The sequence below is a fragment of the Asticcacaulis sp. MM231 genome, from assembly GCF_964186625.1.
Lineage (GTDB): Bacteria > Pseudomonadota > Alphaproteobacteria > Caulobacterales > Caulobacteraceae > Asticcacaulis.
The window spans coordinates 1,365,506-1,423,176 of the sequence record NZ_OZ075108.1 but is presented as its reverse complement, the minus strand read 5'-3'; the positions used below and the strand labels follow the sequence as shown (position 1 = coordinate 1,423,176).

Genomic DNA, 57,671 nt, shown 5'->3' with positions numbered 1-57,671 from the left:
TTTCTGGCCGCCATCGAAGCTCCTGAGAACTTCAGGTATTCGAGGTCTGTTGGGGGGTGGTTGGGACTGACGACACGGCGGTATCAGTCAGGTGAGGTAGATTACGACGGTCATATCTCCCGAAGGGGTGACAATCGTCTGCGCGGATTTTTTACGAAGCTGCGGTCGAACTTAACGCGCACACATTCCGAAAACGGCCTTAAGGCCTGGGGTAATAACCCCAGGGAGAAGACCGGCTTCAAGCGTGCCGTCGTTGCCATGGCAAGGAAGATGGCTGTCATCATGCATGCCATGTTGAAAACAGGCGAGCTCTTCGATCCTAAGCATGGGGACTGCCAAAGAAAACAACGGCTATGACTCCAGCTGCAGCCACAGCCTGACTACCAAACAGTTTAGCCATTAGCGTCGAAATATAGACGCATCAAGACGACTCAGCCGGGACGTGGCCAAGGTGATTCCGCTTGCACGGTTGCAACCATATTGAGCATGGATTGCGTTCAGAACATAGGAGCACCAGTCCCGCGGAGCCCCATCATGCGGCGGCCGAGAGTGCCGACCGCGCAGACAACCCTGCATCCGGCAAACGTCAAGAATGATCGTCAAGAGTTTGGCCTAACCGAACAGAATATCTTATGCGACAGGTCCCCCAGCCAGACACCAAGGGCATGGGTATACAAGTTATTGTAAAAAAGGCTTGAAAGATGCTCTGCGATTAGACAACTGTGCATGGAATGCGCGCGAAATAGAAAAACCCGGAAGATGGCTCTTCCGGGGTTTCCAGTTTCTATACTCGACCGAACGTTAGGACGAATAGTATTCGATGACCAGGTTCGGTTCCATCTTGACGGGGTACGGCACTTCGGCCGATTCCGGCAGACGAACCAGACGGGCGCGCATGGCCTTGGCGTCGAGTTCGATATAGTCCGGCACGTCGCGCTCAGGCGATTGCAGGGCTTCGAGAACCAGAGCCATGTTGCGCGAACGCTCGCGCACTTCAACCACATCGTCCGGCTTCACGCGGTAGGACGCGATGTTGACGCGCTTGCCGTTGACCAGAACGTGACCGTGGTTGACGAACTGACGGGCGGCCCAGACGGTCGGCACGAACTTCGTGCGGTACACGAAGGCGTCCAGACGGGTTTCCAGCAGAGCGATCAGGTTTTCCGAGGTGTTACCCTTGCGGCGATCGGCTTCTTCGTAGGTGCGCAGGAATTGCTTCTCGGTGATGTTACCGTAGTAACCCTTCAGCTTCTGCTTGGCGCGCAGTTGCGTACCGAAGTCAGAGATCTTGTTCTTGCGGCGCTGACCGTGCTGGCCGGGGCCATACGAGCGCTTGTTGACGGGGGACTTCGGACGGCCCCACAGGTTTTCACCCATGACGCGGTCGAGTTTGTACTTGGCGCTGTGGCGCTTCGACATAGTAGACCTATAATCTAACCCTGACCGGCCTCCCCGCGAGAGTGCGGAGGGCGATTGCAACGGCGGCTCAGGATCAACCCGTGTATCCGTACAAGACAAAGTCCGGCACGTGAAGTCGCGGCTTATGTCGGAAAGGGACGCACGAGTTAAGCGCAGCAAGGCATTTTTGCGCAAATCAACGCATTCGCCTTGATAGATTGCCGACTTAACTGAGTTGGCATATTCGCAGAAACCGGCGCTTTCATTGCGCTCGATATTCGCTATGTACGCCATGCACGCGTTGAAATCGTCAATCAATCAACGCCCAAGGCTTCATATTTCCCTTCCGGCCAGAGCTTTACCCACACCTATGGGGAAAATATTAACGGCCATCTGTTACCTTTGATGATAAGTTCCGCGTATTCCGGTGTAGCGTCTTGACCATTAAAGCTAAAATTCTCTCCCTCGTGGCCGCCTTCGCCTTGCTTGCGGCAGCCATTACAGGTCTAGGCCTCACGACGATGGCCGACTATGATCACATTATCGCCGATTATAACCACGCCTCTGAGAATGCCTTTCGTGGCGAACGCCTGAACCGACTGGTAACGGCTCTGGCCCTCGAATTTCGCGGCGTCTACATGTCGAAGAACGAAGCCGAGGCAAAAGCCGCCGCAGATCGCCTGGACAAGAAGGCGGATCAATTATCCGCTTTCCTTAACGGATGGCGCGCGCAACTCAAGCCTGGTGAATTGCCAGAGTTCGCCAATGTCGACTCTAAAATAGAGCGCCTGATCCGGGGCGGGCATAAGGTGGCCGCGATTACGCGAACGGAGTCACTGAAGGCCGCCGATACATTCGGCAACCGCCCCAAATACGTCGTGTTTCGTGAGGACATGCAAACCTCGCTCAACGCCATGGTCGAGCGTATCGGCGCCGAGCAGGCCCGCTCTCTTGTCGCTTTGGAACAGTTCAAGCGTGACCGCCAAAGCCAGTTCCTGATCGTGGCCATTCTCGGCATATTGACTGTTCTGGCCGGTTCGGTATGGATCATCGTCAGTTCGATCGCGGCCCCTTTGAGCCGCGTACGTCAGTCGATCATCAATATCTCGGAAGGTGCCTACGATACGCCGATCCCGACCGGCGAGCAGACCAAGGCCATGGGCAAGGAAATCGGTGACCTATGGCATGCACTCGGCGTCCTGAAAGCCCATGCCGTCGAAGTCGACCACCTGTCCCGGGAAAAACTGAAGAAAGAACAAAGTTTGCGCGAACTGGTTCTTGATTAGAGCCCGACTTTACGCCCGGCTATCGAAGAAAGACCGTATTAGCTTCAATACTGATCATGGCGTCGACCTGCCGGCTTTCTAGTTCCTTGCTGATGTGTTCGACATCAATGAGCTTGAAGGGTTTGGCGAGAATGTAGTCGACATGTGACCTGCGCGCGCGGTTGATCGCCTCAGCGACACTGTCACTTTCCGTAAAATCACCTGCGGTCATCACAGCGATCGCCAGACCCGGCTGGAGCGCTTTATATTCGTGAAGATGGTCCAGAGAATTATCCTCTGCCAGAAAAACGTCCAGCAAAAGCAGGTCGAAAGAATCCCCCCTCAACTTTTCCAGCGCCTCCGCATGAGACGCCACGCTGTCTGTACGAAAGCCGAGTTGCTGAAACATAGCCCCGATCGCCTGGGCTTGTACGCGGCTGTCTTCTACGATTAAAACTGTCTTCGTCATAGGGTTACTCACTACAAAGAGTGGCGGCACACGGGTTGGGTCAGCAGGCAAAAAGTGTCAAACACGACACAATCGCACAATAAGGCTGTTATCAAAACCCCTAATGGATAGTTAAAAACAACGGTGACATGAAGCAAATTGCGTCATAACGCATAAAATGTGTTCAAGTTTCGACATCTTCCGACAGACCTCCGTGGAACATCAAAAAGGAATTCGAACAGGGCTCATCACGCCGCCCCGATGGCACCGTCCAACAGGATCTGACACGCCTGCGGAGACGGCTTGCCAAACAGGTAACCCTGTCCGGTTTCGCAGCCCATCTGCGTCAGTCGCAGAGCTTGCGCATGGGTTTCGATGCCTTCCGCCGTTGTTTTCAGGCCAAGGCTATGGCTCATGGCGATGATGGCCTTGACCAGCTTCCGGCTTTCCGCGCTCTCGCTCATACTCGTGACGAACGACTGGTCGATCTTGAGCTTGTCGAAAGGCAGGGACCGAAGGTGTTGCAGGCTGGAATAGCCCGTGCCGAAATCGTCGAGGGCCAGCGTCATCCCTCTGGCTTTCAGCGAGATGAGGGTTCGGCGCGCCACGTCGACATCATGCACCAGCGCATTTTCGGTGATTTCGATTTCCAGGCAGGCGGCGGAAAACCCCGTCCTGTCCAGGATATCGCAAATTTTTGTGCTGAGTTGACAATCCCGAAACTGGACCGGAGAAATATTAAGCGAGAGATAGGTCCCCTTTGGCCAGCTACGCGCCTGCTCGCACGCCTGCTTCAGGAGCGACAGCGAAATATCGCCAATCAGCCCCGCCTCCTCGGCTACGGTGATAAAGCGATCCGGTGTGACAAGCCCGAAGGAAGGATGATCCCAGCGCGCCAGGATTTCATAGCCTTCAATCCGGCCATCACGCAGGCATATCAGGGGCTGAAAATAGGGCCGGATTTCGCCCTTTTCGACCGCACTGCGCAGTTCCAGTTCAATAAGGGTGCGCTCATGCGCCTTGGCGTCCATGGCGTCCTGGTAAAAGCGGAACGTGCCGCGGCCTTCCGTCTTGGCGCGATAAAGCGCCAGGTCTGCCCTTTGCAACAGAGCGTCAGGTGTCTGCGAAGCACAGCCCTGAGCAAAGGCGATTCCCATGCTCGCCCCGATATGGCAAACAAGCTGGTCGATATGGAAGGGCTCAGACAGGCTTGTGATAAGCCGTTCGGCCAGTCCGGATATATCCTCGTCGACATCTCGGGTATTGACGATCAGGGCGAATTCGTCACCGCCCAGGCGGGCCAACATGTCGCCCGAGCGAAGTTGCCCCTGAGCACGCTGCGCGATCTGCTGCAAGAGCTGGTCGCCGACAAGATGGCCGTGAACGTCATTGATGGGCTTGAAGCGGTCGAGATCAAAGATACACACGGCAAAAGGCGAAGCCTCGGCTGAGTTTTCTTCCAGTCGGCTTTTAAGGACGCTGTACAGATGTCGACGATTGGCCAGACCGGTCAGGGCGTCGGTCAGGGCAAGCGTTTCCATTCGCCCTTCTACTTTCAGGCGCAGCTCATATTCCCGGCGCATATCCAAGGAACGCCGGATGGAAAAGTAGGTGGCGCCCACCGCAATGAACAGGACGATGACCAGCATGTCATCGAAGCTTTGGGCCTCATACCTACGGCTGAACTCGTATAGAGCTTCAAACCAGTCGAAGTGATGCAGAACGAAGGTGCCCGTCAGAGTTACAGCCATGACGGCCCAAAGGTCGGTCTGAACCGTGTGACCTACTCTACGCGGCGGTCTGCCGAAACGCTTTAACACATGCATGCTGGCTCAATAGTCAAAAACAACGGGAGCCAAGATAGCAAAATTAAATAACGGCGATATTAATGGGCGTGGTTAACAGAGGTGCCAAACGCCCCCCCCATACGATAAGATCGGCGGGCCAGATTGACTGGCCCGCCGCTTCATTAAGCCGCTCTTACCGTAGCGAGGAACGAATCCATCTCATAGCGCAGCTTTTCGGACTGTTGGGCAAGCTCGTTCGACGAGCTTAGAACCTGAGACGCCGCCCCCCTGTACCCTTTCTCAGCGGTTTGGATTATTCTAGCCGTCACGGGTCGGCTGGTCGAGAGTAGCCTTTTGCCCCCTGCGTCCTTGAACGCCTGGGGGGGACATGCACCTCGATCGGTTGACTGCGGAGCACGCCCAGTGGGGAGTTGCGCCAAGGCTATATAGCCTGGAGCGCCAGTACAGGGAACGGCGAAGCGACGCAGCGACTCGACATGACAGGAGGCGCAAATGTTAGACGAGCCGACTTTATTTGTCGGTGTAGATTGGGCAAGCACAGAACATCAAGTTTGTATTTTGGGACCTTCAGGTCCGATACAAAAATCCTTCGCTCATGACGGATTGGGTCTTGGGGCTATGGTTGACTGGTTGCTTGAGCATGCCCCAAACCCAACCGATATTGCGGTAGCCATAGAGATGCCGCATGGCCCAGTGGTGGAAGCCCTAATGGACCGTGGGATACTCGCTTTTTCGGTCAATCCAAAGCAGCTCGACCGTTTTAGGGATCGCTTTTCTCCGGCTGGTGCTAAGGATGATCGAAGAGACGCCCTGGTTCTGGCATCATCTTTAAAGACCGATCGCCATTGCTTTCGTCATCTGGAGAGCATGGACCCAACCATCGTTGAGCTTCGTGAATGGTCCCGGATAAATGATGAGTTGAAGGAAGAACGCGTCAAACTTACGAACCGTATCCGTCAACAGCTCTGGCGTTATTACCCTCAAGCACTTGATCTGACTGAAGATGTAGGGATGGAATGGTTCCTGGATCTGTTTCTTCTGGCGCCAACGCCGATACATGCGCAAGCCCTTAAACAGAAGAAGATTGCCAGGATCTTGAGCGCACATCGCATTCGAAGGATCTCCGCGTTCGAGGTTCTGGAAATCCTAAAACGGCCAGCCTTGACTGTCGCACCGGGTACGACAGAAGCAGCCAGCGCTCACATCACCGCGATCTCTGAGCGCGTTAAGCTGGTCAATCATCAGCTCAAGGAAGCCACCCGTCGGCTAGATATCCTGGTCGCAAAGCTCGCCGAACAGGAAGCCGAGCCGGGGCAGCTAAACGAGCAGCCTGACGCGGCGATCCTACGCTCTTTGCCGGGAGTGGGAAGGATCGTCGTCGCCACGCTGCTCGCGGAGGCCCACTACGCCATCCGAGCGAGAGATTATCACGCTTTGCGTACCTTAACCGGCATAGCCCCGGTTACCAAGAGGAGCGGAAAATCCTGTCGTGTAGAAATGCGGAAAGCTTGCTCCCGCCGATTGAGAACCGCGATCTATCACTGGGCGAGAGTGGCAACACAACATGACCTGCCAAGCAGAGCAAAATATAGCGCCTTGCGAAGTCGCGGCCACAGTCACGGAAGGGCGTTAAGAGGTGTCGCCGACCGACTACTGGCGGTCGCTTGCGCAATGCTGGAGACAAAAACTACCTACGATCCAGCTAAGCGAAATTCTATCGGAAGCCCTCAACTTGCAGCTTGCTAAATGGTGGGGAGTCCCCCCCCGTCTGTTCGGCAGCCTGGGCGACGCCTGTAATGTTCGCGGTGACTTCGCTCGTGCCCGCAGAAGCCTGATTCACGGCCTGCACGATTTCCTGCGTCGTCGAATTTTGTTGTTCCACGGCCGAGGCGATCGCGGTCGATGTGCTGTTAATCTCCTGAATCGTATTGGTAATCCCCTGAATAACACCAACAGCCCGCACGGTCGCTTTCTGGATCTGCTCAATCTTGGCCGAAATCTCCGTCATCGCCTTGGCCGTCTGTCCGGCCAGAGCCTTCACTTCAGACGCCACAACCGCAAACCCCTTGCCCGCCTCTGCGGCGCGTGCCGCTTCAATCGTGGCGTTCAGGGCCATAAGATTGGTCTGGCTGGCCAGTCCCGAAATCATGTCGACAACGCCGATGATGCTTCAGGCGACGTGCTTGGCAAGCTCTCAAGCTGCAATATCCGCCAGCATGAACACAATGCCTCCGGACTTCGGCACCTTCACGGCCGCCAGCGCTTTGCCCTAACCGCCTTTAGCTGGGTCAAGTTACGCCCTGCCGCATTGGCGTAAAGCCGCATAATGTCCAACTTTTAGATGCCGCTCATTTGAGCACAGCTATGGCATCGACCAAATTCACGTCATGCATCTGATTGAGATAGGCTTCATAATAGCCTTTGTGCGATGCCCCCACGATCGCCAGCAGGCGGGTGCCCGGATATTGACCAAGCACATCTCGGATGTTGGACACCATGCGCAGGTTCCGCGTCTCCCAATATCCCAGATACTTGCGCCCGAACCCCTGTGGCGACGGCTCCATAAACGCCGCGCCAAAGTCGGATTGATAGATCTGCATCGCCGCCTCCGGCGCGTTAAAAGACCTGTACATATCAAGGACACCGTCCGACTTCGCCAGGCCTTCCTGCAAGCGGCCATTATCGGCCTGTCGCGCTTGCGTGGCCGCATTGCTCCACGCCTGCGTAATTGCATCGTTAAAAGCTTTCGCCTCTAAGGGATCGGCAGGGTCCGGCGTGTCGGCCGAATGGTCGTCCACACTCCAAAGACGCTCCAACCCCAGTCGCGCGGCAAGCGCGGCGGAGATCAGACTGGTCTCATTACGACGATCCTTCAGCTTATCCAATGCGGTGACAAGGTCCTCATTCAGGCCATCGCCGGGGTGACGCTCCGCAGCCTCCAGCCGTAGCCATTGTACCAAGGCGGAGCCACGCTCACCCGCAGCCAGAAAAACCGCCGCCAGATGCCGTCGCTGCATCGATGTTGGCGCCTTCGGCCAACTGGCCAGCAAACGCTCAGCCTCGGCATTGGCGGCCGGAACGTCAAGCCCCGTGGCGTTTCCGGCAAGCGTAGGGTCGGGACAATAGGTCTTGACGGTATCGGCATAGCGCGCGGGATAGCGGCGCAGACTGTCACACTGAAGGCCAGACAGGTCTTCAGTAGCGATGGCGGTCGGATGCCATGCCGCCAGGCGATCCAGAAGCGGCGACAGCGTCTCAGGATCAAAGGTTTTGGGCATATTGGAGAGATGCGTCGTGCCGAGGACCAGCACTTCGTTGCGGGCTCCGACGGGCGGGCCTTTCAAGGCCTCCGGGTGAAATGACGGTTGGTACGTCTGCGCCTGAGAGGACGTCGCGACAAGCAACAGACTTATCGCTATGGCAAGACAGGATTGCGTGGAACCGGTGAACTTACGGATCATGAGGAAAACCTTGAAGCGATAAAATGACAAGTCAGCATCGCTACATTTTGCGGCTGATGCAACGGGGGGCAGCATTAAGGTTCCGTCATGTTTCCATGACAATCATGGCTGAACCCGGCCTCTTTGAACCGCCTGGCCCGATCAGGCGAAGATGATCCCAGCCCGGCGCTTGGTCAATGGCGTGGGACGCCCATCGTTGAGCCACCGGCGATGACGAATTCCGCGCCCGTAGAATAGCTGGCCTCGTCGCTCGCCAAAAAGAGCATCATTTTGGCAACCTCGTCTGGCTTTGCACTGCGCCCCATCGGAATTTGCAGCATTTCAGGCTGGACGTTCCTGGTCATATTGGTGTCGATCAAGCCCCGGTGAATTGAATTCACGCGAATACCGATATGCGCGACTTCGAGAGCAACGGATTGCCATGTCGACATCCTCCTTTTCAGAACCGTTCGCATCAGATCAAAAGTGAACTTGCGGTCAATCAAAAAAGTCTCAATTCTTTACCCATAATGGATACCGAACAACTACGAACTGTTATGAAGCGGGGGGGACTCCCCACTCCGGGGTTCTGGCCATAAAAGACGACATTGTTTCTCATGTTTTTCTTCATTTCGAGCAGGATATCGATCGCGCGTTGTGACAATGGAACCATGTGATTGCGTTCGAGCTTCATCCGCTCTTTTGGGATCGTCCAGACGCGTTCATCAAAGTTCACATCAGTCATCAGCATCTGTTCGACCATGCCGGGTCGGGACGCGCATAGAATATGGAACTCCAGCGCTCTGGCGACTTTGGCTGTCCGTGTTCTCAGGTCCCTGATGAAGTCCGGCAATTCCTCATATGGCATCGACGCGAAATGCCCCCGCGTGAGCTTCTTCCGCTTACCCAACAGATGCTCCAGATGACCTTCCCAGCGTGCGGGGTTTTCCCCTTTGCGATAACCCTTAACCCGGGCGGCATCCAGGATGGTCTCAATACGCCCCCTGATGCGGGCTGGCCGTTTCAGACTTGGTATTCCACAGATTGTCCCTGGTGAGGACGTGATGGATGTCATTGGTGTCTATGTCACATAGCAGTTTGTCATGAAGGGGGGCGGCATACACCTCAAGTGTCATTTTCCATTGTGCTCTGTGCTTCGCGTTTTTCCACTGGCTTTCAATTGACTTAACGTATGCCTCCGCAAAAACCCTGAAGGTCGGCGTATCCGCTACCGTGCGATTACCGAGTTTGCGCTCGATGATCGGGTTTTTCCCACTCCTGACCATTTTCCGCGCTATGTCGGCCAGTTCCCGGGCTTCGGCTAAGGTGACATCGGTGATCCCACCAAGGCCCATTTCTTTTCGCATCCCAGGCATCCTGAAAAGAAATATCCACGCCTTTCCGCCTGTTGGCGATATTTTCAGATAAAGCCCGTCGCCATCAGGGTGCCTGCCGGGCTTGGAAAGCGCCGCTACCCCCTTCGTCGTGAGCGTCTTTGCAGTACGATTTGCCATGAAAAAACCCGTTCCAAATCCCACCACCGATCCCACCAACGACGGCGGGTAGATGGGAACATTAAGGAAACCTACGATCAAGCCAAAACGCGCAAACCCTTATAAAATAAGGGTTATCGGTCAGTTATGAAAACTATGGAAAGGGGGGATGGCGGAGACGCAGGGATTCGAACCCTGGGTACCCTTTTAGGGGTACGCTCATTTAGCAAACGAGTGCCTTCAGCCTCTCGGCCACGTCTCCGTTACGGATCACTTAGCGCGTTCGTTTTAAAAAGGCAACGCCCTGCTTGTAAATGTTGCACAGGCTTTTTCTCAAGCCCTGCCCATGGCGGCGCAACGCGCGTTTTAACCTCCCCCCACCTGGCACGAAACCCGAAACCTCGATTATTTCGGGAAAAACGCCGCCTGTTAACCGGCTCCTAAGTCAAGTTGTGTAGGTTTACCGCATAAGAAAACTCGCCATATCAGCCAGGTCATGAACGCCGCCCTCCCCCTCACCACGCTCGATGATGCGACCGCGACAGACATCCTGCCGGGTGATCCGCGCAATCGCCGCGGCCCGTTCCGGCCGGAGAAGCTGGTCTCCGCCAGAGAACGGCGCAGCGGTGACATGTTTGTGCGCCTCTTCCGCACCATAGATTTCCTCGCCCTGGTTTTCCTGGCTGTCACCTGCGCCCGCGTCGTGGCGCCGCATGGCTTTTTCACCAGCCCGCTCGGCAATATCCTGCCCTTTATCGCCGCCACACTCGGCATCTACTGGGCCCTTTATGTCTGCGGACTTTACCGCTTTGGCCGCAATGCGCGCATATCGGTTCATCTGGTCAAGCTGACCCTGATCTTCGGCGCCGGCTATCTCCTGGCCGATGTCCTGGCTGATTTTTCCATCAATGACTACGCCGTCACCGCCGCCGTTCGCTTCTGGACGGGCATCAGCCTGATCTATTTCATGATCCAGCACCTGTTGTGGTGGCGTGTGGTCGAACGCTGGCGTCGCCAGGGCAAGCTCATCCCCAGCATCGTCATCGTTGGCGCCACCAAATATGCCGAAAAGCTGATCGAAGCCGCCCTCGCCGAGCGCCACGTCAACATTCTGGGCATCTTCGACGATCGTCTGGCGCGCAATCCGCACGCCCTTGTCGGCGTGCCTGTGCTGGGCGATGTCCAGTCGCTTCTGGGCCACAAGATCACCCCCTATGTCGATCAGATCGTGGTGGCCCTCGACACCTCCGCCAAGGCGCGGGTCAAGACCATCATCGAGAAGCTGCGCAGCCTGCCCAATGAGGTGTCGCTGTTCGTCGACATGGACAATGACAACGCCGCCAAGGCCGCCTGGGCGCGCGTCGCCGATATTCCGCTGGCCCGCGTCTCCGGCGTGTCGGAAGACGAGCGCAAGGCCATGCTGAAACGCGGCGAAGACCTGCTCATCGGCACCCTCGCCTTCCTCATCTTCGCGCCGCTCATGCTGGTCGTCGCCCTGTTGATCAAGCTTGACAGCCCCGGCCCCGTCTTCTTCCGCCAGCGCCGCCATGGCTTCAACAACGAAGTCATTCTGGTGTGGAAGTTCCGCTCGATGTACACCCACATGACCGACCACACCGCTCAGCAGCAGGTGACGAAGGGCGATCCACGCGTCACGCCGGTCGGCCGCTTTATCCGCAAGACCAGCATCGACGAACTACCGCAACTGTTCAACGTGCTGAAAGGCGAGATGTCGCTGGTGGGGCCGCGTCCGCACGCCATCGGTATGCGCACCGGCCCGGATGAGTCCGCGCGTCTGGTGGCCGAATATGCCTGGCGCCACCGCATGAAGCCGGGCGTCACCGGCTGGGCCGCCATCAAGGGGTCGCGCGGTCCGCTCGATAATGCCGATGATGTGCGCCGCCGCATCGGGCTTGATGTCGAATATATCGAGCGCCATTCGATCTGGTTTGATCTCTACATCATGGCCATGACCATTCCCTGCCTGCTCGGCGATGCGAAGACGGTCCGCTGATGTTCCTTAGAGGCCTCTGGGGCTACCTGCCCGCCAATATCCTGCAAGGCCTGATCGGGTTCGCCACCCTGATGGTGTTCACGCGCGTGCTTTCGCCTGAAGACTACGGCCGCTACGCCCTGGCCTTCGGCATATCCAGCCTGGCGCAAACCGTCTTCTTCACCTGGATCGAAGCCGCCATGGCGCGCTTCTATCCGTCGGAATCGCGCACCGACGCCACCGCCCCCGAACTTTACGGCACGGTCTACCGCCTGTTCGCCATGGTCGCGGTCGTCTTCACCCTCATCTGCGCGCTTGGCCTGTGGCTATGGCCGCTGCATGGCGCGCTGAAAATGGCCATGGGGCTTAGCCTCGGCTGCGTCATCTTCCGTTCGCTGATCAAGCTAGTGCAGGAACAGCGCCGTTCCGAAGGCCGCGTCGGCGCCGCCTCTATCCTCGACATGATCCAGACCGCCGGCGGCTTTGGCCTCGGCGCTATGTGCGCCACGCTTGGCCTTGGCGGCGCCTCCCCCATCGTCGGTGGCGGCCTGATCGCCCTGATTTGCCTGCCCTTCGTCGCCCGCGAAGACTGGGGCCGCGCCCTGAAAGGCCGCTTCAGCGCTGAAAAGGCCAAGACTTACGTCCATTACGGCTTCCCAGTCTCGGCCAGCCTGATCCTGACGCTGGCGCTCTATACGGTTGATCGCTTCCTCATCGCCTGGTTCCTCAATGACACCGAGGCCGGCGCCTACCATGCCGGCTTCTCGCTCGCCTCGCGCATCCTCGACGTCCTGTTCATCTGGTTCGGTGCCGCCGGCGGCCCGGCCATGGTCCACGCCCTCGAACACGACGATGTGGACGGTCTGAAACAGGTCGCGGCCCTGCAATTGCGCACCATGGCCTTCGTCCTGTTCCCCGCAGTGGGCGGGCTGATCATGGTGGCGCCTTCGCTCGGCACGCTTCTTATCGGCGAAGGCCTGCGCCAGCAGGCGCTTCTGGTCACCCCGCTGATCAGCCTCGGCGCGCTGTTTTCCGGCCTCAATACCTACTATTTCCTGCAGGCCTTCACGCTCGCCAAGCGCACCCTCCTGCTCATCGTCGCCATGGCCATTCCGGCCGTCAGCAATGTGGCGCTCAATGTCCTTTTAATCCCGGTCATGGGCCTGATGGGCGCGGCGCTCGCCTCCTGCATCAGCTTTGGGCTGGGCCTGATCGGCTCGTGGCTGCTCGGCCTGCGCGCTCTGGCCCTGCCGGTTCATGTGGCCGATCTGGCCCGCCCCCTGCTGGCCGTCGGCGTCATGATGGGCGCGGTCGCCCTGCTGCCGACCTTTGGTCTGCCGATCGTCGATCTGGTGATCAGGGGCACGACCGGCGTCCTTGTGTATGGCGCCCTGGCTATCGCCCTTAATCTCAACAATATCCGCGCGCCCGCGCAGAAGATCGTCAACCGCCTGCGTGACAAGGTGTTCGCATGATACAGCCCATTTTGCGCAACGCCGCCTTCACCACCGTCACGCCGCGCCTTTCGGTGCTGATCCCCTTCTACAAGGAGTCGCCGCTGCCCCTGCTGCGCGCCCTGACCACGCGCGATCCGCAGGCGCTGGAGATCATCCTGATCGACGACGGCTCCGGCATGGCCGACATCACCGCCGATGTCAGCGCCTTTATCAGCCAGAGCCCCCTGGCCTGCGAACTGATCACCCTGCCCGCCAACGAAGGCCGGGCGCGCGGCCGCAACCGCCTGACCTCGGCGGCGCGCGGCGCGTACTTCCTATTCCTCGACGCCGACATGCTGCCGGATGAACTCATGCTTCCTCGACCGCTGGCGCGATCAGGCCGATGGCCTGAACGCCGTCGTCTTTGGCGGCTTCTCGCTGTTGCAGGCCCCCGCCACGAAAGCCTTCGCCGTCCACCGCATGATGGCCGGCCAGAGCGACTGCCTGTCGGCCGAAACGCGCCGCCTGCATCCAGAAAAATACGTCTTCACGTCGAACCTGCTGGTGCGCCGCGATGTCTTCGAGGCCGAGGGCTTCGATGCCAGCTTCACCGGCTGGGGCTGGGAAGATACCGAATGGGGGATGCGCGTCGCCGCCCGTTACGGCGTCGGCCATATCGACAACACCGCCACCCATATGGGGCTCGACACGCCGGAAACTTTGGCGCGCAAATATGAGCAATCGGTCGGCAATTTCGCCCGCGTCATCGCCCGCCACGAAGCCGTAGTGTCGCAGTATCCGAGCTACAAGGCGGCCAAACTGCTGAAACGCGTGCCGCTGCTCGGTGTGGTCCGCCCTCTGATCAAGGGGGTGAGCCTGTCACCGCTGGCGCCGCTCAAACTGCGCGCCTTCGCCCTGCGCCTTTACCGCGCTGCCCTTTACGCACAGGTGGTCTGAGCATGGAAGATACGCCCTATAGCGCCGACCGTTCGCTTTACGGCAAGCTGCGCCGCCGCGTGGCGCGCATGGTCCACACCCGTCCGGCGCAGTTCGATCTGACGCGCCCCCTGCTCACCGTCTCGTTCGACGATGCCCCCACCTCGGCGGCCGGCACCGGCGCGGCGATCCTCGAAAAGCACGGCCTGCGCGGCACCTGGTTCATTTCCGCCGGACAGATGGGGCAGTCGAGCCATCTCGGCGCCTATGCGCAGGCCGACGAGATCCGGCGTTTGGCCGCCGCGGGGCACGAAATCGCCTGCCATACCCATGATCATATCGATTGCGGCCAATCGTCCGCCGCCCTCATCGCCGCCGATCTCGACCGTAATCGCGAAGCTTTCGTGGCCTCAGGTTTTCCGGCGGCCACCACCTTCGCCTATCCTTACGGCGATGTGTCACCGCACGCCAAATCTATCCTGAAAAGCCGCTTCACGGCCGCGCGGGCCCTGCACCACGGCCTGATCACCACCGGCACCGACCTCAATCAGGCGCCCGCCGTCGGCATCGAAGGCGCGGACGGCGAAGAGGTGGCCATGACCTGGCTGAAACGCGCCGCCGCGCAAAAGGCATGGCTCGTGCTCTATACCCACGATGTCCGTGAGCCGCCATCAGGCTGGGGCTGCACGCCAGACGTGCTCGACCGACTGGTGAGCAAGGCGCTGGAGATGGGCTTCGAGGGCGTCACCTTCACCGAGGGCGTAAACCGCGCCACAGAAAAAACGAGGGTCTACGCCCCTGAATAAAGAACCGGCTGCGCGTCCCGTCACAGGCAGGAAGCTTCGCTTATCTGTAGCCTCTCAGGGAAATCAGGATAGGACTGGAATACCAGTTGAGACGGCTTATCGGCCTTAACAGACACCACACTCTGATACCTTGACCCCATAGTCTTCCCGAATTTGTCCAAAAGTAACACGTTCACAGAGAGACCATAACAATCTTTTGGACTCACAAGGTTTAGAACCCAGCAGTCGCCATCCAGCGAGCAATCCGATGGGTTTCCTTTTACCCATCTGTATCCGTAAGCCGGACTTTTCTTATCCGCATAAGCAAGCTCATACCCTGCCGGTGGATGCCAATTCGCCGGAGCAGGCTTTTCCAGCCCCACGCCTTGCATAATAGTATTCAAAACGAGCAGCAAACAGGCGATCAAACCGAAGATTAAGACCGGAGAGCCTCACCTAAACAGTGGCGTTTTCAAAAAATCAGACACCGCTCTCCCAAAAAAAATGCTCCATTTTCTGCAATAATATCAAAAATATATGTCGACGCGCGGCCTCACCTGCCTGCGACGGACGCGGCGATTTCTGCTTGCGCGCTTTTACCTGACTCGATCGGACGTTATGATGATGCGGTGCAATATACAATGCCAGCACCCCTCTGTTTCATGACGATTTTTGTAGCCCGAACGCATCCTCGATCTGCCGCATGAAGGGCGTCCACCGCGCCACGGGTCAGCTTATCTGGATGGAAAAATCATCCGGACGTGCAACCGGATTGGCGCGCAGATGCTCCAGATAAGCTTCGGAATCGCTGGCCATCAACCAGCCCATGGCTTCGTGATAATCCGTGAACACGCATAGGGTATCCTTCGGAAACAAAGGCGAGATATTGGGCAAACGGACCTCGTTCCACGAGTTCGAGCCTGACCAGGGCCACACGGGTGAGATCGTCATGCCCCTGCGTGATCTCCGCCCATCTGGTCGCCATCTCATGAAGATGCTCATCCGCCAGCGTGGTTTCAAAACGCCGGAAATCGTTCAGACGGCTATAGGTCCAGGGCGCTGGAATGTTCGCGCAGGCCTTGAACACCTGATCGATAAATTCGGAAGCGGACAAAGGCCCTATGGGCCGGACTATGATGATCTTGCGAGAGTGATCGACAAACAGGTTCAGTCTGGATTTCGGACGCATGGCAAACTTCATAGTCGCACCTTGCGTCCGTTTTCTTTATAAATGCTTATCGACTATCCGAAAATCGTGCCCTCATCCGCATAATCTATCCACCCATCCTACTTCACCGATGCCGGCAGATAGACCAGTCCCGGCGCATCATGGATGAAGGTATCGAGCACGCCGTCGGCAATCTTGATCGGCCCCATGGGGCGGGTCGCGCCGGGTATGGTCTGGAATTTCGCCGCTTCATCCGCCAGACGCTTAGCCTCGGCGAACAGGCGCGACGCCGTCGCTGTGTCCTCCGTGCGCAGACCATCCACCGTCAAGCGCAGGGCACGCCCCCACAGCGCAGTCGCGTCCAGCCAGGGCTGCGCCTCGGTCACAAAACCGGGCACGACCACGCCGGCGCGGATGCGGTCGGGCGCGGCCGCCAGATCGTCCGCCGCCTGCCCCAGAGCCGCCAGCGCGGCGGCGCGTTCGGTTAAGTCGTCCGTGGCCAGGGCATCGCGTACGCGGTTGGTCAGGGCACGCAGACGCGGCGCCTGCGGCTGCCACGGCTGGTTGCCGAAGGTCGGGGCCAGATGCTGGGTATCGAAGAAGACCAGCAGCGCCTCGGTCGTTTGCGCATCCCCGCCCGCCAGATAGCGCGCGGAGGCACGCCAGGTGCGCTCGGCATCATAGCCGGTGTCGTTCCAGGCAAAGGCGATCACCCCCATCACTGCGGGGCGGCTCGCCACCTCCTGATTCATCGGGTTGGAGACGATGCCGGCCAGTTCGGTCGAAAGACCGGCTGCGCGCCGCGCATAGGGCGCCAGCAGCAGGCGTCCGGCCAATTCGTTGTAGTCGTTGACCGGATAATTGTCCCACAGCAGGGTCTTGCGCCCGAAGGCCTTGGTGGCGCTGCGCGCATCGGCGACCGAGATCGCCGCCGGCACGGTGTCGGTGCCGGTCCACTGGATCACCACGCGTGGGTCGAGTTCCTTGCCCAGGGTCGTCTTGTAGGGCGAAACACTGGCATTGTAATATTCGGTCGGCACCATGATCAGCGATCCGTGGCCGTCCTTCGCCAGATCAGCCTGCACGGCGTTCAGCACCTTCGCCTGCGCCCGCGCCGCCGCCGTTTCGTTCGACGGACCGAAGGCGGCCTCATCCCCGGCACAGTTCCATTTCGTATATTCGATATCATCAAGCGCGACATAGAAGCTGCGCACGCCGATAGTGCGCAGCGCAGCGAACTTGCTGCGGATCGCCTCCAGATCGGCCGGATCGCTGTAGCAGATCGAAGGCCCCGGCGAGATGGCGTAGACGAAATTGATGTGGTGGCGGTTCGCCGCCTCGACCAGTCCGCCCAGTTGTTTCAGCGTTTCCGCCGGATAGGCCTCGCGCCACTTGTCGCGCGCATAGACCTCGTCCTTCGGGCTGTAGATATAGGTATTGGCCTTCAGTTCGGCGAGAAATTCGATGTGTTCGGCACGCTCGGCCATCGACCACGGCTTGCCGTAAAAGCCCTCAATCGTGCCGCGCACCGGCATGGCGGGATGATCGGCAATGGTGACGGCGGGGATATGGCCACCGCTGGCGATCTGACGCAGGCTGTGGGCGGCGTGATAAAGCCCGTCCGCGTCCTTGCCCGCCAGCACGATCAGCGCGCTGCCGTCCGCGGCCTTGCTGGCCAGGCTATAGCCTTCGTTGTCGGTTGGGAGCGCCGCGCCTGCGCGCCCGGCGGCGGCCTTGATGACGTCCGCGTCAGCCGTGCCGATCACCACATAGCTGGCATCGAGCCGGGCGGGCAACTTGGTGGCGGTGCGGATCGTCTCGACACCGGCGGCGGTCAGCACGCGGCGAACCAGCGCCTCGGTTTCGGCATCGACCGCACCGGCGCACACCAGCACCACGGTCTTGCCAAGCCCGATTTCGCTGCCGGTCAGTGTGAGCGAAGCCGGCGCCGGGAAGATCGCCGGCGCTGAACTGAGGGGGACTGCCTGCGCTGCGCCGGACAAGGCCAGAGCCGCACCGACACACACAAGGGCGCTGGAGCGGAAAAGCGAAAGTGACATACGCATGCAGGAGCCCTCATCGTGATACAATCTGACTGATGTATCGCCTCCACATCGGGCTGTCGAGCCGAAATTTGTCATGACATTTACCCCCAGGACGCCCTAAGGCTTGCGGCGCTTTCGTGCAGCGCCTGATAAGCGTGCGCTCACAGCCTTGTGACGGAAAGGTCGCGCATCGCAAAGGTCATACCCTTCTTCACCGTGAGGCGCGCCGTCCCTCGGATATGACGTGCCCCATCTGTCCTTCAAGCCAGGCGTCGATACGGGCATAGATCTGCGCCACACCGGCATTGCCAGCCTTGCTATGGCTTTCAATCCGACGGCGTGCGCGTTCGCGCAACCGGGTCAGAAGGATGATCTTGCGGCATTGCTCAATCTGCATGAGGCGTCTCCATAGCCGGAAGCCTAGCGGATCAGGTTTAAGATTTACTGCATGGCGCGGATGCGATTAAGAGCACCGGTTCAGGTCACAAAAGAGCGCGGCTCTATGTCTTTTGTAACCTTACACACCAAGGCCCTTCAGGCGCTCGACCGCATTGGCGTTATCAGGCTTTAGCACCAGCGATTGGCGATAAGCGGCAATCGCCAGATCCTTGTCTCCGTGCTTACTGTAAGCCTCACCTAAAATGTCGAAGGCAAGCCACTTATCGGGATGCACTTCGGTATCCAGACGCAGCAACCCGATGGCCGCGACGAGATCACCCTTTTCCATCATTTGGTGTCCCCAATTGAGCAGTTCTTCGTCGGTGAACGTAAACGCCGGATCGCGGGTTTTGAAGCTTTTAAAGACGTCCGATGCCTTGTCGAAACCCTGGCGGTTAAGTTCGGCGGCAAAGGCGACGCGCGTGAGCGGCATGCCCTGGCTGTGGGTCACGCGGGTCGTCAGCATGTGAGCCGGCGCTCCGGTCTTCACCGCCGGCAGATCAAGGAAGGCCCGGCCTTCGGCGTCATCCTTAAGGTAAGCGTTCAGGAATCGCAGGACGTAGGTCTCCATCCAGGCCGTGGCGGTTGAGAGCTCGGTCTGGCTGTACTCGCCATAATCCTTTTCACCCAGCAGGCGCTGGCCGAACATCGTGTTGAAGTTCCAGTGATCCATCGGCGCCAGTTTTACAAAGTACACGTCCGCGTACTTCATATGATTGAGGGGGCTGGTTTCATAATTGGGAGCTATCGGCGGCAATTCCTCGAAATCGGCTGGCGGAGACGCGACAAAGAGTAGCGGAGCTGTGCTTCGCGTTTCGGTGACATAGGCCGCCTGCTTGAGGATATTGGGATAAGCGCGGGCCGAACCATCAAGGGAGACCAGGGCGTTTATGCGGCTGTCCTTGGCCGCAGCGAGCACATTGGCCAAACCACCCCAGCTATAACCCGCCACGGCCACATGGCTTGTATCCGCCTGCGGCAGAGTATGCGCGTAACCCATCAAAAACTCGATGTCCGCAGCCTGAGTTTCGGCGCCTTCCAGGTCTTCCGTCATGGCACGCGATGCCGGGCCGACGCTGGGGCTGGCGATGACAACATATCCGTGACTGGCCAGGTATTCGCACAGGTCGGCATTCTCGATCGCGCTGGCACTGAAGCTGGGCGCGTAAATGACCACAGGGAACTTGCCAGGCGCCGGCGTGGCGTCACGATGAGCCTGCATCATTGCCGCCAGCTCCGCCTTGGCACGCTCCGGTGACAGGTCGCTGGTGGCATCCGCCGCAGACTTGCTTTCCAGAGCCGCGCGCTCGGCTGCGGTGCGCTCGAAATCATCGTCGCTGGCGGAGATTTTGAGATAGTCGCCCACCGTCATAGCTTGCTTGATGGCCTTGCTGGCGGGATACCAGATCAAGGTCTGGATCGGACGCGCCTGCTCTCCGGTCAGAGGCTTGCCGGTAAGAGGATCATAGGTTCCGCGATAGCTGCGCGCATAGTCGTATTGCTCGACCACCTTCAACCCAACCGCGTGCGGGCCTGGCGTATTCAGCCGCGTAAAGTTCGATCCGGCGGCCGATACGGATGGAAAGCCGAGAAGCAGTACGAACAAAGCCCACACGCGCATGAATATCCCCTAAAGTCATGATCCGATCATCTTGCAGAGTATGTATGCACCAATATCGCCGCTAAACAATAGCGGTCTGTTCCAGCCACAAAAGCAACCCATGCGATACAGAATGTGGTGTCATAGAACCGAAACCAATGCGAGGCAGCGAGCCCTATATCGTCCGGTAGCCCGCCGTCCACGCCATCTTGTCGATGATGTACTTGTCGATGCTGAAACCGTCCGGTGCGTCCTTGAAGCCCGGCAGGTTCAGCGCCCGCGCCCTGGCCCGTTCGGCGTGCTCCGGCGTCGAGAATACGCCCAGAAGCTTGACGTCCTCATGGCCCTCTTCCAGGCTGTGGGTATGATGCAGCAGGTAAACCGGTTCCATGACGTCTCCTCTTATGGCCGCTATCTTAAGCGCAGTTTGCCGGCGAAATCACGACTGTCCTCGTCTGTCGGCAGGGACATCTTGACCAGCACCATGACGAACAGGCACCAGCGCAGGTCGTTCCAGCTCAGCGCCATGCTCTCGGTCAGGCTCGACAGGCCGTAGATCGCCAGCATCGGCAGGCCGAAATAGCCGCCATCGCCGCGCCAGGTGCGAAACAGCGCCTTAAAGCAGGTCTCGGCGAACACCAGCGCCCACACCACCAGCCCGACCATGCCGAGCCCAAGCCAGATTTCATACCAGCACGAATGGGCGTGATAGGCGCGAAAACCGGCAACGGCGGTGATCTTGGCCAGCGGCGCGTAATCGCCCTCGTCAGTCCACACCACGCCATAGCCATAACCGAGCATCGGCCGCGCCTCCATCACCCGCGCGATGCCATCCCAGATATAGATCCGGCCGGTCAGGGTCGGGTCCTTGCCGAGCAGCAGAAACAGGTGATCGGGCGCATAGATGATGAAGCCCGCCAGCGCCAGCAATCCGGTCAGGGCCAGCCAGGTGAGCAGGATGCCGAGCACCGGCCCGCGCCGCGCCAGATAGATAAAGACGATGCCGCTCAGGCCCACCAGCAGGCACAGAAGCGAGGTCTTGGATTGCGACAACAGGGTCAGGGCCGCCATCCCCGCCGCCATGCTCCACCAGAACAGGCGCCGTCGCGGATTGTGCAGCGCCGCCGCGGCCGCCGCCACAAAGCCGATCGACATGCACGAACCGAGATTGTTCTTTTCCAGCCACACCCCGCGCCACGCGCCGGGAAAAAGCTCCTGCATCCGCCCCAGATGCGGCAGGAAGATCGCCAGAAAGGCCGACATCAGCATCATGATCGTGAAGGCTAATGCCACCACCTCGGTCAGCTTTTGCCAGCTAAAGCGCGCCGCCAGCGCATAGCCCGCCACCATGGTCATGATCAGGGCGATCATACGCCGCAGCGTGCCGCTCGGGTCGATCGACCACAGGTAGGACAGGCCACAGAGGGCCAGCAGGGTGAGCATCAGCGGCGTGCGCCACAGGGCATTGAACATCTGCCGCCAGCAGATAGCAGCCAAAGCCGCGCCAGCCAGATAGAAGGGATAATAGAAGTTGCGGATCATCGCGCCGGAGGACGCCTGGTTGGTGCTGTAACCAAACAGAGGGGCCAGCCAGGCCTGCGAGAAGACGTAAAGCACCGCGACGCCACACAGCAGCGAGAACCAGCTATCGGCCCAGTCGTCCTTTACGCCCGGCCAGAAATCAGAGATTGCCTCGGAAACGCCGCGCCTCAAAGGGCCGCAAACCGCCCGAGCGGCCGCCTCGTCGCCCCGCCCATAATTCGGCTGGCGCGATTATAGACCATGCCCATCAGCCGGCCGCCAGCCTGTTCGAGATCGCTCTTGAGGTCGAGACGCGCCTGCACATCGCCCGCGTTTTCGCTGACCACCATGACGATGCCGTCAACGTGCGGCGCCAGTTGCAGCGCTGCCGAGGAACGGTCCGCCGCCGGCACATCGACCACGATGGTCTGGGTGTGCTGGCGCAGGGCCTTCCAATAGGTCGTCTGGTCAAACAGCTTGGCGCGCTGGCCGGGCGCCAGGTTCTTCTGACGAAAGCGCGTCACCCACAGGCGGCGGCCAAGAAAGGGCCGCGCCACCAGATAGTGCGAATCCTGCACGGCCGCGCCGCCGGCATCGCGCCCGGGCGGCGACAGGGTGAAGAAGACGGAGCCATCGGGCGAGGCCTGGCTGAGCGCACCGGCGGCGCCAAAGCGCTCCGGATCTTCGGTCAGGGCGTGCATCTGGGTCTGGTTGGCCAGGTCGGTGTCGATCAGCCAGATCGGCTTACGCGCAAAGGCGGCTTCGCAGCGGGCATATTCGCGCGCCACGGTCGAGACGCCCTCGCCGCCATAGGCCGAGACAAACATCAGCACGCGTCCCTGCGTCGATTGCGGGCGGCCGAGCGCCGACATCAGATCGGCCATTTCGCGTGTCAGATCAACCATTAATGCCACTGAAAGTTGCTTGTCCGGAATCACAGTTGCACCGAATCGCTGGCGGAATTGTCGCAAAGGCGCGTGCCGGGATCAAGGCGAAATGATTGAAATTCATTCTCCCCTGTAGCGTACGGGGAGGAAAAGGATACCTAAGCCGCCTTGGTCTTGGCCTGCGCCAGAACCGGCAGGTCCAGCGCCTTGGCGGCCATGTCCGCATTGGCGAACCCCTTGCGCGTATAGACGCGCAACAGACCGGCGCACAGGGCGGTGAAGCCGGCGAACAGGAACGACAGGATCAGCACAACGCGCTTCAGGCTCTTGGGCCGGTCCGGCATCGAGGCCTTTTCGACCACGCGCACCGTATCGTCCGAGCCCTTGGTCATTTCCTGCGCCGCCTGATTCTCCTGAATTCGCTGGGTCAGGGTCTTGAGGTTGTCCTGCAAGGTGTTGCGCTCGGTGGCCAGGCGGCTGTTCTCGGCCTCCAGACCGCTTAAGCCCTGCAGCTTTTCCAGCACCTGAATGGCCTGACGCTGCAACAAAACCATGCGGCCATTGACCGAGGCCATGTCGGCTTCGAGGTCCATCTTCTGCGTCACCAGCCCCTGATAGACCGTATTGACGCCCATCTTGTGCGTGGCCTCGCCGACGCCGCGCCCGCTGCTCATCATGGTTTGCAGCGAAGCGATCTGCGCGTCGATATCCTTCACCGGCTGGGCGCTCGGCAGGTAGCGCGACAGCAGGTCCTGACGCTGCTGCTGCAAGGCGAAGATCTTGTTGGGCACCGTGAGATCGAGGTCGCGCTCGATGCTCATTTCGGGGCTCATCGTGGCGAGATTAGAACGCACCTCGGCCAGCTTGGCCTGATCGGTGGCCAGTTGCGTCTGGGCGGCATAGAGGTCGGTCGTCACCTGATCATAGATCTTGGCGTAGGTCGCCTTGGCCGTATCGTAATCGCCGACGCCATTCTGCGCCAGAAAGGCGCGATAGGCGTTATCAGCCTCGGCAAGACGCTGATCAAAGGCCTCCTTCTGCCGCTGCAGCACCGGGCCGGTCGAGTCGGTATAGACCTCCTGACGATAGGACTGGTACTCGTCGATCAGGGTGTTGAGGATCAGCGACGCGGCCTGCGCATCCTCATGCTTGAAGGTCAGGCGCACGACATTGTTCTGCGGCGCGGTCGTGGCTTCAAATCCGCCCTGCATGACCTTGAGCGCCGCCGCTTCGGCCGCGGCCTTGTCGGCGTCATTGCGCGGGTTCCAGTAGCCGGGAGCGGACGGCAGGATGATCTTGAAGCCGAGCTTGTTGATCACCCGGCGCTTCAGTTCGGTCGAGTTGAGGATTTCGACTTCGGACTGCACCACCTGATCGATGGTGGCGGTGGCGCCGCGCGCCGCATCGCCGGCCACCGGCTCATAGACATAGTTCTTGCCGAGCTGCATCAAAAGACTGGCGCCGGCGGTATAGCTCGATGACATCGAAAAAGCGACGGCGACGCCGAGACCGAAGAGAACGCCGAACACAAGGGCCATCAGCCACAGTTCACGCAGCAACAGGGCAATGATATCGCCCAGCCCAAGCTGCATGATACGGTTTCCCCCTGATTTACCTGCCTCGGCGGCCATGGATGTCCTCTGTCGACGTAAAATTCCTGCGTGGCGCTGGCGCAAAGGTACAACCTTGCCGTCGTCATCGTCCCACACGTCTTCAGTGTGCATAGAATTCTCTTGTCCATTACCAGTGCTTTCGGGCGCCCCCACATCTCCCGTAACCTGACACGGGAAAGACGGCCGCCGGCAAATTAACGCCCCGCCCGTTAACGAATGTTTACCATATTTGCCCTTATCAAAAGGACGACAAATATCTTCACTCCACCGGACAAATTCGCCGCTTAAAGACATGCTCACACGCCGGAAAGACGGCCGCCGGCAAATTAACGCCCCGCCCGTTAACGAATGTTTACCATATTTGCCCTTATCAAAAGGACGACAAATATCTTCACTCCACCGGACAAATTCGCCGCTTAAAGACATGCTCACACGCCGCGCACTTCTCACCACGGGCATCGGTTTCGCGTTCGGCGGCAGCCTGATCGCTCAAGGCGTGCGCGCCAGCAGCCAGATGCCGGAAGCGTCGGATATCCGCTTCGCCACGTGGAGCGATGACGAGCCCCCTTACCTGCTCTTCCCCGGCGACAAGCTGGAAATCAGCGTGCCCGGCGCGCCGGAACTAAGCCGCCAGACCCAGGTCGGGCCCGATGGCCGCATCACGCTTGGCCTGATCGGTCAGGTGATGGCGGCGTTTCGCAGCGTGCCGCAGCTTCAGGACGACATCGAACGCGGCTATGCGCAGATCCTGCGCAATCCGCAGGTCATGGTCTATCCGGGCGAGACGGCGCCGATGCGCGTGCTCGTCGGTGGGGAGGTCAAGAATCCGGGCTGGGTCGATATGCAGGGCGATATGGACGCACTGCAGGCCATGCTGGCGGCGGGCGGTTTCACCCACGGCGCCAAGGGGCATCAGGTCTTGCTGATCCGGCGGGGCCGTGACGGCCAGGCCATGCGGCGCATCATCGATCTGCAAACGCCGCTCAAGGGGCGCGCCAGCCAGATGACGGCGCTGCGTCGTTTTGATATTATCTATGTCCCGCGCACCCATATCGCGGAAGCGGGTGTCTTCATGGAGCAGTGGGTCAACAATGTGATCCCCGGCGGCATCATGAACTATTTCACCTACAAGACGTTCGGCAGCAATTAAGCGCAAGCACCACGCACGTCGCCAACCTTCTCAAAAGCTCATATCTCCAAAATTCATGCTTTGAATTTTGGCAAGCGCCCGAGCCGTTGCGAGGCATCCGTTACGAAGAAAACTTAATCCTGATCGGAGTTAAGCTGCGTAACCAATGCGGCCGGCATCGATCCACTGGCGGGCGGCCTTTTGCGCTTCGGCGATATCTTCACGGTCCATTTCGCGCGACAGTTCGCGGCGATAGACCTGGGCTTCCAGCGAACCGCGCATCGAGGCCAGGTTGAACATCATGTGCGCCGAGATCAGATCGACGGGAGCGCCACCCTGGCCGGTCGAATACATCATGCCCAGCCTGAACAACTCGTCACCGCCCATGTCGGCGGTCGGGAGCGGGATGGCCTTGAACTCTACTTCAGTTTGGATCGTGTTGATCATTTTGATGCCGCGCGTTTTGCGCGTCTCCGTTGCAGTTGATGTAGTGAGTTCAACACCAGCGGATAAAATTAAAGTTAACAGCGATATTTAGGATGATTTTTTTATGTAAATTAAAACTTAATATTAACATTGACGTTAACATATTGACGCACAATCATTAAATTGTGATGAATATTTAAGTATAGATCGTAAATTGATTGTAAATTACTTATCTTTTACATTGAATCAACAGATATGCGCCGGTTAACGCCTGTAGTTTTGAATCGTCGAGATCTGCCGCAGGCAAGTTTACGGCGCGCCTCACCCGGCGTTACCTGCCCCGGAGTTTTTCCGGCAAACGCTGCAAACCTGATCAATTTTGTTCAGCTTCAGTTCACACAGTTTCTGTCATAAACCTATCAACGCGATAATTTTTATCGCCGCGCGTCTCAGATCCGCATATCCCCGATGAAAAGGGGATGATCTAAACAGACAGAGGACGAAAATGAACAGCAAGTTCGCAAAAATGGCCGCCTCCGGCCTGGCGCTTGGACTTATTTTGAGCCTTTCCGCGGCCCCGCAGATGGCAAATGCCGAACGCCCACGCGAAGACCGCCAGGAAAGCAACAGCGGCAGCAACCGCCAGCCGCGCGGCGAACGTCAGCAAGCCGCCCGTCCGGCGGAAAGCCGCCCGGCCCCTCAGCCGCGCGCAACGCCGCCGCAACGCGATACCAGCGCACCGCGCGGCGATCGCGGCAACACTGGCGGTGATCGCGTGGATCGTGGAGACAGAGGAGGCGACCGGGGTGATCGTGGCAATGGCGGAGGACGCAACAGCGAGGTCTGGCAGGGTGGCAACCGTCCCGGTCAGCAACAAGGCGGCAATCCCGGTGGCGACCGTGGTAACAACGGTGGCCAGCAAGGCGGCGGACGCGGCGATCATAATGGTAACGGTGGCCAACCCGGCGGCGATCGCGGCGATCGCGGCAACCACAATGGCGGCTGGGATCGCGACCGCGACCGGGGCCATAATGGCGGCTGGGATCGTGACCGTGATCGTGATCGCGACGGCGGCTGGAACCGCGGCGGCGGGCGTCATCATTTTGACTACCGCGGCGATCGTCGCTTCCGTGGCTACAGCGGCGTGCGCTTCGGCTTCTACTTCGCGCCGAACCACGGCTATTACCGCGTGCCGAACCAATGGTACGGTCACCGCTGGACGAGCGGAGAATATCTGCCGGACTACTTCTTCTCGTACCGCATCTACGACTACATGTCCTATGGCCTGCCGACACCGCCGTATGACTGCGCCTACTTCTTCGTCGGTCAGGATGTCGTTCTGGTCGATCTGTCGAGTGGCGAAATCATCGATGTGTTCTACGACGTTTATTAAGTGCTGATCCTGTCGAAACCGCTAAACTGGCCCCGGATGCTCTGCATCCGGGGCCTTTTCGTTGCCGCTGATGCCCCTGGACAGGGCTTACACAGGAAATCAGAACGCCGCCCTCCCACCGGGCAGTGCCGAGCACGATGCCCAGCCCAAGCTACAGACTGCCGCGCAGACTGATTATAAAGGCAAGGTTACCGATAAGCCTGAATTAAATAAAGAAACCATAAAGATAGCCTTTATTTCGCGCGCACACCACAAACAGACCCCATCAAAGACAAATTTGAGCCCCATTCTTACTAAATTTTAACACTCGCTGAGACGATGACTTACCAACCACTTTACGAACTCAGCGATACTTACTGAAATATACAAGTATATTCAGGATAACTGTTAGTCATTCCCCCCCCAACAGAGAAAGCAACGACACATGAAGTCTTCCATTCGCATCGCTTCCGCCGCCGCTGGTATCCTCGCCCTCGGCATCGTGCCTTTCATCTCGGTCGCACAGGAAGTGCCGGCCACAGATCCCGCCGCCGCGACGGCCACTACCAGCTCGGCCAGCGAAAGCACCTCCGTCGCCGCTGACGGCACCGTCACCGCCACCTCGGAAGCCGCCTCCACCTCCGTCGCCGCCGATGGCACCGTGACGACGACGGCGGAATCCAGCAGCACCGAAAGCAGCGCTTCGTCCGAACTCGGCCAGCTCGCAGTAAGCGGCTACGCGTTAAAAAGAACGACCCCCGATGCGATGCACCGGGGGTCTTTTTTTGTCCGGATGCTGACCTTATCCCTCCCCGACTTGTCAGGGAGGGGGACCGCACGACGCCGCGAAGCGGCTAGATGTGGTGGTGGGGTTTCTTACTTTCCACATTCAGATTATTGAATGGAAGTGGCCGCTAAAACGCAGCAGGGCGGTATAAGACAAGGTGGTTTGCGGAAATGCCAAACCCTAAGCCGCCGGCTTCTGCGTTGCAATCCGGAACAAGGTGCCCCAGGTCAGCTTGCCGCCGGTCAGCGCGCCCTGCTTGAAGGCCTTGCGCCCGACCACGATCATGAACCCTCCGACGATCACCATGCCGCCCAGCGTCACCGCGATCTCCCACAGCGGCAGGGGCTGCGCCAGACGCAGCGGCATCAGGAACGGCGTGAAAATCGGCACATAGCTCAGCCAGCGGATAATCGGCGAATCCGGCACCTGCAGGGCCGCCTGCATGCACAGCATCGGGATCATCAGCACCATCATGACCGGCCCCATCACCGCCTGCGCGTCCTTCTGGGTTTCGCAGAAGGCGCCAATCGCCGCGAACGACACGCCATACATCAGATAACCAAAGACGAAATAGACCGCCAGCAGTCCCAGATGCAGCGGCGACAACAGCCCGCCGGCCGCCGCCTTGATATCGCTGATGACGTGCGGCGGGATCGAACTAAGGCCATAGGTGCCCAGCAGCAGGCTGGCGCAGCCCCATATGCCGCCGACGGTCAGCAGCACCATGGCGACGCCCAGCACCTTGCCGATCAGCAGGCTTTCGGTCGAGGTCGAGGCCAGCAGCACTTCCAGCACCTTGCTCGACTTCTCCTCGATCACCCCGCCCAGAAGGATCATCGACGAGGAAAAGATGGTCATCCAGGTCGCGAAACCCAGCATAAAGCCGATGAAGCCGGCGCCCCTGTCGCTTATGGGGCTTTTGGCCGCACCCGCCGCCGGCTGCGGTGTCAGGCTTGCGATGTCAGCGCGCGCTTCACGCATATCATGCGCCAGTTTCGCATCGACGCCATTCAGCCGCGCCACTTTTTGATATTGCAGGCCGTGCAGGTCCCATTCGATCATATCTTTCAGGTTACCCGCCTGCGACGGCACCGACCAGATATCGAAATGCAGCTTCTCGCCTTCATCATAGGCCAGCAGGATCGTCGACGGCTTGCCACTGTCCTCCGACAGCAGGCCCGGTATCTTCGCCGCCGCCTCAGCGCGCGACATAACCGGCGTCAGACCGGCCGGCAAGGCCACAAGCCTGACCTCATTCTGATGCGCCATCCGCGCCGCCATCCGGGCCAGCGCATCATCAGGGGCCGATGCCGCGTCCGCCTTGGCCTGCACCATGGCGCGCAACTCAGGCTCAAGCCCCTCGCCGCTCAGATCAAGCACCGCCACCGACATGGTTTTGACCGGCGAGGTCTGGGCCAGCAACAGCGGCACCAGGATCACCGCGCCGATCAGCAGCGGCACGGTGAACAGCGACAGCCAGAACCCGACCGTGCGGACAAAGGCGAGATATTCGCGCTGGGCGATCAGGAAGGTATTACGCATGGGCTTCGCCTCCCGTCAAAACTATAAACGCTTCGTGCAGGCTCGGCTCCTTCGCCTCAAAGCGCCGCACATCGAGCCCGCGCAGGAAGGCTGCCTTCAGCGCCTCATGCGCCGATTGCCCCGTATACAGCCGGCACTGCCACAGGTGCGCGCCGTTTTCGGTCGCCCCCATATCGCTCACCGACGCGACCCCCGGCAGGGCCATCAGCTCGGCCGCGCTCAAGGCGCCTTCGAGATCGAGATGCCGCGGCGCCGCCGCCCGCGCCTCTTTCAGGCTGCCTTCAAACACCTTCTGGCCCTTGGTCAGCAGCACCACTTTCTCGCACAGGCGCTCGGCGTGCTGCATGACGTGGGTGGAGAACAGCACCGTAGCCCCACGCTTGGCCAGATCGCGGATCACCGTCTCCAGCCCCTGCTGATTGACCGGATCGAGCCCCGAAAACGGCTCATCGAGGATGACCAGTTCCGGCTCGTGCACCAGGCAGGAAATAAGCTGCACCTTCTGCGACATGCCCTTGGAGAGCGAGCGAATCTGCTTGTTCATGAAGGGGCCAAGCCCTTGCGCCTCCAGCATCTCCTTGCCGCGTTTGCGCGCCACCGAGGCCTTCACGCCCTTGAGGCCGGCCAGAAAGACGATCACATCGACCGGCGTCATCTTGCGGTAGAGCCCGCGCTCCTCCGGCATGAAGCCGATGCGGTCGAGCGCCTTAGCCGCTGTCCCGCCCAGCACGGTGATCTGGCCGGCGGTCGGTTCGGACAGGCCCAGCATCATCCGCACGCTGGAGGTCTTGCCGGCGCCATTGGGCCCCAGGAATCCGCAGATCGTGCCGCGCTTCACCGCGAAACTGAGATCGCGCACGGCTTCGAAATCGCCATACCGTTTGAAAATGCCTTCAAGGCTCAGTGCCACATCCGCCATGTATCCCCTCCGGTTTGCCCGCACTATAGCCACACGCCAGATGATTGCACCAGATCAAACACAAAAAAGCCCCCGCACCTGCATGCGGGGGCTTTGATGTGATCCTCCCCTGTTTACGGGGGAGGATAAATTGCCCTACAGCCCCAGCTTTGCCTTCAGCAGTTCATTGACCGCCGCCGGATTGGCCTTGCCGCCGGTGACCTTCATGACCTGCCCCACGAACCAGCCCAGCGCCTGCGGCTTCGATGCCACTTCGGCGGCCTTGTCCGGATTGGCGGCGATGATCTCGTCGATGGCTTTCTCAATCGCGCCGGTATCGGTCACCTGCTTGAGGCCGTGCTTTTCCACGATCTCGGCCGGGGTGATCGTCCCCTTGCCTTCCCACATGTGCTCAAACACCGTCTTGGCGATCTTGGACGAGATCACATTGGTCTCGATCAGTTCCACCAGTCCGGCAATCTGCTCGGGCGGCAGCGGCGAATCCGAAATCTCCTGACCGTCCTTGGCCAAACGTGCCAGCAGTTCGTTGGTCGTCCAGTTGGCCACCAGCTTGGCGTCACGGCCTTTCGCCGCCTTCTCGTAGTAATCCGCGCGGTCCTGCTCGGAAATCAGCACCTGCGCGTCATACGACGACAGCCCGTATTGCGAGATAAAGCGCGCCTTCTTGTCGTCCGGCAGTTCCACCAGCGATTTGCGGATATCCTCGATCCACGCCTCTTCCAGCTCGACCGGCAACAGGTCGGGATCGGGGAAATAGCGATAGTCGTGCGCTTCTTCCTTGGAGCGCATCGAGCGCGTCTCGACCTTCACGGAGTCGAACAGCCGCGTTTCCTGATCGATCTTGCCGCCGTCTTCCAGAATCTCGATCTGGCGGCGCGCCTCGAATTCGATCGCCTGCTGCATGAAGCGGAACGAGTTGACGTTCTTGATCTCGCAGCGCGTGCCGAAAGGCTCGCCGACGCGGCGCACCGACACGTTACAGTCAGCGCGCATATTGCCCTTTTCCATGTCACCGTCGCAGGTGCCGAGATAGATCAGGATGGTGCGCAGTTTCTTAAAATAAGCCACGGCTTCGTCCGAAGATCTGAGATCGGGCTTCGAGACGATTTCCATCAGCGCGGTGCCGGCGCGGTTGAGATCGACATAGGTGGCGTTGGGGTCGAGATCGTGGATCGACTTGCCGGCGTCCTGCTCCAGGTGCAGCCGTTCGATGCGCACGGTGAACGACGAGCCGTCATCGCGCTCGACCAGCACCTCGCCCTCGCCCACGATCGGGTGGAAGAGTTGCGAAATCTGATAGCCCTGTGGCAGATCGGGATAGAAGTAGTTCTTGCGGTCGAAGCGCGAGAAGCGGTTGATCTCGGCTTTCAGGCCAAGGCCGGTCTTCACTGCCTGCTCCACGCAGTACCTGTTGAGCACGGGCAACATGCCGGGCATGGCGGCGTCAACGAGGCTGACCTGCTCATTGGGGCCGGCGCCGAAGCCGACCTTGGCACCGGAAAACAGCTTGGTGTTGGAGGCAACCTGCGCATGGACTTCGAGGCCCATGACGATTTCCCACAGGCCGGTCCGGCCCTGGATCAGTTTGCTGGGATCGGCCACGCGGCCGGAATCAAGAGGAGAAGCGATCTGTGTCATAGGGTGGATATAGCGGGCGGAAGCGCGTGGGGAAAGTGTGATGTTACATTTAAAGACAAAGAGCTTGGAATAACATCGCTATTCAGTTAATTTTTCTGCAATAAAGGACGTAACCGAGAAAACCAACATATTCATTAGAATGTGAACCTTCTCGATGTCACTTTCTAAAATTTCCCAAGTAGTATCATTCGACATGGAATCTCCATGTCCGAATGGATATAAAGGACGACACACGTGCCGACCTGTCGCCGCTCGAACAGCGGCGGGCGCGCCTGCGTGCCTATGCCGACCGCGTGCTGGAGGCGGTCGAAGCCCTGCCCATGCCCAAAACCGCGCTCGACGGCGAGCGCTCGCTGCGCACCATCACGGCGGCCGACCGGATGCTGATCCAGATTTACAGCAAGGTCAGCGCCGCGCGGCCGATCCTGCCGGAGGTGGCCAGCCCAACCGCCCATGGCGTCGCAGATCCGTCCTTAAGCTCCTATCTTGGCCGGCCTTTCAGCGAACGCTTCCCTTCTCTGTGGGCCGCGCTTTCGCCCGAAGCACCGCCACAACCCCCGCCGGAACAGCCTCAAGAGCAACCAGACGCGCCCTCGGAAGAGGTCGCGTTCGTCTACAGCTATGATGACGACGATATCGACGCCCCCGAAGAGGCCCCCGAAGAGGCGCCAGAAGCGCGTTCGCCCGCCGCCCTCGCCGCGCTCGATCTGGAACAACGCGCCAACGCCATCCTTCAGGCCTATCTCGACAGCCGCGCAGCCGAGCCAGAGGAAGATGACGAGGACGACGAAGACACCACCGCCCCGCCGTAAACGCGGCGCGAACCATCGCGGCCACTGATCCGCCGCCTGTCTTGCCCTTAAAACCCCATCTCTATTGCCGTGCGAAGACGTAAGACGTCTTGGCCGGTATCGTCGTGCTTAGCCGGCGATACCACAGACCGGATACAACAAAACCCCACCAGATGATGACGGGGTTTGTCAGGTAGGTGCGCGGTGAGGTTGACCTCACCGCTTTCGTTTGGGTCTGGCCTCAGACTAGAACTCTTTGGCGAGGCGCAGGTAGAACTGACGACCGACATAGCCGGAATAATACTGGCTGCCGAACGGATAGTTGCCGATCCGCGAGGCCGAGCCGCTGTATTGACCGCTGCCGAGGTAAGGCGGCGACTTGTCCATCAGGTTGACGATACCGGCGGTGACTTCCCAGGTCTTGGCGTTGTAACGCACCGTGAAATCATGGGTGAAGTAATCCGGCACCGAAGCGCGATAGGTGACCGGCTGGCCGTTGATATCCGTACCCGTGCCGTCTTCATTGAAGAAGCCAAGGTTGCTGGAAGCCTGAGCGTAGTGAACCGTCCAGGTGAAGGTCCAGTCCTGGTGCGTGAAGCGCGACTGCACGTCACCCACCCACTTCGGATCCGCCACAATGCCGTTGTAGTCATCGAACGAGTTACCCGGGAAGGTCTGGGCCTTGTCGTAGGACGTATAGGTGATCTGCGACGTGACGTTCAGGCTGCCGAAGTTGAATTCCTTTTGGTAGTCAATGGTGAAATCGATACCGCCGGTCTTCTCGGTCGGGATGTTGCGGTAGCTGGCGTCGATCGTGAGGATCGAACCGTCAGGCCCACGCGTGAACAGGTCGCAGAAGCCAGGGCGCGAACGGAAGGCATCGCTGTAATAGCACTGGCTGACAACGCTGGTGGTCGAGAGGATCTGGTCCTCGACCTGGATGCGCCAGAAATCGACGGCGAACTTGAAGCCGGTTTCAGGCGGTGTCAGCACGAAGCCGAACGATGTCGCCTGCGACTTTTCAGGCTCCAGGTTCAGACCACCGCTGGTGATGATCGTCGCCGAAGCACCGGCGCCAGCGTAATCGGTCGGCAGGCCATCGGCGGCGCAGTTGGCGCGCAGAGTGGTGTTGGTGTTGTAGTAGTTGCCCTCTTCGTCCTGCAGACCATAGTTGATACAAGGATCAACCTGGTTTTGCGCCAGGAAGGAGGTCTGGCGGTTCAGGAACAGTTCGAACAGGCCCGGCGCACGGAAGGAGGTGCCGTTGGTGGCGCGCAGGCGCAGGATGTTATCGACAGCCCAGTCGAGGCCGACCTTGTAGGTCCAGGCCGAACCGACCGTATCGTAGTCGGAATAGCGTCCCGAAAGGTCGAGCGTCAGGTCCTCAAAGAAAGGCTTGCCCTTGACGACAGGGATTTCGAACTCGCTGTAGACTTCCTTGACGGTGTCTTCGCCCTTGGTGATGCCGGCGGTGAGCTGGCCCCAGGCATTGGCGTTACGGCTGAATTCACCTGGCGTATCGTTGATCTTGTCACGACGCAGCGTGATGCCGAACGCCGAGGACAGAGGTCCGGCCGGAAGCTGGAACAGGTCACCGGTGATGGTGGCTTCGAAGATATCCTGGTCGTAGGTCGTCTTGCCGGTGTCCTTGACGAAGTAATAATCCTTCATGGCTTGCGGGAAGTTACCATCTTCGAGGATATCGGCCGTGAAGACGTTAAGCGGCACGCAGCCGGCAGGAGAGCCTGCTCCGCAAGGCACGCCGCCATTCAGCAGGGCGTAGGTCAGTTGGTCCGTCGCCGTACCGGCTTCGACGCGATCGAGCGGGATGACATCCCCTGTGTACTCTCCATCGCTGCGCGACATCGACAGATAAGCGTCCCACGACCAGTTCTTCAGTGTGCCGCGAGCGCCGCCCAGAACGCGATAGACCTTGACGTCCTGCTCGGAGTCCGAAGGAACCGCCATATAAGGCTCAGCCATCAGGCCGGTAATACCGGTAAACGCCGTATAGACGTTGTTGGCAGCGCTAAACGGATTGACCGTGGAATTTTCATTGAAGCGCGGGAAGAAGGTGCGCCAGCCATGCTGCTCCGACTTACGCTGATTGATCAGCACTTCGCCGTAAAGCTCGACGCCATTCGCCCAGGCCGGACGGTAGTTGCCAGACGTAAAGAAACTCAGGGTCTTGACCGGCGAGACAATGCTTTGGCTTTCCAGGCGCTTATTGTTGAAATCACGCGAGCCATAGGGAATAAAAGCCCAACCGGATACGCAATTGACGGCCGTTGGTGCGCAGGTAGCGCCGGGCGTCACGGCGCGCGAGGCAACGTAACCTGTAAGGCCGTAATAGTCATAATAGCTTTGCGGCAAATAGGTGCCGGTATAGCCGTTGGTGGCGCCACCATAGCACTTGTAAGTGCCGGTGTTCGGATCGATCAGGTCGGCGCGATCGCCGTTCAGATCAAAATAATTGTTCATCGGGCAGGAGAAAGCCGCGCGGTCACCCGCCGTCAGTTCGGTCTTTTCATAACCTTCCAGCGACACGACGATATCGCCGCGATCGAAGGTCTTACCCCACAGGCCGGTAAATTGATACTCGTCGGCGCCATCATGCTCGCTCTTCTTGATCGAGGTCGACAGTTCGAAACCATCAATATTCTTGCGGGTGATGACGTTAACAACGCCGGCCACGGCGTCGGAACCATAGATGGACGAGGCGCCGTCCTTGAGGATTTCGTAACGCGACACCATGGCTTCCGGAATGGTGTTCAGGTCGACAGCCGCAACCGTGCCGCCAACACCGGCAGGCGGCATGCGGTGACCGTTGAGCAGGACGAGCGAGCGCTGAGCCCCGAGACCACGCAGCGACACGGTGTTGATGCCGTCACCGCCATTGACCACATAACCGGTGAAGGTGTTGTTGATCTGGCCGGAGCCACTGGCAACGGACGAATTTTGCAGGATTTCGGTCGCGCTGATCATACCCGACAGGCTGGACTTTTCAGCCGTGATCACCTGGATCGGCGATGGCGAATTGAATTCGGAACGGCGGATGCGCGAACCGGTAACGACGATTTCGGTAGGCTCCTCCTCCGTGGTTGTCGTTGTCGTTGTTTCCGTAGTGGTTGTCGTCGTCGTGGTGGTTGTATCCTGAGCGAAGACCGGGAAACTGAAGGCCATTGTCGTTAGGACCGTACCGGTCAGCAACCACGCGCGCGTAAGATTTGGGGGATTTTTCATGAACGACTCCAATAGCGGAAAATTTGACTAAAGCGACACTATCTCGTCATATTTTTGACGCAAGTCACAAGTTACCGCAATTGCGAAAACTCGGAAAAACTGTGTTCCTGATGTCGCACTTTAAGATCTTAAAGTCGCATAAAACGCCTAAATCATTACTTTTTCGTGATAAAGGAAAAATTGTCTGGCTGTACTTGCATCGAAAAGACATCCTTTTACCCGCAAGTAAAGGTAACGACGTTCTTTACAGGACGAATTACTCCGACTATTGCCGCAATGTGAGCGTAATCCAGACAATATTTAGAAGAAAACCCTGCACTATGGCAGGGCTTTCAAGCACATCAGCAGTTTAGTTGATCAGGCCGCATTTCGGACTTTTGAGATAGCCCTCTATATAGCCCAGGGTTTCGGTCTGCCATTCCGTATGCCACGGCAGGGTATGCCACATCCCCTTGATCTCGTGGTATTCCACATCCTTTTTAGCCGACTTCATAGCGGCATAGAACATACGCGAATGATCCGTATCGGCCTGGCGGTCGTGATCACCATGATAGAGCATGATCGGGATATTCGCCTTATCGACGTTCTTCAACGGGTCCATACCATCGACCGTATGCCCCTGGATATCGCGCTGAACATGGTTAGCGCCCCACAGGTTGCCGATGCGATCAAGACTCGACACACCCGCCCCAGCGATAGCGCACCTGTAAGGACTGTTCGGACGGACACTGGCGGCAATAGCGGCGAAACCACCGTAGGAGTAGCCGAAGATGGCCATGCGCTTTGGATCAGCGACGCCCTTGGAGACCATATAAGCCGCCGCGTCGTCGTTATCGTCCGACATCTTCTGCCCCCACTCCTTATCGCCGGCCTTCCAAAGATTGAAGCCCCAGCCTTCGGAACCGCGATACTGCGGCTGGATAACGGCTATACCCCGCGTCGCCAGAAACTGCGGCCAGCCCGCCATATCCCAGGTCTGGTAGTCGCGCGCCCAGGGCCCGCCATGCGGCATGACAACGAGCGGCACAGGTCCTTTATCGGCGGACCAGCCTGGCGGATAGGTGATAAAGGCCGGAATCTCCAGCCCGTCACGCGCCTTGAAGGTCACAAAATCCGGCTTGCCGAGTGTTTTGGGATCGATCCACGGCTTCGCGCCCCCAAGCGATTGCAGCTTGTTATCCTTGTAGAGGTAATATTGTGACGGAAAATCAGGCGCCTCCACATTGATTACGGCCGTATCGTATGAGTCACGATTGATGTTGATATGGACATTACGTCCCGGGAAGTTGGCCTCTATGGATTTTTGCACAGACGCCCATTTTTCATCGAGAAAGCTGATGCTGGTATACGGCCCATCGACCAGAACCGCAAATATTTCCGTCTTTTTCGCGGGCCTGTCATACTTGAAGGCAACATTGTCGATATCGTACTTCGGACTGGCGAACAAAGGCTCGGTGCCAAATGTCTGCGCCTTGATATCGTAATCATAGATGGCGCTGTGGTCCGTGGTCAGGTTGGAGGCAACAACCAACTGGTTCGGATCCGTATCAAATCCGAGGATATTAATGCGTTTACGCTCGGCGAGCTTATAGCTCAGCGGTGCCTGATAAACCCACTCACCGGTCGCTTTATTCTTGATGAAGACCTTATACCAGTATTCACCCCCTACCGTATCAACCTGCTCCTTGATCAACGGCTCACCCGTCGCAAGATCAACACCTGCGGCAATAAAGTTGAACTCTGAACTTCCCGTCGCCACAGTACGCGTCCTGCCTGTCTTGACATCCAGTTCAAATATCTTTTGCACAAAGGATGACGGATCGACTGTAGCCATCAGCACCTTGGTGTCGTCGTAAAGATTGAGGTTGAAAACAGTCGCTGAAATACCACGATCCATCGCATCGCGGACATCCTTGTTGAGTGTTCCCGTGATGCGGAAAGGCTCTTCAATTTTGCGACCTTCGATGTCGGCATAGTAAAGCTTATTCGTAAAATCTGGCCGGCCATCGATGGTTAGTGGTTGCTCGGTGAGGAAGAAAATCTTATCCGACGTGAAGAAGCCGACCTGGATGATGCGCTGTGTTTCCGAAGGAATCCATACTGGCTTCTTCGTGAGATCGGTGGCGTCCCAGATCGAAATAACCGGCCATTTCTGACCTTTGACCGCAATCAGCGCGGCAATATGCTTGCCATCAGGTGATATGGTTACCCCGGTAATAGCGTCGTACTGCGCGAGAGCCTCGATGGACAGCGGCTGCGCCGGCGGGGTATAGGCGGCGTGGGCGGTGCCTGCCACCAGCCCCAGGCTCAGGGCGGCCAGGGCCACGGATCTCATCAGGTTTTTGGACAGATTAAACGACAGGCGCGTCATGGAAGGCTCCAACAGATACAATTGAAACAGGTGTGAACCCTGCCCCCGATCTTCGTCAATACAGTTTTACGCGAATATGACCCAATCCGCCCAATTGTTACGGATTCGTAATCCCGTCTCTATTGCCGTGCGAAGACGTAAGACGTCTTGGCCGGTATCGTCGTGCCCAGCGTTCCGTTGGCGGCCGACACCGGCGCCGTAGCCGCCTCCCCCACCCCGCGCAGAACCTGCTGATACGTCCCCGCCCCGACCCTGAGGCTGACGGTCTGCGGCTTATCCGACAGGTTGATCACCACCGCCACCTGATCGGTGTCGCTGGTGCGGGTGAAGCTAAGTACCGGATCGCCGGCCTTCGCCTGCACCTCAAGCGTGCCGGTGCCGAAAACCGGCCGGTCGCGCCGCACCTGATAGAGCGCACGGTAATATTCGAGCAGGGACGCCGGATCACCCGATTCCGCCGCCACATTATGGCTGGCGACATTGATCGCCACGTCGCGGTAAGGCGTGCCCGTGGTGAAGCCGGCGGCGCGCGGATAGCCGGTCCAGCTCATCGGCGAGCGGATGCCGGGATCATTGAACACGCCGCCATTGCTCATGCCGATCTCCTCGCCGTAATAGGCAAAGGGCGTCGATGAGGCCAGGATGGCGATGGCCGCCGACAGCTTGTAATCGGCCGGATTGTTGACGCCGAACTGGTTGATCAGCCGGTCGCCGACATAGGAATCGTGGCTCTGCAGGGCCAGCGGCATCAGGTCGGCGTGGGGATTGTCCAGTTGCGCGCTCAAGGGTGTCTGCAGCGTGCCCTTGCGGGCGCTGTCGATGATCGAGGCCTGCACGCCATAGGCAAAGGCGCTGCACGCCTTCACGTACATCTCCGCGCCTTCGGAGGCCTCGCAGATCATGTAGCGGTTGTCGTATTCGTCGAGCGTTTCGCGCAGCTTCGCCACGATGCCGGGATTGGCCGGATTGTTGAAATAGCGGTCCTTGCCGTCCTCGATCAGCATGGTGACCGCATCGAGCCGGAAGCCGTCGACGCCCTTGTTCATCCAGAAGCGCATGGTGTCCTGGAGGTAGGCGATGACCTTCGGGTTCTTCAGGTTGAGGTCGGGCATGCTGTCGGAGAAGACGCCGTAATACTGGCCCACGCCGCCGGGCACGGTTCGGCTGACCGGCTTCCACGGGTCGTTGTAAAAGGCGCCGCTGACGCCGCGCATCTTGGCATTATACCAGCCGGGGTTCTGGTCGGAGAAGACGTACCAGTCGCGGTAAGGGCTGGCTTTCGAGACCGCGGCGGCCTGAAAAAGGGCGTTGCCGCTGCCCGAATGGTTGACGACATAGTCGATGATGACGCCGATACCGCGCTTGTGGGCTTCCTGCACGAAGCGCTCGAAATCGGCCATGGTGCCGTAGTCCGGGTTGACGGCGCGATAGTCATTGACCGCGTAGCCGTGGTCGCCGTCTTCGCTCGGCATCATCGGCATAAGCCAGATGCCGGTGACGCCGAGGTCGTGGAGGTAGTCGAGCTGCTGGGTAAGGCCGTTGAAATCGCCGATGCCGTCGCCATCGCTGTCCTTATACGAACGGACGAAGATCTCCATGAAGGCGGCCGAGCGGTTCCAGTCCTTCGGCAAGGCACTGGCCCTGGCGGTGACCGCGACGGGCGACACGTCGATAGCGGGTGCCGCCATCGCCGGCAAGGCAAGCAAGGACACGGCGGCGGCCAGCGCCAGGTGCGTAAAGGTCATGATCGGCTCCCTGTTTTTTGACAGGGTGACACGGCAGGCGCGGGATGGAAACGTGAATACGTATGCGCGCCTTTTGGGGCACGACACCGGTGCGCTTTTTATCGGGTTTGGGTGGCGATTCTTATGGCTTTCTTACCTTGTGGTCATAGTCTCGTATGTCTTCGCTACAGGGTTGCGTGCAGGATAGGCCTCAAAAGATATGGAGGTTTCCCATGGATATCTATGCCTATATCACCCGCGATCACCGTCGCGTCGCCGGCCTTATGAACGACCTGATGTCGATCCGCCTGCCCGCGATCCGCCAGCCCCTGTTCGATCAGATCATTGACGAACTGACGCTCCACAACGACAGCGAGGAACGCACCTTCTATGCGGCCCTTGAACACGCGACTCAGACCCAGGCGATGAACGACAAACTCGAACATGCCGAGCATGAGCACCACGAGATCAAGGCTCTGCTCCATGTGCTGAAACGCCTGTCGATCGGCTCAGAAGAGTGGATGGAGAAGTTCGGCGAGCTGAAATTCGCCGTCGAGCAACACGTGGCCGAAGAAGAAAGCACCGTGTTTGACAAGGCCAAGATGGTGTTAAGCACGCTCGATGCGCACCGGCTGGCGCTCTCCATAGAGGCGCTCAAGCAGCAGATTCGCCAGGATCAGCCCGTCCCGGTTGGATAGGGCCTCGTCACGAAAGGGTGAGCACTGTTCGATATGCGTGAAAACCCTTGTTAAGCAACCTTAGGCAATGCGGCGCTATCAGGGAGTTTTGTTATGGACATCTATAGCTACCTCGGCAGGGAACACAGCCGGCTCACCGGCATGCTGAACGCTCTGCCCGAAGCCGCCACGCTCGATAAACGCTGGCAGGCCTTTGATATGCTCAAAGCCGAGCTGGAAGCCCACATGGAAAGCAAGGCGCGCACCTTCTACGCCGCGCCGTCCGGTGCTGTGCCTGAGCGTCCGAATCAGGATGTCGGCATCATGCTGCATGTCCTGTCACGCATGGAGATGGACGATCTCTGCTGGGCCGACAAATTCGCCGAACTGCGCGAGACGGTGATCGGGCATTTCTACAATGAGGAAAACGCGGTCTTCGATCTTGCCCGTCAACAGATTGGGCCACAACAGGCGCACCATCTCATGCTGGAGATGGAGGTCATGAAACAGGGCCTTCTCGGCGGCGACCTGCTGGTTATGGCGCCGTCTGATACAGAGAGCGCCGCACAATAATAGGCAGCGCGTCAGACGTCTGCCGGCCTGGCAAACATCTGCGCCAGAGCCCAGTAGGTGACGGCCGCCACGAAAAAGGCCGGCAGGGTGGCGCCGACCGCAGGCAGAAAACTGAGGACGTAATAATAGGTGGCGATGCCCGCACCCCACGCCGCGAAGGCGCTGACATGCACGCCATAGGTAAAGCGGTAGACGCCCATGATCCGAATGATATCCTTCGCCACGATATGGCGTCTGCGGATGAGGAAGTGATCGACCAGCAGCACGCCATAGAGCGGTGTGAACACCGAACCAATGGCGTAAAGGAAGGTCATGAAATTGGCCATGGGCACGAACAAAGCGATCACCGTGCACAGCAGGCCAAAGCCGATCACCAGATGTCGGATGCGGAAGTGCAATAAACTCGCCATCGAACTGGCGGCCGAGAAAATATCAGCAAAGACATTGTCGGTCTCGTCGATCAGGATCAGCAACAGCGCCAGTCCGCCGCCGGTGGTGGCCAGGGCCGACAGCAGCATATCGGCCGGGTTTTCGGTCAGCAGGGCATAGGCCGCGCCAAGCGAAAAAAACCAGATATTGGCCAGCACGAAGCCCGCCGAACTGCCGCGAAACACCGCCTTCGAGGACTTGCCGAAGCGGGCATAGTCAGCGATCAAAGGCAGCCACGACAGCGGCATGGCGATGACCAGATCGATGCCGCCGCCGAGCGACAGTGAACCATCGCCCTTGCGCGCGAAGGCGTCGGCAAGGTTATGTCGCGACAACAGCGCCCAGGTCATCCAAGCGGCACCCGCCAGCAGCAGCCACAGGCCATACTGGCGCAGGAAACGGCGGATAAAGCCGAGCGGCCCCATCACAGCCAGCAGGGTGGCGGCCAGTCCGAACACCAGCGTCCAGACGATCGGGAAGGTCAGGCCGAAGGTGTTGGTCGAGAGCGTGTTGGCGGCGTCGCGCATGGCGATGATCTCGAACGATCCCCAGCCGACAAGCTGAATAACGTTGAGCAAGGCGGCGATATGCACCCCGCGCACGCCCAGCGTCGGCCGCAAGGCGCCCATGGTGGCCAGGCCGGTATCGGCCCCGACCACGCCGGCCAGCCCGAGCAGGAGCGCGCCAGCCACACTGCCGATGACGATGGCCAGCAGGCCGTCGGTCAGCGACAGGCCCGGCACCAGATAGGCGCCGGCCTGCAGCACCAGAAGGCCGATGCCGAGCGAGAACCATAGTGAGAAGGCATCGCGCGTCGTCAGGCTGCGCTTGCCCTCCGGCACGGGGACGAGCGGGTCATAGGCGTCGTGATCGGAACGTTCGGTGTTGTCTGACATGGATAAGCTTCAGGAATCGGAGAAACCCTAGCCTTAGCAGACTTACCGAAGCAAGAAACCCCACCACTGCATCTCGCGCTATGCGCGTCGCAGCTTCCTAGCGGTTGCCGCCGATCAGATCGCCAAGGCCGCCGAGCACCGAGCCCTCGCCGCTGTTCTGGCCGCTGCCGCCGATGGCCGCACCGATCCGTCCGGCCAGGCGCGCGAACGGCAGGGACTGGATCCACACCTTGCCGGGACCGGTCAGTTGCGCAAAGAAGACCCCTTCACCGCCAAACACCATCGACTTGACGCCGCCGGCCTGGATCAGGTCGAAATCGACCGTATCGGTGAAGGCCGCCACACAGCCCGTATCGACGTGCAGTTGCTCGCCGGCTATCAGTTCACGCTCGATCACCATGCCGCCGAACTGGACAAACACCCAGCCGTCGCCTTCCAGCTTTTGCATGATGAAGCCTTCGCCGCCGAACAGGCCGGTCATGATCCGCTTCTGGAAAGCGATACCGAGCGACACGCCCTTGGCCGCCGCCAGGAAGGCGTCCTTCTGGCAGATCAGCCGGCCGCCGACCTGATCGAGCTTGATCGGCACGATGGCACCCGGCACCGGCGCCGAAAAGGCGACGCGCGCCTTGCCGTGGCCGTTATGGGTAAAGACGGTGGTGAACAGGCTTTCGCCGGTGATCAGACGTTTGCCGGCGCCGAGCAGCGCGCCCATGAAGCCGCCGCCCTGTGCGCCGGAGCCGTCACCGAACACGGTCGTCATGCCGACGGACGCATCCTTCCAGACCATGGCGCCGGCTTCGGCGATGGCGCTTTCACCCGGATCGAGTTCGATCTCGACGAACTGGAGCTCCTGCCCCTTGATCTCGAAATCGATATCGTCAGCCACGCCGGACTTGGCGTGGTGATGGGTGACGGGAACGGATGGGGTGCCGAACATGGTAATCCTCTCAAAGCTGTGTTGTGAGAAGATGTAGGGCCACCGGCGCCGATGTGAAGAGACTTTGTAAAAAGAAGTGTGGGGCAAAAAGAAGTTTGGTTTACCTGTAACGGAATTTCACATCGTGCCAGCGCGGCACGAAAAACCAGATCTTGCCGCCACGCTGGCTGATGACGACCTGCTCATCCGATACCCAACGCGCATTGACCTTGGCGCCGGTGCCAAAGGCCGCGACCGCCTTGCCGCCACGCGCCGTCTGGCCGGCACGACGAATGAAAATCTTCTGCTCGGGCACGGCGCCAAAGCAACTGACGCTGGCGATATTGAGTTCAAGCGTGCCCCCCGGCGACCGGATCACCTTGCCGGGTTCGCTGGCGCAAAAGGGCGCGGCGATCTCATGGACCTGCCAGCTCACAAAACCGGCAGCGAGGGCCAGAACAGCGGTGACGCCAAGGCCGGCGAACCAGTACCAGTGATGGCGCTCGCGGACATGGGCATAGCCGTGGGCATGGTGCACCTCATCATAGGCGCCGGTCTGCAAATGCAGATCCTGCTCCGTCACCTGTGTTCCCGGCCCTTGCAGCGGCATGTATATCCTTGCTGGCGGCGCTCCGCCCTGTGGATAAGTTTACCGCTATCACCTTAAGGAAGCCTCAACGGCCATTCTGCCCTTGCTCCCCTCGCCGGCTTCCTCTAAATTCGCCCACAGTTCACCGGGGTGTCCGCGCGTAAAGGCGGGCTGAGACGAGGGTCTAGTCCTTCAAACCCGTCGAACCTGATCCGGGTCATGCCGGCGAAGGGAGATGACACGCTGTGCGTCCACATCCGGATTCCAGCCATACCTGACGCTCATGATCCCTCTTTTATCGCCCTCAAGCCGCAAAGCGGTAGGGCAATTTGAATGTGAGGGACATAATGAATAAGCCAATCAAAGACTTGAAACCCATCACGGTCGAGGCCTCGCCGATCCCCGGTTCGCGCAAGGTGTATGAGCCCGGCGTCCGTTTTCCGGACATCCGCGTGCCCTTCCGCGAGGTGGCGCTGCACGAAAGCGCCAACGAACCGCCGGTGACGATCTACAATTCCTCCGGCCCCTATACCGACGCCGGCTTCACGCCCGACATCGCCAAGGGCCTGCCGCGCCTGCGCGAACAATGGATCGTGGACCGCGGCGATGTCGAATATATCGAGGCCCGCGAGGTCAAACCTGAAGACAATGGTATTTTATTAAGGGGGGGCAATGTCTCCGAAGGCGCTTTGGCCCCGCAATTCCCCAACCTGCCCAAGGTGTTGCGCGCGAAAGACGGCAAGTCCGTCACGCAGTACGAATACGCGCGGGCTGGCATCATCACGCCGGAAATGGAATATATCGCTATCCGCGAAAACCTGCGCCGGAGCGAAGCCGCGCAAGGCGTACGCGATGGTGAAGACTTTGGCGCCTCGATCCCCGACTACGTGACGCCGGAATTTGTCCGCGATGAAGTGGCGCGTGGCCGGGCCATTATCCCCGCCAATATCAACCACCCCGAGGTCGAGCCGATGATCATCGGCCGCAACTTCCTGGTCAAGATCAACGCCAATATCGGCAATTCGGCCGTCACCTCCTCGATGGAAGAAGAGGTCGAAAAGATGGTCTGGGCCATCCGCTGGGGCGCCGATAACGTCATGGACCTGTCGACCGGCCGCAATATCCACAATATCCGCGAATGGATCATCCGCAACTCCCCGGCCCCGATCGGCACAGTGCCGATCTATCAGGCGCTGGAAAAGGTCAATGGCGTGGCCGAAGACCTGACGTGGGAGGTCTACCGCGACACCCTGATCGAACAGGCCCAGCAGGGCGTCGATTACTTCACCATCCATGCCGGCGTACGTCTGGCCTATGTCCACCTGACCGCCAAGCGCGTGACCGGCATCGTGTCGCGCGGCGGCTCGATCATGGCCAAGTGGTGCCTGGCGCACCACAAGGAGAACTTCCTCTACACGCACTTCGAAGAGATCTGCGACATCATGCGTGCCTATGACGTGTCGTTTAGCTTAGGCGACGGCCTGCGGCCCGGCTCGATCGCCGACGCCAACGACGCCGCGCAGTTCGCCGAACTGGACACGCTCGGCGAACTGACCAAGATTGCCTGGGCCAAGGGCGTTCAGGTCATGATCGAAGGCCCCGGCCACGTGCCGATGCACAAGATCAAGGCCAATATGGACAAGCAGCTTAAAGTTTGCGGCGAAGCGCCTTTCTACACCTTGGGGCCCCTCACCACCGATATCGCGCCGGGCTATGACCACATCACCTCAGGGATAGGCGCGGCCATGATCGGCTGGTTCGGCACCTCGATGCTGTGCTACGTCACGCCGAAGGAACACCTCGGTTTGCCTAACCGCGATGACGTGAAAACCGGCGTGATCACATACAAGATCTCGGCCCACGCCGCCGATCTCGCCAAGGGACACCCCGGTGCGCAGGCCTGGGACGACGCCATGAGCCGCGCCCGCTTCGAGTTCCGCTGGCAGGACCAGTTCAACCTGGCGCTTGATCCGGAAACCGCCCGCGCCTTCCATGACGAAACCCTGCCGAAGGAAGCCCACAAGACGGCGCATTTCTGCTCGATGTGCGGGCCGAAGTTCTGCTCGATGAAGATCAGTCAGGAGGTGCGGGATTACTCTGCCGCGATGACCGATAATGAACGCGCAGATATCGAAAATGGCCATATTGAAGCGGGCATGGCAGATATGTCGCAGAAATTCCGGGCTCTCGGCTCTGAGATTGACGTACCGGCAGAATAACAGGGGCACAGCCCCTGCCCCCATATGTTAGACAGCGCTTTAGTAACGGGGTGTGGGGTCTGTGACCCCACATCCTTTCTTTTACTGGTTGCGATTGCAACTTGTAATTCGCCTGATAAGCGTCTATATAGCCTGTATCAACGCCGATAGTCCGGCGGGTTTCCGATATTCGATCGAGCCCCGGACGCGTATTTTTCGCACATCACCGTTTGATTGCCGTGCCATTCGGGCGCGGCTGCTTCAGCTATTGAGCTTTCAATCGCTACATACCCATAAGAAAGACCGTCCGGCAGCAACCGGCGGCAAGGATTTCTATTATGCAACATCTTCCCCAAAAGACCCACCCTCGCCCCGATCTGCGACTTGTGGCCGCCCGCGCCCTGCGCTGGCCCCTGGCCCACGTGGCGCCGGGCTTCAGCCGCCGCGAACTGCAGCGCCTCGTCGCCGACATGATCGACTAGAGCGCTTTCCGAAACGTGTGACGCACTTTTCGGATAAAAAAGCGCGTCAAAACAAAAAATTAGATGGGGTGGTTGCCGCCCCTCCCAGACGGCATCGCAATGTGCCAAAATAGTGGTGTTATAGGCCACTGAGCGGAAAGGACGGCAACCGTGACGAAAGATACAATGATTGGCGTAGATTTGGCAAAGTCTGTTTTTCAACTGCATGGCGCCTCAATGACGGGTGATGTTCGGTTCAAGAAGAAGCTTTCCAGGGATGGTTTTTTGAAGTTCATGACGGGCAAGGCTCCGGCGGTTGTAGTGATGGAGGCTTGCGGCAGTGCGCATTACTGGGCCCGTGAGATGGTCCGGCTCGGCCACGAGGTGAGGCTGATCGCACCGCAGTACGTAAAGCCGTTTTTAAAACGTCAGAAAAATGATGCGGCGGACGCTGAGGCCATCGTGATCGCGGCACAACGGCCGGAAATGCGCTTCGTCGAGCCGAAGTCCCCAGAGCAGCAAAGCCGGGGCATTTTGTTTCGGGCGCGTGAGCGGCTTGTGCATCAGCGCACCGAACTGGTCAACGCCGTTAGGGCCTGCCTTTATGAGTACGGCCACGTGGTTCCGCAGGGGATACATCAGATCAACCGGATCGAAGAAATCCTGAATGAGTCGAACAGTGACTTGCCTGATTTGATGCGCGAAGAATGTCAGGACTTGCTAAAGCAGATCGCTGAAAAAACGGCGCGCATTGATGCACGAACTCACAAGATCAAGGCACTGGCTGAAGAAACTGACGTGGCGCGGCGTTTGCAGACCATTCCTGGCGTCGGCCCTTTGACGGCCTTGGCCGTCGAAGCCTTTGCCCCGCCTATGGAAAGCTTTGAGTGCGGTCGCGACTTCTCAGCTTGGCTCGGCCTTGTCCCACGCCAGTTCTCCTCCGGCGGAAAGGAAAGGCTCGGCAAAATTTCCAAGGCCGGACAGTCCGATATCCGCAGGCTACTCATAATCGGCGCGATGTCGCGCCTGAACTGGTTGGGACGTAAGTCGGTTCCAGAGGGGTCTTGGCTGGCGCGGATGATGGCGCGAAAGCCGCGGATGCTTGTGGCAATCGCCTTGGCAAACAAGATGGCCCGAACAATCTGGGCCTTGCTGACAAAAAATGAGGAGTATCGAGTTCCGGCCCAGGTGGCGGCATCATGATCCATGTGATGCGAAATCTGCCTGGCGTCGGCTAAGGGAGGGTGAAAGAAGGCGATGACCCGAATGGGCGAAAAGATCGAACAGATCTGGATCAGGAAAACCAGTAAAGCTCTATGAGCATCAAGCTCGAAAATTAGATTTGGACCTGGTCCGCAGATCACCATACCGGCTAGCGGTTTCTGAAATACCGCACTTAAAGGCCTTACAGAAGACCGCACTCGATCACTCGCAAATTTAGTTCAGATTCTTCTTGCACTACGGACGGCAACCACAGAAGAGCGCCGATCTGATCCAATCAGATCGGAACACGCTCTAGGCTCAGGCCCCGCCTGTTCAGACGTAAAAACACCCCGCGACCTGATGATCGCGGGGTGTTTCCGTTTTGGGAAGGGCGCGCCAACACCCTCCCCGCTTTTCATCCGGCCTGCGGCAACCCGGAGAGGAAGCCAAACCGGACAAAACTCATACAATTGTCCGTAGACACATTATCCGTCTTTCGCAATGGAAAATCGTATATTGTATCTCAAATAACAAGAGCGTTGCCTTAGAAACTCATATCGAAACCGAGGCGCACATAACGTGGCGTGGTGTAGCTGGTCACCTTGCCGTAGTTATCGTCCACATCGTAACTGTAATCGATCTCGTGCTGGATATAGTATCCCGTCACAGCCTTGTCGTTGAAAAGATTGAAGATATCAGCGCGCAGGACCAGTTCGCCCCGCTGATCGGAAGCACGTTGCACCGTATAGCGCAACGACAGATCGACCGTCTTTGTCCAGTCGGTCTTCAGACCCGTACCGCGTTTGGAGGCTTCGCCATCACAATAATAGGTGACAGAACCGTAATAGAACTCCGTGGCGTCTTCGTTAGAGTAGGAGCCAAGGCAGGACAGATGCGCCGGCGACTGAACCAGCAGGTTGGCGCCCACCAGGAAGTTTGGCGTCACCTGATAACTGCCCCACAGCTTGACCGTATGGGCGCGGTGGTTCGGCAGAAGGCCGGTCGCGTTGTCGGTCAGGCCGAGATAATCGTAGTCGATCGTGGCGCCGGCATCTTCCTGAACCGAATTGCCAACATCAGACTTCACCGTACCTTCGTAGTTTCCATAGGAACGCGACCAGGTGTACGAACCCTGCAGGCCCCAGACGCCATCGAAGGCGCGCTTGAAGTTGAAGGTCAGGGCCTTGTACTCACGCTTGGCCTTTGGGAAAGTCAGGCCGGTAAGCGTGATGACCTTCTGCTCGGTTTCGCCCGCCAGAGGCTGCTTCAGACGAATGGTGACGCTGTCACTACCCGGATTCCAGACATAGTAATTGTTGGTCGAGGCATAATCGTCCGTGCTGTAACCGTTGGCCACCAGCCATTCGTTGATCTGGTCGGTGAAGTCGGTGTCTTCCGAAATACGCGTCAGGTTGCGGTAGGTGGCGTTGACACCGACTGTCCAGAGATCATTGATGCGCAGGTCGGCTCCCAGGATGAACTCGTCTTCCGCCGTAGCCTTAAGGCCCAGCGCCGTTTTGGCATTGGCCGGCTCTTGCGAACCATCGCCGTAATAGGAACACGAAGAACTGGATTGCACGTCAGCGGGAATACCCGCCGAGCCGGTTGTATCGGCTGCCGCATAGCACGAGTCCAGAACATTGTAGCTGGTCCCGGTGCCGGTGGGCAGACCGGTGACAGCATCAAGCGCACCGTCGGCAGTCGAATTGTAGCGCGTGTATTGCAGATAATAGAGGTCCTTGCCGCGATAACCAAGGTTCATCGCCGGCGGCACATAGTATTTGCCGTAATTGCCGTAGATACGCAGATTACCGTCGCCGAACCAGTCATAACTGAAACCGAGGCGCGGCCCCCAGTTATCTTCCAGATCCATATATTGCTCGCCCGACAGGTTGGTCTGCTTGAAGATATCGTCGCGCAGACCAATCTGCAGGTTGAGACGCTCCGTGACATCCCACGAGTTCTGGATATAGGCCGACTGGTTCTGCGAACTGACGTGGCCGCCAAACACGCCATAGGTGGTGTAGAAATAGCTGCCGGAACGGATGCTGTAATAGATGGGATCCGTGCCGGTATAGCGGGAGGTCTTTTCCATCTCCAGGTCTTCCTGGTCGATACCAAAGCGCAGGTGGTGCTTGCCCAAGGCATTGAAGCGCATGTCACCATCCAGACGATAGAAGGTACGCTGGGTTTCGGCCTGGGTAATGCTGGAGAACGGCTGCGTTGTCGATATCCGTGACCAGCCATAGCTATCGGTGGATTCGATGTAGCCATACTGACGGACATAGTTGTCGGTCGTGTTTTCCGGCGTGAAGTTGTCGACATCCTTGCTGACACCATAGGCCGCCGAGACCGTGAACCAGTCATTGACCGCACCCGTATATTTCAACACGTAATTGTCGCCACCGGTTTCATAGAAACCACGGCCATTGGCGATGGCATCGTCGACCGAACGTGTCGCATCATCGTATTGATACGTGGTCTGGGTGGTCGTGGTCTTGGTGGAAAAATAGGTCAGTTCAAGGTGCTGGGTCGGCGTGATATAGCCGTCCAGTTTCAAGCCATAAAACGGATCGTCTGCCTGATATTTGGAATAGATGCCGCTCTGGATACCGGCTGAAGTGCTGCGTGTGTCGTTAACCGAATACATGGCGTAGGCAAACAACTTGTCCTTGATCAGGGCGCCACTGACTTCCGCGGTCGTCGAACTGCTGTTGGAGGTATTGAACTCACCACGCGACGAATAGGTATCGTGGGCATTAGCGCGCAGACCGTCATAGGCAAAATTACCATGCAGCGCGAATTTGAACTCATTCGACCCCGACTTGGTGACCGCATTGACCACACCGCCGGTGGCGCGACCGAATTCGGCCGAATAACCGCCGCTTTTCACCTCGATCGTCTTGTAGAAATCGAACGGCACTTGCGCGGAACTGACATAGGTATCCGGATTGGTGATATTCAGACCGTTAATATAATAGGCATTTTCGGCAACCGAGGCGCCACCGATCGAAACCACATCACCGAAACCCGATTTCCCCTTGGTAACGGTAGGCGCCATCATCATGACCGCGGACAGGCTGCGGCCCACCGGCTGGGTTTTGACCAGGGTATCGACATCGACCACGAGGCCGGTCGTCGTCTTGGTGAAATCCTGGCGAGCACGCTTGCCCTTGACGACGACCGTCTGCGTGCCCTCTGGCGTCAGGGCATAGGTGAAGCGGCTTTCCGAACTGATGACCACCGTGGCGGCATCGGTATAATCATTATACCCCTGAGCCTTGATATGCACCGTGTAATCGCCCGCAGGCAGAAGCGACAGACTGAAGCGCCCTGAAGAATCGGTCGTCAGATCGCGCGTTACGCCCTGAGCGTTGGAAGTCAGCGTAATCGAGGCGCCAACGACAGGCTTGCCATCGGCATCGGTCACTGTGCCAACCAGCGACCCCGAGGTATAGTCCTGCGCCTGCGCTTCCACGGGTGCCAGGGCGCTGACGACCGTGGCCAGTAAGGCCGGGGCCAGCATCGCGCCGCACAAGGTGGTGGTGGCCATCAGTCCCGTTCGGATAGTCTTGGAAGGTATCGATTTCATTTTTTTCTCTCCTAAAAAGCGGGCTTAAAAAAGGTCCCGACCCGCGTTTCTGGAGACAAGTAGACAGGCGCCGTCACAAATACGTCAATCCAACATTACGAATAGTTTAATATCAAAAGAAACCTGTTCTAATAAAGATACATATAAAACTATCGCAATATAGAAAATAACACTTTTTAGACAAAAATATCTTTGTTTGTTTTCACAATGTAACGATTTACGCGCTGCACAATGTGTATTTCAATTTTGTATAATTGAAACTATTGTAAAATATTGCTTCAAGTAATATCGATATTTTTCAATTTAAACATAAAAGCCGCAATTTGTTACGCATCCGACACCGAGCTTACAACCCGACACAAAACGACAAGCCGGACGCACCTCAGGTGCGCCCGGCCAGCTTCTGTTTTGAAATGGAAACCTGTTAAGCCAAGGTGCGGACGCCCGGCTCGCGATCAAAATAGCGCTTGCCCCCGGCCTTGGGCAGGTCTTTCAGCGCCACAATACCGGCGTCCGGCACCACGCCCGCCTTATCGAGCAGGGCCTGCGCCGCCGGCGTGTGGGCGATCGCCTTGAGGTGCCCGAAGGCGTCCATAACGAACTGCACAGCCGCGCTCTCCTTAAGCAAGGCGGCGGTCGCCTCTTCTGACAGCACCAGCGCGACAGCGTCGAAAATCTGCGAGGGCGAACCGGCCAACTGGCCATCCGCCTTGACGGCCTTACCGTCTGACAATGTGGTTTTCCCCACCTTCGGCGCCACCACCACCGCCTTGCCACCGGCATCCTGCACCGCCTTGATAAGCGTCTGCAAGGCCTCGGCATCGCTGCCGTCATGGATCAGGATGCCTACCTGGCGACCTTCAAGCGTTGCCTTCAGCTTTTTCTGAAGGCTGAGGGCCGGTGAAGCGTCCAGATCGACAGGGGCTCGCGCCGCCGGATTAGCGTCCGGCGCGTCAATGCCAAGTCCATCGGCGACCCGCCTGGCCAGGTCTTCATCGACATTGCGCAGATTGGCCACCGTGCGGGTCTGGACGGACGCGATACCGACCTTGGAGAGCTCAAACACGAAGCTGGACGCGATATGCGCCCGCTCATTATCCGTCTGCGATATCCAGAACAGGCGCGCCTGCGAATAGTGGTCGGCGAAAAGCTCAGGCCGAACGCGCAGCTTAGGCCCCTGCTCGTCATGATCCGCCCGCCCCTCCAAGCTGGTAAAGCCGGTGGCCGGACATTCGCGCGGCCCGCCCTCTTCCCCCTGCGCCGCCAGCGAGTTCGGCTCATAATTGGCCCGTCCCTTGGGAACCTGCATCTGCATCATGCCGTCGCGCTGGAAATTGTGCATCGGGCATTTCGGGGCATTGACCGGAATCTGGTGGAAGTTGGCGGTGCCGAGACGCGATTTCTGCGTATCGAGATAGGAGAACAGCCGGCCTTGCAGCAGCGGATCGTTCGAGAAGTCGATGCCGGGCACGATATTGGCCGGGCAATAGGCCACCTGCTCGGTTTCGGCGAAGAAGTTGTCCGGGTTGCGATCCAGCACCATGCGGCCGACAATGCGCAAGGGCAGCACTTCTTCGGGAATGAGCTTGGTCGAGTTGAGCACATCATAGGGCTGGCTGTCGGCGAAGGCCTGATCGAAGACCTGAAGGCCCAGTTCCCATTCGGGGAAGTTGCCGGTGTCGATCGCCTCATAGAGATCACGGCGATGGTAGTCATTATCCGCTGCCTGAAGCTTCAGCGCCTCGTCCCACAGGGTCGATTGCGCGCCGAGCTTGGGCCGCCAGTGGAACTTGACGAAGCTCTCCTTGCCCTCGGCATTGACCATGACGAAGGTGTGGATGCCGAAGCCCTCCATCATGCGTAAGCTGCGCGGAAGGGTGCGGTCCGACATCGCCCACATCAGCATATGGGTGGTCTCCGGCATCAGCGACGCGAAATCCCAGAAGGTATCGTGCGCCGAACCGGCCTGCGGATAGGCCTTGTCGGCCTCCATCTTGACTGCATGGATCAGGTCGGGGAACTTGATGGCGTCCTGGATGAAGAAGACCGGAATGTTGTTGCCGACCAGATCCCAGTTGCCTGCCTGGGTGTAGAACTTGACCGCGAAACCGCGCACGTCACGCGGGGTATCGACGCTGCCCGCACCACCGGCCACCGTGGAGAAGCGCGTGAACACCGGCGTTTTTTCGCCGACGCGCTGGAACAGGTCGGCTTTCGTGAGGTCGGCCAGGGATTCGGTCAGCTCGAAATAGCCATGGGCGCCGGAACCGCGGGCATGGACGATGCGTTCCGGAATGCGCTCGTGGTCGAAATGGAAGATCTTTTCGCGCAGCACAAAGTCTTCGAGCAGGGCCGGCCCGCGCGCGCCGGCCTTGAGGCTGTTCTGGTTATCTGAAACGCGAATGCCCTGGTTGGTGGTCAGATGCGCGCTTTCGCGTGTCGGGCTGTGTTCAGCGCCCTCATGATGCACCTGCTGGTGGGTTTCGCCGCCCTTGCCTTGCGTGGTATCGAACGTATCCATGGTATCGCCCTGTGTTTGAAGATGTGCCCTAGATGGCGTCCACCACCCGTAAGGAAGCCATGCCTATGCCCGCACGCGCCGTAAGGAGATTGTAAGTTGGATATCAGTGCGTTTCAGCCCATCGAGGCCATTACGGCGGATACGCCCGAAGAGGCCGACCGCCTGCGCGGTCTGGCGGTCGAAGCGCTCGATTATATTCAGAGCTTTGTCTGGTGCCCGCCCCTGCGTCAGGTGCTTCTGGCCTATGGTATTGACGGGGTTATCGGCCTGTTTCTGGTCCGTTTCGCCGAGCCGGCCGGCGGTGTCGATGATGCGCTATGGGTGGTGAGCGGCGATGTGCCGCCGGCCTATTTTGTTACTGACGAGGCGCCGACACCGCTTGAGGCACTCACCACCTATTGCGATCTGATGGACGGCTGGGTGGAGGCGGTGCTCGATGATGGCGATCTGGATGAGGCTTTCCCGGTCAATCTAACGCCCACGCCCGAACATGCCGTGGCTTTGCGCGCACAGCTTGGTTTCATCCGGCAGCTTGTCTCTAACCAGAGCTTACACGGCCAGCCTTAGCGACTTGCGCGCCGTCCATGCCCGAGTGGCGCCTGGATCGACAGGATGCGCGGCGCCTCAGGATTATGCGACAAGGGTGAGCCGCACTCGGCATAGAGCCATTCCCCCACTGCATAGATGGCAGGTTTCAGGCGCTTGCGAATGACCAGTTGCGGACGCATGTCCCCTTCCAGTTCGACCCAGCAGCAATCGTAAAGCTTATCCATACCCTCAACTCACCCGCGCCGGCGCTTCCCTGCCCGCTTCGGTTTACAAACCCGCCTTCTGGTGAGCGTCCCGTGTTCCGCATGTGTTCCTTATGATGCAGCGCTTGTCAATGCACGAATGTTTCGACGCGCTGAAAGCGACGAACGATGGCCGCGTCATCCTGACTGATCGCGCACTTTTGCCCAACCATTAGGCAGCGCTCCGGCAAACTCGAGAACTGAGTGCGGCAAATCTTGAGCGCTTCCTGCCCTTTGGCAGTCAGAGTAAAAATACGCCCCCATCGCTTATCCTCACGATGACGCGGCGTTTGGTTGGCAAGATAGTGCATGTTCGAACAGGGATCATAGTCCGATGACATCTGCACCTTCACCTTGGGAAAGGCGTTGCGAACATCCCGGCAAACCGCGCTGAGAGACAGGCCGCAATCATCGAGATAGGTTTGCAGGAAGGGTTCCAGACGAATATAAGCATCGCGGTCAGGCCGCTGGTGCTCATGCATCAGCCCAAGCACATGGCCAAACTCGTGCAGCACCGAACCGTATGAAGCGCGGGGCTCAATCTGAAGACGATTGACCATAGGCAGGTGTCCCAGCGTGGCGTTGGTGGCATTGGCATCATGAACGATATAAAGGCTGTCGAGTTCGCGTTCGTCATGGACAAAGCGTACCCCCGTCGCCGCAGTCCAGGCGTCCATAGCCTTGCACGCCTTGTAGGCCTCGGTCGCCGACTTCCATCGCTTCCATCCCGTACAGTCCTTACCCGAAGCACCGGCAGATTTGAGCAATACAGCATCAAAGTGGTAAGGCACGGTCGCCTGCGGCCACGGCTTCGTGCCCTCCTGAACTGCCGCAGCCCGAACCTCTACCGGCATTAGAAACAGCAGCGTCAAAACCGCCAAAAATCTCATATGTCCCCTCATACCGGCATTGTAATGAAAATTATCAAACCCGCATCGTTTTCTTATGCGATGCGGCGTTTTACTGGCGCCATGACACGCACATCGACACTCAGTAACCCGTTCGCCCTATGGACCGATCTGGCCCTTCAAACCAGCAGCATGATGATGGCTTCGGCGCAGGTCATCCAGCACCGCACCCTGCGTATAATGAACGCCAGCACGCCGCCCAGTCCGCGTGACACGGCGGAATTCACGCTAATGGGCCAGGAAAAACTGGCGGCCGCCGCCGAGGTTTTGCAAGGCGTCACCACGCGCGCCATGACTCACGATGTGCAGGCCGGCATGAAGATCATGAAGGACATAACCGCCGTGCAGGCCGATCTGTTCAGCCTGGCCAATGCCAAAACCGTGGCTCAGGCGATGGCCCGCAATGAAAAGCTGGGGCGCAGTCTGAAACGCGCCGGCCTGACCGCCGCAACCCTTTCGGACCACACCGCCACCATGGCCTTGCGGGCGCTCAAGCCCATCCGCTCTCGCGCCATGGCCAATGCGAAGCGCTTGGGTAAATTAAAGTAAGGAAAGTTATCCACAGATTACACAGATTACACAGATTTTAGAAAGATCATACTCTGACTGATCTGGCGCGAAGCGCCGCCTCTTCAATCTGTGTAATCTGTGGATACCCTTCCCTACGCTTCCGCGTGACCAATCGACTTCTTGCGCTGGTGAATAAACCACCACGCCAGTCCGACGATCAAAAGGATAAGCGGCGCATAAATCAGGTGCGCCAGGTGCGGATCGAACAGCGGATCAATAATGTATTTCACCAGATTGAAGATGTAATAGCTGACGGCGAAGACCGACAAACCCTCGACCAGCGCCGACAGTTTCATCTGGAGCTTCGAGCGCACATTCATGCTCCTGAGCAGCCCCTGATTCTGCACCTCCAGCGATATCGATATCCGGGCCCGCAGCAGATCGCTGACGCGGCCTATGCGAGTTCGAGATATCGTCGAGCCGGCGCGATGCCGCCTCGCAGGTACGCATGGCCGGCTGCAAACGGCGCTCGATGAATTCCTGCATGGTCGAAAAACCGGCCACGCGTGTCTCGCGCAAACTCACCAGCCGGTCTTCGGTCAGGCGGGCATAGGCGTCGGTGGCGCCCTGACGGAAACGCACCGCATTGACGCGCTGCTCGACCTCGGCTGACAACGCCATCAGGCGTTCCAATATCTGTTCCTGCGACGCGCTTTGGCTGGCCATATCCGAGGTCAGCACCGCCAGCCGCGCCTCGGCGTCCTTCAGCCAGCCCATCAGGTTGCGCGCCACCGGGAAGCCCAGAAGCGCCAGCTTGCGGTAATGACCAATCTCGATCAGGGTTTGCAGCAGGCGCGACGCCTCGTCGCTTTCCAGCCCCTTGTCCTGCACATAGATGCGCCCCGCCCCGCCCTCGTGCATGCGGAAATCCGACCATATCCGCGCCGCGCCATCGAACACATCGCAGCAAACGGCCTGCGTCAGGTCGATGACCTTCTGAAGCTGCGCCTCCTTCGGCTCATAGGGCAGAACCGAGATTTCAACACTGCGGAAAACCTCGCCCGGCGCGCCTTCCAGCCAGTCGAAATCCGCTGTCCGTATCCGGCAAAAACCCAGCTCCGTTTTGGTGGCGGCATCCATGGAGATGTCGTTGTCAAAGTGCAGCCAGGTCGAGAACTCGCCATGTCG

Annotated in this window: 49 protein-coding genes, 1 tRNA gene, 4 pseudogenes and 1 riboswitch (2 of these 55 running past the window's edge); of the genes and pseudogenes, 21 read left to right on the top strand and 33 right to left on the bottom strand. The window is 58.9% G+C overall.

All coding sequences use genetic code 11. The features are described from left to right. Positions 1–357, top strand: a pseudogene (locus ABQ278_RS06975) (IS110 family transposase); it begins 680 nt to the left of the window's first position. A 444-nt stretch (positions 358–801) separates the two neighbouring features. Here the strand turns inward: ABQ278_RS06975 and rpsD are convergent. Further along, entirely contained in the window at positions 802–1,419 is a 618-nt protein-coding gene (rpsD, locus tag ABQ278_RS06970; protein ID WP_018079728.1) for a 30S ribosomal protein S4, read from the bottom strand. 416 nt (positions 1,420–1,835) lie between these two features. Between rpsD and ABQ278_RS06965 the strand changes: the two genes are divergently transcribed. Beyond that, the gene (locus ABQ278_RS06965; protein ID WP_349321833.1) at positions 1,836–2,684 is read left to right on the top strand and encodes a hypothetical protein; all 849 of its coding nucleotides are present in this window, start codon (positions 1,836–1,838) and stop codon (positions 2,682–2,684) included. A 19-nt stretch (positions 2,685–2,703) separates the two neighbouring features. Here the strand turns inward: ABQ278_RS06965 and ABQ278_RS06960 are convergent, their stop codons facing one another. Beyond that, positions 2,704–3,132: a response regulator gene (locus tag ABQ278_RS06960; RefSeq protein ID WP_349321832.1), complete on the bottom strand. Its 429-nt coding sequence runs from the start codon at positions 3,130–3,132 to the stop codon at positions 2,704–2,706. Positions 3,133–3,359: 227 nt separating this feature from the next. Further along, positions 3,360–4,862 (bottom strand): EAL domain-containing protein, encoded by a 1,503-nt coding sequence (locus ABQ278_RS06955; RefSeq protein WP_349321831.1) that lies wholly within the window; start codon positions 4,860–4,862, stop codon positions 3,360–3,362. Positions 4,863–5,411: 549 nt separating this feature from the next. Here ABQ278_RS06955 and ABQ278_RS06950 point away from each other — a divergent pair. Then, entirely contained in the window at positions 5,412–6,665 is a 1,254-nt protein-coding gene (locus tag ABQ278_RS06950) for an IS110 family transposase (protein WP_349321047.1), read from the top strand. A gap of 16 nt (positions 6,666–6,681) precedes the next feature. Here ABQ278_RS06950 and ABQ278_RS06945 read toward each other — a convergent pair. The 6 genes and pseudogenes from ABQ278_RS06945 to ABQ278_RS06920 all read right to left on the bottom strand — a co-directional run. Next, positions 6,682–7,080, bottom strand: a pseudogene (locus ABQ278_RS06945) (methyl-accepting chemotaxis protein); the annotation flags it as partial. 187 nt (positions 7,081–7,267) lie between these two features. Beyond that, entirely contained in the window at positions 7,268–8,380 is a 1,113-nt protein-coding gene (locus ABQ278_RS06940; protein WP_349321830.1) for a DUF5694 domain-containing protein, read from the bottom strand. A gap of 173 nt (positions 8,381–8,553) precedes the next feature. Next, complete coding sequence (locus ABQ278_RS06935; protein WP_349321829.1) at positions 8,554–8,865, bottom strand: SDR family oxidoreductase; 312 nt, start codon at positions 8,863–8,865, stop codon at positions 8,554–8,556. Beyond that, on the bottom strand, positions 8,862–9,269 hold the full coding sequence (locus tag ABQ278_RS06930) for a hypothetical protein (RefSeq protein WP_349321828.1): 408 nt from the start codon (positions 9,267–9,269) through the stop codon (positions 8,862–8,864). Before ABQ278_RS06930 ends, ABQ278_RS06935 begins: the two co-directional genes overlap by 4 nt. A gap of 82 nt (positions 9,270–9,351) precedes the next feature. Then, the gene (locus tag ABQ278_RS06925) at positions 9,352–9,873 is read right to left on the bottom strand and encodes an Arm DNA-binding domain-containing protein (protein ID WP_349321827.1); all 522 of its coding nucleotides are present in this window, start codon (positions 9,871–9,873) and stop codon (positions 9,352–9,354) included. Positions 9,874–10,022: 149 nt separating this feature from the next. Then, positions 10,023–10,114 (bottom strand) — tRNA-Ser (locus ABQ278_RS06920). A 234-nt stretch (positions 10,115–10,348) separates the two neighbouring features. Between ABQ278_RS06920 and ABQ278_RS06915 the strand changes: the two genes are divergently transcribed. The 5 genes and pseudogenes from ABQ278_RS06915 to ABQ278_RS06895 all read left to right on the top strand — a co-directional run bounded on the left by ABQ278_RS06915 (position 10,349) and on the right by ABQ278_RS06895 (position 15,023). After that, on the top strand, positions 10,349–11,866 hold the full coding sequence (locus ABQ278_RS06915) for an exopolysaccharide biosynthesis polyprenyl glycosylphosphotransferase (protein ID WP_349321826.1): 1,518 nt from the start codon (positions 10,349–10,351) through the stop codon (positions 11,864–11,866). Next, positions 11,866–13,320 carry a lipopolysaccharide biosynthesis protein gene (locus ABQ278_RS06910; protein WP_349321825.1) on the top strand — a complete coding sequence of 485 codons (1,455 nt, stop codon included), beginning with the start codon at positions 11,866–11,868 and terminating at the stop codon, positions 13,318–13,320. Before ABQ278_RS06915 ends, ABQ278_RS06910 begins: the two co-directional genes overlap by 1 nt. Next, positions 13,317–13,604, top strand: a pseudogene (locus ABQ278_RS06905) (glycosyltransferase); the annotation flags it as partial. The gene ABQ278_RS06910 and the pseudogene ABQ278_RS06905, both read left to right, overlap by 4 nt. 40 nt (positions 13,605–13,644) lie before the next feature. After that, the gene (locus ABQ278_RS06900) at positions 13,645–14,238 is read left to right on the top strand and encodes a hypothetical protein (RefSeq protein ID WP_349322204.1); all 594 of its coding nucleotides are present in this window, start codon (positions 13,645–13,647) and stop codon (positions 14,236–14,238) included. A gap of 2 nt (positions 14,239–14,240) precedes the next feature. After that, positions 14,241–15,023 (top strand): polysaccharide deacetylase family protein, encoded by a 783-nt coding sequence (locus tag ABQ278_RS06895; RefSeq protein ID WP_349321824.1) that lies wholly within the window; start codon positions 14,241–14,243, stop codon positions 15,021–15,023. 708 nt (positions 15,024–15,731) lie between these two features. Here ABQ278_RS06895 and ABQ278_RS06890 read toward each other — a convergent pair. Continuing rightward, on the bottom strand, positions 15,732–15,953 hold the full coding sequence (locus ABQ278_RS06890; protein WP_349321823.1) for a hypothetical protein: 222 nt from the start codon (positions 15,951–15,953) through the stop codon (positions 15,732–15,734). Here ABQ278_RS06890 and ABQ278_RS06885 point away from each other — a divergent pair. Then, complete coding sequence (locus ABQ278_RS06885) at positions 15,952–16,233, top strand: hypothetical protein (RefSeq protein ID WP_349321822.1); 282 nt, start codon at positions 15,952–15,954, stop codon at positions 16,231–16,233. The two genes, ABQ278_RS06890 and ABQ278_RS06885, sit on opposite strands and share 2 nt — an antisense overlap. A 56-nt stretch (positions 16,234–16,289) precedes the next feature. Here the strand turns inward: ABQ278_RS06885 and ABQ278_RS06880 are convergent, their stop codons facing one another. From ABQ278_RS06880 to ABQ278_RS06850, 7 genes are all read right to left on the bottom strand, one after another. Continuing rightward, on the bottom strand, positions 16,290–18,236 hold the full coding sequence (locus tag ABQ278_RS06880; protein ID WP_349321821.1) for a beta-N-acetylglucosaminidase domain-containing protein: 1,947 nt from the start codon (positions 18,234–18,236) through the stop codon (positions 16,290–16,292). 190 nt (positions 18,237–18,426) lie between these two features. Further along, complete coding sequence (locus tag ABQ278_RS06875; protein ID WP_349321820.1) at positions 18,427–18,612, bottom strand: hypothetical protein; 186 nt, start codon at positions 18,610–18,612, stop codon at positions 18,427–18,429. A 120-nt stretch (positions 18,613–18,732) separates the two neighbouring features. Then, positions 18,733–20,274, bottom strand: a complete 1,542-nt coding sequence (locus ABQ278_RS06870; protein WP_349321819.1) for a dienelactone hydrolase family protein — start codon at positions 20,272–20,274, stop codon at positions 18,733–18,735. 154 nt (positions 20,275–20,428) lie between these two features. Continuing rightward, positions 20,429–20,644: a hypothetical protein gene (locus ABQ278_RS06865; protein WP_018079712.1), complete on the bottom strand. Its 216-nt coding sequence runs from the start codon at positions 20,642–20,644 to the stop codon at positions 20,429–20,431. Between the two features lie 20 nt (positions 20,645–20,664). Continuing rightward, positions 20,665–21,966 (bottom strand): O-antigen ligase, encoded by a 1,302-nt coding sequence (locus ABQ278_RS06860; protein ID WP_349321818.1) that lies wholly within the window; start codon positions 21,964–21,966, stop codon positions 20,665–20,667. Continuing rightward, complete coding sequence (locus ABQ278_RS06855; protein ID WP_349321817.1) at positions 21,963–22,679, bottom strand: transcriptional regulator; 717 nt, start codon at positions 22,677–22,679, stop codon at positions 21,963–21,965. Before ABQ278_RS06855 ends, ABQ278_RS06860 begins: the two co-directional genes overlap by 4 nt. A 140-nt stretch (positions 22,680–22,819) precedes the next feature. Further along, the gene (locus ABQ278_RS06850) at positions 22,820–24,385 is read right to left on the bottom strand and encodes a Wzz/FepE/Etk N-terminal domain-containing protein (protein WP_349321816.1); all 1,566 of its coding nucleotides are present in this window, start codon (positions 24,383–24,385) and stop codon (positions 22,820–22,822) included. 313 nt (positions 24,386–24,698) lie between these two features. Here ABQ278_RS06850 and ABQ278_RS06845 point away from each other — a divergent pair, with 313 nt between their 5' ends. Beyond that, entirely contained in the window at positions 24,699–25,424 is a 726-nt protein-coding gene (locus ABQ278_RS06845) for a polysaccharide biosynthesis/export family protein (protein ID WP_349321815.1), read from the top strand. A 129-nt stretch (positions 25,425–25,553) separates the two neighbouring features. Here ABQ278_RS06845 and ABQ278_RS06840 read toward each other — a convergent pair whose 3' ends face one another. Next, positions 25,554–25,850, bottom strand: coding sequence for a sel1 repeat family protein (locus tag ABQ278_RS06840; protein WP_349321814.1), 297 nt, complete (start codon positions 25,848–25,850; stop codon positions 25,554–25,556). A 484-nt stretch (positions 25,851–26,334) separates the two neighbouring features. On the opposite strand from ABQ278_RS06840, the gene ABQ278_RS06835 reads away from it, so the two are divergent. The 3 genes from ABQ278_RS06835 (at position 26,335) to ABQ278_RS06825 (ending at position 28,102) form a co-directional block, all read left to right on the top strand. Continuing rightward, positions 26,335–27,222, top strand: coding sequence for an RcnB family protein (locus ABQ278_RS06835; protein ID WP_349321813.1), 888 nt, complete (start codon positions 26,335–26,337; stop codon positions 27,220–27,222). Positions 27,223–27,283: 61 nt separating this feature from the next. Beyond that, complete coding sequence (locus ABQ278_RS06830) at positions 27,284–27,526, top strand: hypothetical protein (RefSeq protein ID WP_349321812.1); 243 nt, start codon at positions 27,284–27,286, stop codon at positions 27,524–27,526. 120 nt (positions 27,527–27,646) lie between these two features. Beyond that, positions 27,647–28,102 carry a hypothetical protein gene (locus ABQ278_RS06825; protein ID WP_349321811.1) on the top strand — a complete coding sequence of 152 codons (456 nt, stop codon included), beginning with the start codon at positions 27,647–27,649 and terminating at the stop codon, positions 28,100–28,102. Between the two features lie 66 nt (positions 28,103–28,168). On the opposite strand, the gene ABQ278_RS06820 is transcribed toward ABQ278_RS06825, so the two are convergent. The 3 genes from ABQ278_RS06820 to gatB form a co-directional block, all read right to left on the bottom strand. Beyond that, on the bottom strand, positions 28,169–29,530 hold the full coding sequence (locus tag ABQ278_RS06820; protein ID WP_349321810.1) for an ABC transporter permease: 1,362 nt from the start codon (positions 29,528–29,530) through the stop codon (positions 28,169–28,171). Continuing rightward, complete coding sequence (locus ABQ278_RS06815; RefSeq protein ID WP_349321809.1) at positions 29,523–30,449, bottom strand: ATP-binding cassette domain-containing protein; 927 nt, start codon at positions 30,447–30,449, stop codon at positions 29,523–29,525. The genes ABQ278_RS06820 and ABQ278_RS06815 overlap by 8 nt, the downstream gene beginning before the upstream one ends. Positions 30,450–30,584: 135 nt before the next feature. Beyond that, positions 30,585–32,051: an Asp-tRNA(Asn)/Glu-tRNA(Gln) amidotransferase subunit GatB gene (gatB, locus tag ABQ278_RS06810; protein WP_349322119.1), complete on the bottom strand. Its 1,467-nt coding sequence runs from the start codon at positions 32,049–32,051 to the stop codon at positions 30,585–30,587. 248 nt (positions 32,052–32,299) lie between these two features. Between gatB and ABQ278_RS06805 the strand changes: the two genes are divergently transcribed. Next, positions 32,300–32,899, top strand: a complete 600-nt coding sequence (locus tag ABQ278_RS06805) for a hypothetical protein (RefSeq protein ID WP_349321808.1) — start codon at positions 32,300–32,302, stop codon at positions 32,897–32,899. A gap of 225 nt (positions 32,900–33,124) precedes the next feature. Here the strand turns inward: ABQ278_RS06805 and ABQ278_RS06800 are convergent, their stop codons facing one another. The 3 genes from ABQ278_RS06800 to ABQ278_RS06790 form a co-directional block, all read right to left on the bottom strand. Continuing rightward, positions 33,125–36,121, bottom strand: a complete 2,997-nt coding sequence (locus ABQ278_RS06800; RefSeq protein ID WP_349321807.1) for a TonB-dependent receptor domain-containing protein — start codon at positions 36,119–36,121, stop codon at positions 33,125–33,127. A 349-nt stretch (positions 36,122–36,470) separates the two neighbouring features. Next, positions 36,471–38,492, bottom strand: coding sequence for a prolyl oligopeptidase family serine peptidase (locus ABQ278_RS06795; protein WP_349321806.1), 2,022 nt, complete (start codon positions 38,490–38,492; stop codon positions 36,471–36,473). 119 nt (positions 38,493–38,611) lie between these two features. Continuing rightward, positions 38,612–40,237, bottom strand: coding sequence for an alpha-amylase family glycosyl hydrolase (locus ABQ278_RS06790; protein WP_349321805.1), 1,626 nt, complete (start codon positions 40,235–40,237; stop codon positions 38,612–38,614). A gap of 212 nt (positions 40,238–40,449) precedes the next feature. Here ABQ278_RS06790 and ABQ278_RS06785 point away from each other — a divergent pair, with 212 nt between their 5' ends. Next, a complete protein-coding gene (locus ABQ278_RS06785) occupies positions 40,450–40,914 on the top strand; it encodes a hemerythrin domain-containing protein (protein ID WP_349321804.1) in 465 nt (154 codons plus the stop codon). A gap of 93 nt (positions 40,915–41,007) precedes the next feature. Continuing rightward, entirely contained in the window at positions 41,008–41,466 is a 459-nt protein-coding gene (locus ABQ278_RS06780) for a hypothetical protein (RefSeq protein ID WP_349321803.1), read from the top strand. Between the two features lie 11 nt (positions 41,467–41,477). On the opposite strand, the gene cytX is transcribed toward ABQ278_RS06780, so the two are convergent. The 3 genes from cytX to ABQ278_RS06765 all read right to left on the bottom strand — a co-directional run bounded on the left by cytX (position 41,478) and on the right by ABQ278_RS06765 (position 44,320). Further along, positions 41,478–42,791 (bottom strand): putative hydroxymethylpyrimidine transporter CytX, encoded by a 1,314-nt coding sequence (gene cytX / locus ABQ278_RS06775; RefSeq protein WP_349321802.1) that lies wholly within the window; start codon positions 42,789–42,791, stop codon positions 41,478–41,480. Positions 42,792–42,888: 97 nt separating this feature from the next. After that, the gene (locus ABQ278_RS06770; RefSeq protein WP_349321801.1) at positions 42,889–43,731 is read right to left on the bottom strand and encodes a TIGR00266 family protein; all 843 of its coding nucleotides are present in this window, start codon (positions 43,729–43,731) and stop codon (positions 42,889–42,891) included. Between the two features lie 100 nt (positions 43,732–43,831). Next, positions 43,832–44,320, bottom strand: coding sequence for a hypothetical protein (locus tag ABQ278_RS06765; protein ID WP_349321800.1), 489 nt, complete (start codon positions 44,318–44,320; stop codon positions 43,832–43,834). Between the two features lie 115 nt (positions 44,321–44,435). Next, positions 44,436–44,551: riboswitch (TPP riboswitch) on the top strand. A gap of 95 nt (positions 44,552–44,646) precedes the next feature. Here ABQ278_RS06765 and thiC point away from each other — a divergent pair. The 3 genes from thiC (at position 44,647) to ABQ278_RS06750 (ending at position 48,161) form a co-directional block, all read left to right on the top strand. After that, positions 44,647–46,518: a phosphomethylpyrimidine synthase ThiC gene (gene thiC / locus ABQ278_RS06760; protein ID WP_349321799.1), complete on the top strand. Its 1,872-nt coding sequence runs from the start codon at positions 44,647–44,649 to the stop codon at positions 46,516–46,518. 317 nt (positions 46,519–46,835) lie between these two features. Continuing rightward, a complete protein-coding gene (locus ABQ278_RS06755; RefSeq protein ID WP_349321798.1) occupies positions 46,836–46,979 on the top strand; it encodes a hypothetical protein in 144 nt (47 codons plus the stop codon). A gap of 150 nt (positions 46,980–47,129) precedes the next feature. Continuing rightward, positions 47,130–48,161, top strand: coding sequence for an IS110 family transposase (locus ABQ278_RS06750; protein ID WP_349321797.1), 1,032 nt, complete (start codon positions 47,130–47,132; stop codon positions 48,159–48,161). Between the two features lie 544 nt (positions 48,162–48,705). On the opposite strand, the gene ABQ278_RS06745 is transcribed toward ABQ278_RS06750, so the two are convergent. Further along, positions 48,706–51,753 (bottom strand): TonB-dependent receptor, encoded by a 3,048-nt coding sequence (locus ABQ278_RS06745; RefSeq protein WP_349321796.1) that lies wholly within the window; start codon positions 51,751–51,753, stop codon positions 48,706–48,708. Positions 51,754–52,177: 424 nt separating this feature from the next. After that, complete coding sequence (locus ABQ278_RS06740; RefSeq protein ID WP_349321795.1) at positions 52,178–54,274, bottom strand: catalase; 2,097 nt, start codon at positions 54,272–54,274, stop codon at positions 52,178–52,180. 96 nt (positions 54,275–54,370) lie between these two features. Here ABQ278_RS06740 and ABQ278_RS06735 point away from each other — a divergent pair, with 96 nt between their 5' ends. Continuing rightward, positions 54,371–54,841 carry a hypothetical protein gene (locus ABQ278_RS06735; protein ID WP_349321794.1) on the top strand — a complete coding sequence of 157 codons (471 nt, stop codon included), beginning with the start codon at positions 54,371–54,373 and terminating at the stop codon, positions 54,839–54,841. Here the strand turns inward: ABQ278_RS06735 and ABQ278_RS06730 are convergent. Further along, entirely contained in the window at positions 54,838–55,047 is a 210-nt protein-coding gene (locus ABQ278_RS06730) for a hypothetical protein (RefSeq protein WP_349321793.1), read from the bottom strand. The genes ABQ278_RS06735 and ABQ278_RS06730 overlap by 4 nt on opposite strands. A 107-nt stretch (positions 55,048–55,154) precedes the next feature. Continuing rightward, the gene (locus ABQ278_RS06725) at positions 55,155–55,955 is read right to left on the bottom strand and encodes a M12 family metallopeptidase (protein WP_349321792.1); all 801 of its coding nucleotides are present in this window, start codon (positions 55,953–55,955) and stop codon (positions 55,155–55,157) included. An 81-nt stretch (positions 55,956–56,036) separates the two neighbouring features. Between ABQ278_RS06725 and ABQ278_RS06720 the strand changes: the two genes are divergently transcribed. After that, entirely contained in the window at positions 56,037–56,522 is a 486-nt protein-coding gene (locus tag ABQ278_RS06720) for a polyhydroxyalkanoate granule-associated phasin (protein ID WP_349321791.1), read from the top strand. Between the two features lie 113 nt (positions 56,523–56,635). Here the strand turns inward: ABQ278_RS06720 and ABQ278_RS06715 are convergent, their stop codons facing one another. Further along, entirely contained in the window at positions 56,636–56,890 is a 255-nt protein-coding gene (locus tag ABQ278_RS06715) for a DUF3422 family protein (RefSeq protein ID WP_349321790.1), read from the bottom strand. A 118-nt stretch (positions 56,891–57,008) separates the two neighbouring features. Then, positions 57,009–57,671 (bottom strand): annotated as a pseudogene (locus ABQ278_RS06710) (DUF3422 family protein); its annotated part runs 177 nt beyond the window's last position; the annotation flags it as partial.

What these genes read in the sequence shown, in the direction of transcription:
- rpsD (WP_018079728.1), bottom strand. Translation starts at nt 1,419, where the DNA reads ATGTCGAAGCGCCACAGCGCCAAGTACAAACTCGACCGCGTCATGGGT.
- ABQ278_RS06960 (WP_349321832.1), bottom strand. Translation starts at nt 3,132, where the DNA reads ATGACGAAGACAGTTTTAATCGTAGAAGACAGCCGCGTACAAGCCCAG.
- ABQ278_RS06955 (WP_349321831.1), bottom strand. Translation starts at nt 4,862, where the DNA reads ATGGCTGTAACTCTGACGGGCACCTTCGTTCTGCATCACTTCGACTGG.
- ABQ278_RS06950 (WP_349321047.1), top strand. Translation starts at nt 5,412, where the DNA reads ATGTTAGACGAGCCGACTTTATTTGTCGGTGTAGATTGGGCAAGCACA.
- ABQ278_RS06940 (WP_349321830.1), bottom strand. Translation starts at nt 8,380, where the DNA reads ATGATCCGTAAGTTCACCGGTTCCACGCAATCCTGTCTTGCCATAGCG.
- ABQ278_RS06925 (WP_349321827.1), bottom strand. Translation starts at nt 9,873, where the DNA reads ATGGCAAATCGTACTGCAAAGACGCTCACGACGAAGGGGGTAGCGGCG.
- ABQ278_RS06915 (WP_349321826.1), top strand. Translation starts at nt 10,349, where the DNA reads ATGAACGCCGCCCTCCCCCTCACCACGCTCGATGATGCGACCGCGACA.
- ABQ278_RS06910 (WP_349321825.1), top strand. Translation starts at nt 11,866, where the DNA reads ATGTTCCTTAGAGGCCTCTGGGGCTACCTGCCCGCCAATATCCTGCAA.
- ABQ278_RS06900 (WP_349322204.1), top strand. Translation starts at nt 13,645, where the DNA reads ATGAACTCATGCTTCCTCGACCGCTGGCGCGATCAGGCCGATGGCCTG.
- ABQ278_RS06895 (WP_349321824.1), top strand. Translation starts at nt 14,241, where the DNA reads ATGGAAGATACGCCCTATAGCGCCGACCGTTCGCTTTACGGCAAGCTG.
- ABQ278_RS06885 (WP_349321822.1), top strand. Translation starts at nt 15,952, where the DNA reads ATGCCCCTGCGTGATCTCCGCCCATCTGGTCGCCATCTCATGAAGATG.
- ABQ278_RS06890 (WP_349321823.1), bottom strand. Translation starts at nt 15,953, where the DNA reads ATGACGATCTCACCCGTGTGGCCCTGGTCAGGCTCGAACTCGTGGAAC.
- ABQ278_RS06880 (WP_349321821.1), bottom strand. Translation starts at nt 18,236, where the DNA reads ATGCGTATGTCACTTTCGCTTTTCCGCTCCAGCGCCCTTGTGTGTGTC.
- ABQ278_RS06875 (WP_349321820.1), bottom strand. Translation starts at nt 18,612, where the DNA reads ATGCAGATTGAGCAATGCCGCAAGATCATCCTTCTGACCCGGTTGCGC.
- ABQ278_RS06870 (WP_349321819.1), bottom strand. Translation starts at nt 20,274, where the DNA reads ATGCGCGTGTGGGCTTTGTTCGTACTGCTTCTCGGCTTTCCATCCGTA.
- ABQ278_RS06865 (WP_018079712.1), bottom strand. Translation starts at nt 20,644, where the DNA reads ATGGAACCGGTTTACCTGCTGCATCATACCCACAGCCTGGAAGAGGGC.
- ABQ278_RS06855 (WP_349321817.1), bottom strand. Translation starts at nt 22,679, where the DNA reads ATGGTTGATCTGACACGCGAAATGGCCGATCTGATGTCGGCGCTCGGC.
- ABQ278_RS06850 (WP_349321816.1), bottom strand. Translation starts at nt 24,385, where the DNA reads ATGCACACTGAAGACGTGTGGGACGATGACGACGGCAAGGTTGTACCT.
- ABQ278_RS06845 (WP_349321815.1), top strand. Translation starts at nt 24,699, where the DNA reads ATGCTCACACGCCGCGCACTTCTCACCACGGGCATCGGTTTCGCGTTC.
- ABQ278_RS06840 (WP_349321814.1), bottom strand. Translation starts at nt 25,850, where the DNA reads ATGATCAACACGATCCAAACTGAAGTAGAGTTCAAGGCCATCCCGCTC.
- ABQ278_RS06835 (WP_349321813.1), top strand. Translation starts at nt 26,335, where the DNA reads ATGAACAGCAAGTTCGCAAAAATGGCCGCCTCCGGCCTGGCGCTTGGA.
- ABQ278_RS06825 (WP_349321811.1), top strand. Translation starts at nt 27,647, where the DNA reads ATGAAGTCTTCCATTCGCATCGCTTCCGCCGCCGCTGGTATCCTCGCC.
- ABQ278_RS06820 (WP_349321810.1), bottom strand. Translation starts at nt 29,530, where the DNA reads ATGCGTAATACCTTCCTGATCGCCCAGCGCGAATATCTCGCCTTTGTC.
- ABQ278_RS06815 (WP_349321809.1), bottom strand. Translation starts at nt 30,449, where the DNA reads ATGGCGGATGTGGCACTGAGCCTTGAAGGCATTTTCAAACGGTATGGC.
- ABQ278_RS06805 (WP_349321808.1), top strand. Translation starts at nt 32,300, where the DNA reads ATGGATATAAAGGACGACACACGTGCCGACCTGTCGCCGCTCGAACAG.
- ABQ278_RS06800 (WP_349321807.1), bottom strand. Translation starts at nt 36,121, where the DNA reads ATGAAAAATCCCCCAAATCTTACGCGCGCGTGGTTGCTGACCGGTACG.
- ABQ278_RS06795 (WP_349321806.1), bottom strand. Translation starts at nt 38,492, where the DNA reads ATGACGCGCCTGTCGTTTAATCTGTCCAAAAACCTGATGAGATCCGTG.
- ABQ278_RS06790 (WP_349321805.1), bottom strand. Translation starts at nt 40,237, where the DNA reads ATGACCTTTACGCACCTGGCGCTGGCCGCCGCCGTGTCCTTGCTTGCC.
- ABQ278_RS06785 (WP_349321804.1), top strand. Translation starts at nt 40,450, where the DNA reads ATGGATATCTATGCCTATATCACCCGCGATCACCGTCGCGTCGCCGGC.
- ABQ278_RS06780 (WP_349321803.1), top strand. Translation starts at nt 41,008, where the DNA reads ATGGACATCTATAGCTACCTCGGCAGGGAACACAGCCGGCTCACCGGC.
- cytX (WP_349321802.1), bottom strand. Translation starts at nt 42,791, where the DNA reads ATGTCAGACAACACCGAACGTTCCGATCACGACGCCTATGACCCGCTC.
- ABQ278_RS06770 (WP_349321801.1), bottom strand. Translation starts at nt 43,731, where the DNA reads ATGTTCGGCACCCCATCCGTTCCCGTCACCCATCACCACGCCAAGTCC.
- ABQ278_RS06765 (WP_349321800.1), bottom strand. Translation starts at nt 44,320, where the DNA reads ATGCCGCTGCAAGGGCCGGGAACACAGGTGACGGAGCAGGATCTGCAT.
- thiC (WP_349321799.1), top strand. Translation starts at nt 44,647, where the DNA reads ATGAATAAGCCAATCAAAGACTTGAAACCCATCACGGTCGAGGCCTCG.
- ABQ278_RS06755 (WP_349321798.1), top strand. Translation starts at nt 46,836, where the DNA reads ATGCAACATCTTCCCCAAAAGACCCACCCTCGCCCCGATCTGCGACTT.
- ABQ278_RS06745 (WP_349321796.1), bottom strand. Translation starts at nt 51,753, where the DNA reads ATGAAATCGATACCTTCCAAGACTATCCGAACGGGACTGATGGCCACC.
- ABQ278_RS06740 (WP_349321795.1), bottom strand. Translation starts at nt 54,274, where the DNA reads ATGGATACGTTCGATACCACGCAAGGCAAGGGCGGCGAAACCCACCAG.
- ABQ278_RS06730 (WP_349321793.1), bottom strand. Translation starts at nt 55,047, where the DNA reads ATGGATAAGCTTTACGATTGCTGCTGGGTCGAACTGGAAGGGGACATG.
- ABQ278_RS06725 (WP_349321792.1), bottom strand. Translation starts at nt 55,955, where the DNA reads ATGAGATTTTTGGCGGTTTTGACGCTGCTGTTTCTAATGCCGGTAGAG.
- ABQ278_RS06720 (WP_349321791.1), top strand. Translation starts at nt 56,037, where the DNA reads ATGACACGCACATCGACACTCAGTAACCCGTTCGCCCTATGGACCGAT.